Source organism: Candidatus Neomicrothrix sp. (genome assembly GCF_035329545.1).
Lineage (GTDB): Bacteria > Actinomycetota > Acidimicrobiia > Acidimicrobiales > Microtrichaceae > Microthrix > Microthrix subdominans.
Map to the genome: position 1 here is coordinate 1 of NZ_DAOLGP010000003.1, position 57,359 is coordinate 57,359.

53 protein-coding genes (1 of these 53 running past the window's edge) are annotated in these 57,359 nt (G+C 66.4%); 24 read left to right on the top strand and 29 right to left on the bottom strand.

Going from position 1 to position 57,359, the window contains the following annotated elements:
* Positions 1–1,242 precede the first annotated feature (1,242 nt).
* On the top strand, positions 1,243–2,463 hold the full coding sequence (locus tag PKD89_RS02465; protein WP_020377940.1) for an IS4 family transposase: 1,221 nt from the start codon (positions 1,243–1,245) through the stop codon (positions 2,461–2,463).
* A gap of 943 nt (positions 2,464–3,406) precedes the next feature.
* On the opposite strand, the gene PKD89_RS02470 is transcribed toward PKD89_RS02465, so the two are convergent.
* Both PKD89_RS02470 and PKD89_RS02475 read right to left on the bottom strand, forming a co-directional pair.
* The gene (locus tag PKD89_RS02470) at positions 3,407–3,694 is read right to left on the bottom strand and encodes a hypothetical protein (protein ID WP_287380020.1); all 288 of its coding nucleotides are present in this window, start codon (positions 3,692–3,694) and stop codon (positions 3,407–3,409) included.
* A 429-nt stretch (positions 3,695–4,123) separates the two neighbouring features.
* Positions 4,124–4,405: a hypothetical protein gene (locus PKD89_RS02475; protein ID WP_287390456.1), complete on the bottom strand. Its 282-nt coding sequence runs from the start codon at positions 4,403–4,405 to the stop codon at positions 4,124–4,126.
* Positions 4,406–4,491: 86 nt separating this feature from the next.
* On the opposite strand from PKD89_RS02475, the gene PKD89_RS02480 reads away from it, so the two are divergent.
* Positions 4,492–4,689, top strand: a complete 198-nt coding sequence (locus tag PKD89_RS02480; protein WP_287390459.1) for a hypothetical protein — start codon at positions 4,492–4,494, stop codon at positions 4,687–4,689.
* A 298-nt stretch (positions 4,690–4,987) separates the two neighbouring features.
* Here PKD89_RS02480 and PKD89_RS02485 read toward each other — a convergent pair whose 3' ends face one another.
* Together PKD89_RS02485 and PKD89_RS02490 are read right to left on the bottom strand one after the other, a co-directional pair.
* On the bottom strand, positions 4,988–5,461 hold the full coding sequence (locus tag PKD89_RS02485; protein WP_289011286.1) for a hypothetical protein: 474 nt from the start codon (positions 5,459–5,461) through the stop codon (positions 4,988–4,990).
* A gap of 148 nt (positions 5,462–5,609) precedes the next feature.
* Positions 5,610–5,804 (bottom strand): hypothetical protein, encoded by a 195-nt coding sequence (locus PKD89_RS02490; protein ID WP_289011287.1) that lies wholly within the window; start codon positions 5,802–5,804, stop codon positions 5,610–5,612.
* A gap of 407 nt (positions 5,805–6,211) precedes the next feature.
* On the opposite strand from PKD89_RS02490, the gene PKD89_RS02495 reads away from it, so the two are divergent.
* The 3 genes from PKD89_RS02495 (at position 6,212) to PKD89_RS02505 (ending at position 8,007) form a co-directional block, all read left to right on the top strand.
* Complete coding sequence (locus PKD89_RS02495; RefSeq protein ID WP_289011288.1) at positions 6,212–6,931, top strand: HAD family hydrolase; 720 nt, start codon at positions 6,212–6,214, stop codon at positions 6,929–6,931.
* 213 nt (positions 6,932–7,144) lie between these two features.
* Complete coding sequence (locus PKD89_RS02500) at positions 7,145–7,702, top strand: tyrosine-type recombinase/integrase (protein ID WP_324332253.1); 558 nt, start codon at positions 7,145–7,147, stop codon at positions 7,700–7,702.
* Positions 7,684–8,007, top strand: a complete 324-nt coding sequence (locus tag PKD89_RS02505; protein ID WP_287380014.1) for a hypothetical protein — start codon at positions 7,684–7,686, stop codon at positions 8,005–8,007. Before PKD89_RS02500 ends, PKD89_RS02505 begins: the two co-directional genes overlap by 19 nt.
* Positions 8,008–8,077: 70 nt before the next feature.
* Here PKD89_RS02505 and PKD89_RS02510 read toward each other — a convergent pair whose 3' ends face one another.
* Positions 8,078–8,341 carry a hypothetical protein gene (locus tag PKD89_RS02510; protein ID WP_287390464.1) on the bottom strand — a complete coding sequence of 88 codons (264 nt, stop codon included), beginning with the start codon at positions 8,339–8,341 and terminating at the stop codon, positions 8,078–8,080.
* A 44-nt stretch (positions 8,342–8,385) separates the two neighbouring features.
* On the opposite strand from PKD89_RS02510, the gene PKD89_RS02515 reads away from it, so the two are divergent.
* A complete protein-coding gene (locus PKD89_RS02515) occupies positions 8,386–8,619 on the top strand; it encodes a hypothetical protein (protein WP_289011289.1) in 234 nt (77 codons plus the stop codon).
* Between the two features lie 81 nt (positions 8,620–8,700).
* Here PKD89_RS02515 and PKD89_RS02520 read toward each other — a convergent pair whose 3' ends face one another.
* Entirely contained in the window at positions 8,701–8,928 is a 228-nt protein-coding gene (locus PKD89_RS02520) for a DUF433 domain-containing protein (protein ID WP_289011290.1), read from the bottom strand.
* Between the two features lie 536 nt (positions 8,929–9,464).
* Here PKD89_RS02520 and PKD89_RS02525 point away from each other — a divergent pair.
* Positions 9,465–10,697 carry an IS110 family transposase gene (locus PKD89_RS02525; protein WP_289011291.1) on the top strand — a complete coding sequence of 411 codons (1,233 nt, stop codon included), beginning with the start codon at positions 9,465–9,467 and terminating at the stop codon, positions 10,695–10,697.
* Between the two features lie 142 nt (positions 10,698–10,839).
* On the opposite strand, the gene PKD89_RS02530 is transcribed toward PKD89_RS02525, so the two are convergent.
* Both PKD89_RS02530 and PKD89_RS02535 read right to left on the bottom strand, forming a co-directional pair.
* Positions 10,840–11,265 carry a type II toxin-antitoxin system VapC family toxin gene (locus PKD89_RS02530; protein ID WP_289011292.1) on the bottom strand — a complete coding sequence of 142 codons (426 nt, stop codon included), beginning with the start codon at positions 11,263–11,265 and terminating at the stop codon, positions 10,840–10,842.
* The gene (locus PKD89_RS02535) at positions 11,262–11,519 is read right to left on the bottom strand and encodes a type II toxin-antitoxin system prevent-host-death family antitoxin (protein WP_287380009.1); all 258 of its coding nucleotides are present in this window, start codon (positions 11,517–11,519) and stop codon (positions 11,262–11,264) included. The genes PKD89_RS02530 and PKD89_RS02535 overlap by 4 nt, the downstream gene beginning before the upstream one ends.
* A 595-nt stretch (positions 11,520–12,114) precedes the next feature.
* On the opposite strand from PKD89_RS02535, the gene PKD89_RS02540 reads away from it, so the two are divergent.
* Complete coding sequence (locus tag PKD89_RS02540) at positions 12,115–13,056, top strand: 5'/3'-nucleotidase SurE (protein WP_289011293.1); 942 nt, start codon at positions 12,115–12,117, stop codon at positions 13,054–13,056.
* Here PKD89_RS02540 and PKD89_RS02545 read toward each other — a convergent pair.
* From PKD89_RS02545 to purS, 3 genes are read right to left on the bottom strand one after another with little or no spacing between them, the layout of a single operon-like run.
* Entirely contained in the window at positions 13,046–13,801 is a 756-nt protein-coding gene (locus tag PKD89_RS02545; protein ID WP_287380007.1) for a DUF429 domain-containing protein, read from the bottom strand. The genes PKD89_RS02540 and PKD89_RS02545 overlap by 11 nt on opposite strands.
* 25 nt (positions 13,802–13,826) lie before the next feature.
* A complete protein-coding gene (gene purQ / locus PKD89_RS02550) occupies positions 13,827–14,507 on the bottom strand; it encodes a phosphoribosylformylglycinamidine synthase subunit PurQ (protein ID WP_287380006.1) in 681 nt (226 codons plus the stop codon).
* Entirely contained in the window at positions 14,507–14,788 is a 282-nt protein-coding gene (gene purS, locus PKD89_RS02555; protein WP_287380005.1) for a phosphoribosylformylglycinamidine synthase subunit PurS, read from the bottom strand. The genes purQ and purS overlap by 1 nt, the downstream gene beginning before the upstream one ends.
* 55 nt (positions 14,789–14,843) lie before the next feature.
* Here purS and PKD89_RS02560 point away from each other — a divergent pair, with 55 nt between their 5' ends.
* A complete protein-coding gene (locus PKD89_RS02560) occupies positions 14,844–15,479 on the top strand; it encodes a DUF998 domain-containing protein (protein ID WP_289011294.1) in 636 nt (211 codons plus the stop codon).
* Here the strand turns inward: PKD89_RS02560 and gpmI are convergent.
* Genes gpmI through purD form a run of 6 tightly spaced genes read right to left on the bottom strand, consistent with a single transcriptional unit; the run spans position 15,452 to position 22,546 of the window.
* Entirely contained in the window at positions 15,452–17,107 is a 1,656-nt protein-coding gene (gene gpmI / locus PKD89_RS02565; protein WP_287380003.1) for a 2,3-bisphosphoglycerate-independent phosphoglycerate mutase, read from the bottom strand. The genes PKD89_RS02560 and gpmI overlap by 28 nt on opposite strands.
* Before the next feature lie 50 nt (positions 17,108–17,157).
* Positions 17,158–18,045, bottom strand: a complete 888-nt coding sequence (locus tag PKD89_RS02570; RefSeq protein WP_287380002.1) for a phosphoribosylaminoimidazolesuccinocarboxamide synthase — start codon at positions 18,043–18,045, stop codon at positions 17,158–17,160.
* Positions 18,046–18,076: 31 nt separating this feature from the next.
* A complete protein-coding gene (purB, locus tag PKD89_RS02575; RefSeq protein ID WP_289011295.1) occupies positions 18,077–19,543 on the bottom strand; it encodes an adenylosuccinate lyase in 1,467 nt (488 codons plus the stop codon).
* Positions 19,543–20,079 (bottom strand): 5-(carboxyamino)imidazole ribonucleotide mutase, encoded by a 537-nt coding sequence (purE, locus tag PKD89_RS02580; protein WP_289011296.1) that lies wholly within the window; start codon positions 20,077–20,079, stop codon positions 19,543–19,545. Before purE ends, purB begins: the two co-directional genes overlap by 1 nt.
* Positions 20,076–21,308, bottom strand: coding sequence for a 5-(carboxyamino)imidazole ribonucleotide synthase (locus PKD89_RS02585; protein WP_289011297.1), 1,233 nt, complete (start codon positions 21,306–21,308; stop codon positions 20,076–20,078). Before PKD89_RS02585 ends, purE begins: the two co-directional genes overlap by 4 nt.
* Positions 21,305–22,546: a phosphoribosylamine--glycine ligase gene (purD, locus tag PKD89_RS02590; protein ID WP_289011298.1), complete on the bottom strand. Its 1,242-nt coding sequence runs from the start codon at positions 22,544–22,546 to the stop codon at positions 21,305–21,307. The genes PKD89_RS02585 and purD overlap by 4 nt, the downstream gene beginning before the upstream one ends.
* A gap of 77 nt (positions 22,547–22,623) precedes the next feature.
* On the opposite strand from purD, the gene PKD89_RS02595 reads away from it, so the two are divergent.
* Positions 22,624–23,868 (top strand): M20 metallopeptidase family protein, encoded by a 1,245-nt coding sequence (locus PKD89_RS02595; RefSeq protein WP_289011299.1) that lies wholly within the window; start codon positions 22,624–22,626, stop codon positions 23,866–23,868.
* 24 nt (positions 23,869–23,892) lie between these two features.
* Here the strand turns inward: PKD89_RS02595 and PKD89_RS02600 are convergent, their stop codons facing one another.
* From PKD89_RS02600 to PKD89_RS02615, 4 genes are all read right to left on the bottom strand, one after another.
* Positions 23,893–24,393: a PPOX class F420-dependent oxidoreductase gene (locus tag PKD89_RS02600; RefSeq protein WP_289011300.1), complete on the bottom strand. Its 501-nt coding sequence runs from the start codon at positions 24,391–24,393 to the stop codon at positions 23,893–23,895.
* Positions 24,394–24,453: 60 nt separating this feature from the next.
* Entirely contained in the window at positions 24,454–25,686 is a 1,233-nt protein-coding gene (locus PKD89_RS02605) for a hypothetical protein (RefSeq protein WP_289011301.1), read from the bottom strand.
* A 233-nt stretch (positions 25,687–25,919) separates the two neighbouring features.
* Entirely contained in the window at positions 25,920–27,203 is a 1,284-nt protein-coding gene (locus PKD89_RS02610; protein WP_289011302.1) for an adenylosuccinate synthase, read from the bottom strand.
* Between the two features lie 41 nt (positions 27,204–27,244).
* Positions 27,245–28,513, bottom strand: a complete 1,269-nt coding sequence (locus PKD89_RS02615) for a glycosyltransferase (protein WP_289011303.1) — start codon at positions 28,511–28,513, stop codon at positions 27,245–27,247.
* A 136-nt stretch (positions 28,514–28,649) separates the two neighbouring features.
* Between PKD89_RS02615 and PKD89_RS02620 the strand changes: the two genes are divergently transcribed.
* Positions 28,650–30,317, top strand: a complete 1,668-nt coding sequence (locus PKD89_RS02620; protein ID WP_289011304.1) for an alkaline phosphatase D family protein — start codon at positions 28,650–28,652, stop codon at positions 30,315–30,317.
* A 133-nt stretch (positions 30,318–30,450) separates the two neighbouring features.
* Here the strand turns inward: PKD89_RS02620 and PKD89_RS02625 are convergent, their stop codons facing one another.
* A complete protein-coding gene (locus tag PKD89_RS02625; protein ID WP_324332255.1) occupies positions 30,451–32,994 on the bottom strand; it encodes an ATP-dependent Clp protease ATP-binding subunit in 2,544 nt (847 codons plus the stop codon).
* A gap of 239 nt (positions 32,995–33,233) precedes the next feature.
* Between PKD89_RS02625 and PKD89_RS02630 the strand changes: the two genes are divergently transcribed.
* Together PKD89_RS02630 and PKD89_RS02635 are read left to right on the top strand one after the other, a co-directional pair.
* Complete coding sequence (locus PKD89_RS02630; RefSeq protein WP_289011306.1) at positions 33,234–33,893, top strand: hypothetical protein; 660 nt, start codon at positions 33,234–33,236, stop codon at positions 33,891–33,893.
* Positions 33,894–33,927: 34 nt separating this feature from the next.
* Positions 33,928–34,809 (top strand): 5'-3' exonuclease, encoded by an 882-nt coding sequence (locus PKD89_RS02635; RefSeq protein WP_289011307.1) that lies wholly within the window; start codon positions 33,928–33,930, stop codon positions 34,807–34,809.
* A gap of 39 nt (positions 34,810–34,848) precedes the next feature.
* Here the strand turns inward: PKD89_RS02635 and PKD89_RS02640 are convergent, their stop codons facing one another.
* From PKD89_RS02640 to PKD89_RS02650, 3 genes are read right to left on the bottom strand one after another with little or no spacing between them, the layout of a single operon-like run.
* Positions 34,849–35,793 carry a diiron oxygenase gene (locus tag PKD89_RS02640; protein ID WP_289011308.1) on the bottom strand — a complete coding sequence of 315 codons (945 nt, stop codon included), beginning with the start codon at positions 35,791–35,793 and terminating at the stop codon, positions 34,849–34,851.
* A 52-nt stretch (positions 35,794–35,845) separates the two neighbouring features.
* Positions 35,846–36,268, bottom strand: a complete 423-nt coding sequence (locus tag PKD89_RS02645; protein ID WP_289011309.1) for an ABC transporter permease subunit — start codon at positions 36,266–36,268, stop codon at positions 35,846–35,848.
* Positions 36,226–36,777: a hypothetical protein gene (locus PKD89_RS02650; protein WP_289011310.1), complete on the bottom strand. Its 552-nt coding sequence runs from the start codon at positions 36,775–36,777 to the stop codon at positions 36,226–36,228. The genes PKD89_RS02645 and PKD89_RS02650 overlap by 43 nt, the downstream gene beginning before the upstream one ends.
* 537 nt (positions 36,778–37,314) lie before the next feature.
* Between PKD89_RS02650 and PKD89_RS02655 the strand changes: the two genes are divergently transcribed.
* Positions 37,315–38,763: a DUF6056 family protein gene (locus PKD89_RS02655; protein WP_289011311.1), complete on the top strand. Its 1,449-nt coding sequence runs from the start codon at positions 37,315–37,317 to the stop codon at positions 38,761–38,763.
* A 345-nt stretch (positions 38,764–39,108) separates the two neighbouring features.
* Here the strand turns inward: PKD89_RS02655 and PKD89_RS02660 are convergent, their stop codons facing one another.
* Positions 39,109–39,483, bottom strand: coding sequence for a hypothetical protein (locus tag PKD89_RS02660; protein WP_324332256.1), 375 nt, complete (start codon positions 39,481–39,483; stop codon positions 39,109–39,111).
* A 59-nt stretch (positions 39,484–39,542) separates the two neighbouring features.
* Entirely contained in the window at positions 39,543–40,661 is a 1,119-nt protein-coding gene (locus PKD89_RS02665) for an acyltransferase family protein (protein ID WP_324332258.1), read from the bottom strand.
* Between the two features lie 44 nt (positions 40,662–40,705).
* On the opposite strand from PKD89_RS02665, the gene ligD reads away from it, so the two are divergent.
* Entirely contained in the window at positions 40,706–41,719 is a 1,014-nt protein-coding gene (ligD, locus tag PKD89_RS02670; RefSeq protein WP_425591224.1) for a non-homologous end-joining DNA ligase, read from the top strand.
* 426 nt (positions 41,720–42,145) lie between these two features.
* On the opposite strand, the gene PKD89_RS02675 is transcribed toward ligD, so the two are convergent.
* On the bottom strand, positions 42,146–43,606 hold the full coding sequence (locus tag PKD89_RS02675; RefSeq protein WP_289011315.1) for a DUF6056 family protein: 1,461 nt from the start codon (positions 43,604–43,606) through the stop codon (positions 42,146–42,148).
* A 278-nt stretch (positions 43,607–43,884) separates the two neighbouring features.
* Here PKD89_RS02675 and PKD89_RS02680 point away from each other — a divergent pair, with 278 nt between their 5' ends.
* Positions 43,885–44,118, top strand: coding sequence for a hypothetical protein (locus tag PKD89_RS02680; protein ID WP_289011316.1), 234 nt, complete (start codon positions 43,885–43,887; stop codon positions 44,116–44,118).
* Positions 44,119–44,448: 330 nt separating this feature from the next.
* Positions 44,449–47,472 carry a CDP-glycerol glycerophosphotransferase family protein gene (locus PKD89_RS02685; RefSeq protein ID WP_289011317.1) on the top strand — a complete coding sequence of 1,008 codons (3,024 nt, stop codon included), beginning with the start codon at positions 44,449–44,451 and terminating at the stop codon, positions 47,470–47,472.
* Here PKD89_RS02685 and PKD89_RS02690 read toward each other — a convergent pair.
* Positions 47,450–48,325: an EamA family transporter gene (locus PKD89_RS02690; protein ID WP_289011318.1), complete on the bottom strand. Its 876-nt coding sequence runs from the start codon at positions 48,323–48,325 to the stop codon at positions 47,450–47,452. The genes PKD89_RS02685 and PKD89_RS02690 overlap by 23 nt on opposite strands.
* A gap of 77 nt (positions 48,326–48,402) precedes the next feature.
* On the opposite strand from PKD89_RS02690, the gene PKD89_RS02695 reads away from it, so the two are divergent.
* From PKD89_RS02695 to PKD89_RS02725, 7 genes are all read left to right on the top strand, one after another.
* On the top strand, positions 48,403–50,055 hold the full coding sequence (locus PKD89_RS02695; protein WP_324332259.1) for a CDP-glycerol glycerophosphotransferase family protein: 1,653 nt from the start codon (positions 48,403–48,405) through the stop codon (positions 50,053–50,055).
* 33 nt (positions 50,056–50,088) lie between these two features.
* Positions 50,089–51,843, top strand: coding sequence for an arginine--tRNA ligase (gene argS, locus PKD89_RS02700; RefSeq protein ID WP_289011320.1), 1,755 nt, complete (start codon positions 50,089–50,091; stop codon positions 51,841–51,843).
* A gap of 2 nt (positions 51,844–51,845) precedes the next feature.
* Positions 51,846–52,853, top strand: a complete 1,008-nt coding sequence (locus tag PKD89_RS02705; protein ID WP_324332260.1) for a DMT family transporter — start codon at positions 51,846–51,848, stop codon at positions 52,851–52,853.
* Positions 52,850–54,439, top strand: coding sequence for a sulfatase-like hydrolase/transferase (locus tag PKD89_RS02710; protein WP_289011322.1), 1,590 nt, complete (start codon positions 52,850–52,852; stop codon positions 54,437–54,439). Before PKD89_RS02705 ends, PKD89_RS02710 begins: the two co-directional genes overlap by 4 nt.
* Positions 54,440–54,665: 226 nt before the next feature.
* Positions 54,666–55,406, top strand: a complete 741-nt coding sequence (locus PKD89_RS02715) for a ParA family protein (protein WP_324332271.1) — start codon at positions 54,666–54,668, stop codon at positions 55,404–55,406.
* 100 nt (positions 55,407–55,506) lie between these two features.
* Positions 55,507–56,772 (top strand): magnesium transporter, encoded by a 1,266-nt coding sequence (locus tag PKD89_RS02720; protein ID WP_289011323.1) that lies wholly within the window; start codon positions 55,507–55,509, stop codon positions 56,770–56,772.
* Positions 56,773–57,032: 260 nt separating this feature from the next.
* Positions 57,033–57,359: the 5' end (the start) of a 3'-5' exonuclease gene (locus PKD89_RS02725; RefSeq protein ID WP_287379964.1), read on the top strand. The gene runs 573 nt beyond the window's last position; 327 of the gene's 900 nt are visible here — the first part of the coding sequence; it begins with the start codon at positions 57,033–57,035; the stop codon falls past the right edge of the window.

Below are 57,359 nucleotides of genomic sequence, written 5' to 3' on the forward strand. Positions count from 1 at the left end.
CAGGAGAGGTGACCGACGCTTCGCATCCATCAGATCTGAGTCACGGTAAGGAACGCTACCGGGATTCAAAAACGTTCGTTTGTGAGACACCCCTAGCCAAGCGTTAGCTGGGCTGCAGAGTGTGACAAGGCCTAATGGGGCCAGCGAACTGGCGACCGCCTGAGTCGGCGACTGACCCTCGCCGGCGCTCAGCAGTCGACGTACGTGGTCCGCTGCCCCTTGCCGCAGCTTCCACAGAGGGAAAGCGTGTCGTCCTGATTGTCTAGTACAACCGACCAATCGCAGTTGGTACAGCAGTACTTGCCTTTGCCGGGTTTCTCACCGATATCATGTGAGGCCATTGGTGCAGTATCGCATGGCTCGCCCCGGGGCGCCGGGGGTTACCGCCGGTGGGTGATGGTCGTCATGACCAGGTATGAGATCTCGACGCCGCCAGTCGGCGGAGTACGTCAAGATCAGCATCTGGCAAACACGAGACGACGAAGGCTGCGCCTGGCATCCGGTGGCACGCTGGACGATCTCGACCGATCAGCTGTAAGCGTCCAAAACGATCAAACCCCGAGGCGTACCTTGCGGCAGGGGCCTCGGGGAGTTCTCTGCCATCATAACCGTGATGCCACCAGCGCAGCCAGGACACCTCCAAACGATCCAGGAGTACCTCTCTCCGGCGCGGTTCCAGCCGTACCTTGACGCGTGCGACAACGACCCGCAGCTGGCCCTAGAACTCTACGAGTGGAACGTCGCGATTTCTGCCGCCTTCTGGGAGGTCATCGCGTTAGTTGAGGTGACCATGCGTAACGCGATGCACGATCGCCTCACGGAGGCCTACGACGACCGTTGGTACGACAACCAGTCCATCCTTGACGATCGCTCGCTCGAAGCAGTCGGCATCGCAAAGAGCCGTGCCCGACGGGGTTTACCAGCCGGAGCTGCCCCGACCCCCGGCAAGGTCGTCGGCGAGATGAGCTTTGGCAACTGGGTAGCCCTGCTCGATCGTGGTGGGGACTCGACCCATGAAGGATGCAGGCTGCGTTACCACGACACCCTGTGGCTACCGGCTCTTCGGTATGCCTTCCCTTCAGGGCTCGGCCACCAACGGAAAACCAATCAAGGGCTGCGGACCGTTCAGACCCTTCGAAACCGCATCGGACATCACGAACCGATCTTCAAGAAACCGTTCAAGGACACCCGACTTAGCCTCAATGCCGTTAACTTAGAACTACAGGGGTGTAGTATCGGCGGATGGCTCGTGTTGGACAGAGAACGGCTGTTGCCGGTGGTCAGTTGGCGGATTCGGTGTCGGTGGGAGTGTTGGAGAAGGCGTTCTCACGAGCGCTTGTCGATGAGGTGGTCGAGGCGTGTGGCCGGAAGGAGCAGCGGGTGAGGGCGCTCCCGGCCCGGGTGATGGCCTATTTCTGTTTGGGGTTGGCGCTTTGGTCTGACGGGTCCTATGAGGACGTGTTGGGCATGGTGTCTTCGGGGCTGGTGTGGGCCCAGGGTGGTGACGGTCCGCCGCAGATGGCTTCGAAGGTGGCGTTGTTCAAGGCCCGTGTCCGGTTGGGCCCGGAGCCGTTGGAGATGTTGTTCCGTCGGGGTGCTGTGCCGATCGGCAAACCGGACTGGGACGACTGTTTTCTGGGTGGCCGGCGTTTGTTGGCGATCGATGGGACCACGATGGATGTGCCCGACACGACCGCCAATGATGAGCATTTCGGTCGGGCTGGTGTGTCCAAGGGTGAACGTTCCGCGTTTCCGTTGGCCCGCCTGGTCGCGGTCGCGGAGTGTGGCACCCATGCGATCTTGGACGCGGAGATCGGCCCGTACACAACGTCGGAGGTCGGCCTGTCGAAAGGGCTGGTCGACCGGTTCACACCGGGCAGCCTGGTGATCGCCGATCGGGGGTTCTATGGCTACGACCTGTGGGTTCGGGCCGAAGCGACCGGAGCCGATCTGTTGTGGCGGGTCAAGAAGAACCTGAAACCTGTGTTCGTGGAGGACCTTGGTGACGGGTCATGGCTCGGCGAGATCCGCCGTGGAGGCCGGGCGGGCCGCAAAGCGAATCCGGTCAGGGTGCGGGTGATCGACTACACCGTCGACAACGGCACACTCGACACCGACGGTGACGACAACACCGACGGCGGGTTCCGGTTGATCACCACCGTCTTGGACCCCGCCGACATTGATGCCGGCGACCTCGCCGCGGCGTATTGGCAGCGGTGGGAGATCGAAACGGTTTTCGATGAGTTGAAGACCCATCAGCGTGGAGCCCGGGGTGTGCTGCGGTCGAAGTCACCGGAGCTGGTCCACCAGGAACTGTGGGCCATGTTGTGTTGCCACTACGCCATCCGGCTGATGATGGCCGACGTCGAGGTCAACGGCGGCCGAGACCCAGACCGGGTCTCGTTCGTTGCCGCACTCAGAATCGCCCGAGACACCGCCCAACAGGGCGGCTTTTCCCCCTGAGCTGGAACTCGCCCGGCTCTGGAACATCGCCACCACCCTCCTCGCTCGGCGTCTCAACCCCAAACGACGAGCCAGATCGTTCCCCCGCGTCGTCAAACGCAAGTACACCAAATGGCACGTCAAACGGGCAGCCCACGCCGACTGGCCACAACCAGCCCACCTACCCGAAATCACCCTCACCCTCGTATGTTAACGGCATTGGACTTAGCCTCGCCGGCCTCCACCAGCATTGCCTAGATGTGACCGGGTGGATCTCTGCTGATCTCTCCACCTGGGTGACCAACACAAGCCGCGTCCCGACTGTCCTCACTAGCAGGCCCCCCATCGCAGATCCCTAACGGCACCAGCGTCGTTGCCTGGCGTGCCGGTATCGGTGGGACGAGTGACTCGACGATGAGCCCCACCCGATCGCGCTCGGTGCGGACCCGGAGTTCCCCGGTGTTCGCCCCAGCAGCTCGTCGACGCACCCCTACGGCGTTGGGAAGGCCCGCAGGGTCAAGGTGACCACCCCCCCAGGATGATGACTACTCCGGTTGCAGTGAGAGCACCACCTGTTCCATGCCTGGATCGCTCGGCCGTCGTTCAACCAAGGAACAGCGGTTCGGGCAGCGAGCGCTGCGTCCAACGCTGAGTCGTATCGGGCCGACGAGAATCCACCGACGATGGTCCACCGGCCACCGTCTTCGGGTTCGGAGCGCAGGTGTTCAAAGCCGAAGCCGCCCGCTGGATCCTCGAAGAGATCGACACACAGCGTTCCGTCATCGAACGGGCTGCTCTCGAGCACGATCCATCCTCGATGGTTGACCCGTCTACCCATCGCCCAGACGGTACCTCGACCACGGACCTCACAGAACCTATCGATGCCTCCGCCGGACAGACCGGGAGCCCTGTCCGCCCCGCGCGTCGCTGGGCTGTCCCGAACCCTGAAATGGGGCGAGCTGCTTCAGCCTTCCCAGAACGACGAACCCGGCTGGGGCTTGATGCCTTCTCCGTCTATCTCGAGCGAGATACGAAACTTCGGGGACATCAAACCGGTCGGCTCGGTCGTCACAACGCAGTGGGAACCTTCAAGTTCGAACACCTGGGACGATCGCCAGCGCATCGGAATGATGCTCTCGTGGCGTTGTTGTCCGTCGACGAACACTTCACGGCGTCCACCCCAGTACGTCCAGTCAAGACGGACGATGTGGTCCTCACCCTTGAGCTGAAACTTCCACGTTTTGTGCTCCACGTGTCGCAGTGTGCCCAGGCCGGAGTACGACCAAACTTCGCCTACTACCAGGCGACGGAAGATCGCTCAGCCCAGCTGGGTCAGAGATCAGCGCTCCTCGATGGCGCTCGCTAGCCACTCGGCAGGACAGGCAGCGATGCATTCGACCGTCTCGAATACGGCCGTATTTGAGGCCGATTCGGGCCGGTGAGCGTCATGAGGCGCCCCTCACTTGACCGGCGGCGTCCGACTTCGCCGGTTGCCGAGTGGGTGGTGGCGCGCTTCGAGCGCGATCATCGAGCGGGTGCCGGCCGTTCGGGGAAGTTGCCCAGTTCCGGACAACGGGCGGCCGATGTCGGCAGCAAGTTGAACATGCATCGAGGCGATCGGTTCGCGCTCCGAATGGGCGCCACCCGGGATGCCACTGGCTACCTCCGCTGAGGACGCTGATCAGGAGCCTGGAAGTCGTTCAAAGCGTTGGCGAGCGCCTTGGCGGGTAATGCCAAGCTGCGCTCCGATGACCCTCCACGATGCTCCTTCGCGCCGGGCGAGCAGGGCGGCTGAGTTGATTCGGTCGACGGCATCCTGGCGTGCCGCTGCCGCCGCGCGGAGCTCCGCGAGTGCACCTCCGCCACCGACGACGTAGCCATCCTCGGGTGCGTCGTCGAACGCTTCGACGATTGACGCTGCTTCTTCATCGGTGAGGTTTCTTGGGTGCTTGGATGTCTTCATCGAGGGTCACCTCCTGGAGGGCCAATCAGTTTCAGATACTTACGTCGGGCCGGCATCGCGTGGATCACGTAGTCACGTTCTCCTGCTTGGAGCACGCCGACCTCGAGGAGCGCAGCCTGGCGATCCGGGCGGACCAACATGGTGAAGTCAGGCTGATCTGGATGGCTGATCCACCCAAGAGCGTGGTCGATTGCATGGTCGATGTCGTCGTCGGAGATGCCGTGCTTGCGAGCACTTGCCAGTATCTCCACAGCGACAACCCTAGTTGCCACCAGCCCGGCTGACAATAGAAGTTGTCAGCTCGGGAACGTCCGCCGGACAACCTGACCGCACACAGCCCATCTGACCGCCCAGAATCACCTGGCGGGCGCCGCCTTGTCCACTCAGGAACGGCCCTGGTGCGGCGCCGCATAATCCCGGACGAGCCCGTCGAATACGGGGCGCATGTTGTCGTGCGCCAGTTGAAAGGGACCGGGCTGCGCCAGCTGCAGGGGACCAGCTCAGCGGGACCGCACACATTCAGGTAGCCGAGCTGACTCTCGGGATCGCTCCACCCATCCTGGCCGTTGAGAGTGCCATGCCCTACGCCGATTTCCGTCGAAGCACCGCCACCCATGCCGCAACTACCAGCGCAGCGGCGACGGCGCCGAGCCAGGGAGCAACCGTTCTCGACTCTTCTGCGTTTGGCTGGTCTTGGACGGCCGTCGTTGACCCCGGTGGCGGCGAAGCCGGTTTGGGCTCGGTGGTGGATGGGGGCGTGATTGCCGGTGCGTCGCTGATCCGAAGCGTCGGTTCAACGTAGGGAATGTACGGAGCGGCCCCGGTATGCCGTGCGTTCAGTTGGGCCTCGCCCGGCGATGCGTCCGCTGGGACCACCATCTGCTTTTCAAATCCGTACTGGTTGTCGGCGTCAACGGTCCCCAGCACCCATTCTGTGTCGCCCTGGGTGAGGACGATCTCGATATCGGTCGCTGGGCGACCTAGCACCCCTTCGCCGTTTGGTGGCGGTCCGGTGTCGTAGCAGTTGTCACCCCACGCTTCGCCGGTCACCGTCACTTCGCCACCTCGATCCACATCCTGAGGGCTGAACGACATTGACGGGCCCGGACAGTCGGCGGATGCCGGGGGTGCGGAAACCAGACCGGCAGCCATCATCCCGACAAAGAAGGCGAACACGCCAAGACGGCGTTTGCTAGGTACGGCGCTACTGGTCATCGCAGGCATCCTTTCCTGGAAGCAGCGTCCGGACCACCAATACTCGCTGCTCGTCCCGTACGCCCTGGTCGATCAGCCCGAGCGGGGTGGGCCAGGTTCCAGCTACAGCCGAGTGGGTCATGGGCTGGTCGGCGGTGGCGGAGCACCCGCCGAGCACCCCCGCCGCCACGACAGCGGCGGTCACCCGCCCCGACGGCACAGGTACGCGGGCGTGACGGTCTCCGACTCGTTGCAGCGATCCCATACTTACTCCGACGCCCGCCGAGCCGTTCGAGTTCCCCAGAACCTGTTCGATTCCAGACTTGGAGCCCAGCTGACGCCGACGAAGCGAAGCAAGTGAAGAGCCCACGCATAACGACAGCGCATAGTCACGCCGTGGAGTGCCAACGAGCCACTCGGTATCGGCCCCAGTCGCACGCTGCATAATCCCGGTCAAAGGCGGCCGAAAGCGCCGACACTGCAGCGCGGTGTTCTCGTGCCGCGATCTCGCTCGAGGCCCTGGTTGTGGGGAGCATCCGCTCTCAAGTTGTTGATCGCTAGCGGGGCGTAGACTGGTTGCCGGGCTCCGGCGCCCGAGCCGGAGCCGCAGAGATGACAAAGAAGAATCGGGACAAGCGGGCTTTGCTCTTCGACTTCTTCGGAACGCTGGTCGAGTATGAGCCCGACCGGACCCGGCTCGGATACCCCGACACCCACGAACTGGCGGTGTCGCTCGGGTTCCAGTCCGATCACGACTCACTTCTTCAGACCTGGGACGAGGCGTCGATGGCTCTCGAACGAGCCGCTCGACTGACCTTGCGTGAGTTCTCGATGTCGGATGCCGCAGCTGCGTTCGCGGACGCAGCCGACCTAGAACCGGCACCTGAGGACGTCGATCGGCTGGGCATGTCCTTCGTCAACGAGTGGGCCAGACACATCCAACCCGTCCCGGGCGCAAGCGAGATGATCCGGCGGTTGGCGGCGACGTGGTCGATCGCGGTCGTGTCGAATACTCATGACGTCGGGATGGTTCCGAGGATGCTGGGGGAGATGGCGATCGACGTTGAGGTGTCGGCGGTGGTGCTGTCGGTCCAGCACGGGTGGATGAAGCCACACCAATCGATTTACCGGGCGGCGCTCGAACGCGTCGGCTGCCGTGCCGATGAAGCGGTGTTCATTGGTGACAGCCACCAGGCCGACTGCCTCGGCCCAACCACGGCTGGGATGGGTGCGTTCCTGATCGACCCAGGACGTGCGCACTCAGTGCCCGAAGAGCACCGGCTGTCAACCGTCTGCGACGTCGAGAAGATTCTCGACGTGAAAATTCGCTAGCCAGTTGCCTCGAAGGTCTCGATGTTGGTGCGCCCGGTCGCAGCCGGTCACCCCATTGGGCCTCAAGGTGGACGGGTCTGTCAGCCAGCGATCCACGCCTGCGCATATCTACACCACATAATCTCTGATTCTGCATGTGCCGAGCCCGCACTACTGCCGCCCTCTTGGGGCACCCGATAACGCCGCCACCGGTCGCCGGGTGGGCGTTTCTGGGTGTTGGTGCCGGTTGGTGGTGGGAGGGTTGATCCCGCCTCTTTGGGAGGCTGGGTCACCAAGGAGGCCATCATGGCCGATACCAACTACACCCACGCGCTACCCGCCGAGATCGTCCAACCTGAGGACCCGCTCCTGGTGTCCGGACGAGTCGCCGTCGCGGCTTTCCTGGCTGGCTACTCCAGTGGCACACGTGTCAGCTACACCACCGACCTGCGGATCTTCGCCGGGTGGTGCCACGACCACGATCTCAACCTCTTCAACCTCAAACGCGCGCACCTTGAGCTGTTCGGCCGGTGGATGGAACAGGAAGGCCGGATGGCCTCCACGATCGCCCGACGCCTGTCGACGTTGTCGTCGTTCTACAAGTACTGCCAGATCGAAGACACCATCACGAAGAACCCAGCAGCCAACATCCGTCGACCCAAGGTTGACTGCGAGTCCCGCACCCTTGGCCTCGACCGCAACGAACTCAGTGCCCTGCTGGTCCAGGCAGGTCTCGGGGACCTCCGAGACGGTGCCCTCATAACCTTGCCTTGTTGGCGCTCAACGGGCTGAGAATCTCCGAAGCGCTCAACGCCGACATCGAGGACCTGTCGACCGAACGCGGCCACCGAACCCTCGCAATCGTGCGCAAAGGCTCCAAGCACGTCACCATCCCCATCGCACCACGCACCGGCAGGGCACTCGACCTCTACATCGGTGACCGGACGATGGGGCCGATCTTTCTCGACGTCCAGGAAGCAGCCAGTCACGCCGACCCGAGAACCACGATGCGCTACGACCGGGCCAGGCGCAGCCTCGACCGGCACGCCACCTACATCGTGTCCACCTTCGTCGCCGGAGCCACCCGCCAAAGCTGACGAACCGAACGATCCGCAAGCAGTACCGAACGAGATCGCTGGGACCGAAGCTGCGCCTGGCCGGGTGAGGCTACGCGGAGAGCTTGGCGGCGTATTTGCGTTGCGCCGCCTGCTTAGAGACACCCAGCATCGCTCCGATTTCGGACCAGGAACGATCGGCTTCTCGAGCGCTGCGAATCGCGTCCAGCAGTGCGGTGTCGACACCGTCTCGCTGTTCAACCAACTCCGCGATCGCCCGAAGAGCCGCAGTCCGGGCCTCGACCAGATCGTTGACGTCCACCTTCTCGGCCCATCGCTCGAGGGCGTCGGCTCGGTGTGCTCGTGTCGTCGTCATGGCGTCCACCAGCCTTTCAGGAACTTGGACCGTGCTCGCATTGCGTGAATGATCGCAACTCCATCTGTATCGTCGACGACCCCGACTTCAAGTGGCTCAGCGTTCGAGGATGGCCCGATGAACATCGTGACATCAGGATCATCGGTCTCGAATCCTCGCCAGTGGTGTCGAAGTGCGTGGAGCATGTCGTCATCGGAGACACCGTGCTTGCGAGCGCCCGCCTCGATGTCCACCCGTTCACACTAGGCACTCGAATGACCGTCGTCAACATCTGTTGACCCGCAGATGCTCAGTCGAATGCCCGGCTTCGACCAGCAATCCGACCAGGACCGGTGAGACGTTCTGGTCGAGCAGAAACCTCACGCCAAGAGGAGAGGCAACTGGCGTTCCTGCACGGCGAGCCCTGCGAACTTGAGCGCTTCGACGATGTCTTCGGGCTCAAGATCAGGGTGCTCAGCGAGGATCTCGTCGTTGGCCATGCCATCGGCAACCATCGCGATGACCGTGGCCACGGGAAATCGCATCCCTCGTATGCAAGGCACGCCAGCCATGACGGCCGGGTCTGAAGTGATCCTGGTGAAGACCATCCTCTCAGGCTACTCCGACCTTCGCGCCCAGGGCCCCGCGCCAGGACGAAAGGCTCGATGCCCAGATCAGAGACAGTCACTCTGGCGACGGTGCCGCCCCTCTTCCGGCAAAAGCGCGCTGGCGTAGCGGCGACGGCGTCCACGGGGGGTGCTCGTCAACGCTCAACGGGATGTCCGCCAGCAGGAACGAAGGGTGCCACAGTTCGGCCCTTATGCCGTGCCGCAGTTTCACTGGCAAACGCCCGTCAGGACCTGACACCGCACAGTTTCCGGTACGCATTGATCGACGTGGCGTCAGACTTTCCCAGTCAGTCTCTATGGCGGGTGCGCCATCGGGGTGAGGATGAAATGATGGGTGGGTGGCCGCTGGGGTGTGGTCGCCGTTCATTCTTGGAGCCGAGAGCCCGCAGTCAGTCTGGTGCGAGGCCCGAAGGACCGGGGAGTGTTGCTTCGAGCACGAACCCCAGATTTTGATTCGTTCCTGGTCTTCCCTCAGCGGCCGCATCACGCGGGCATGACCTGGGAGGGTGAGCATTATGAGACGGATTTCGAACCGGGTGGCCGGTTTGGATGTGCATCGGGACTCGGTGACCGCGTGTGTTGAGATATTCGACGGCGTCGAGGTGTCGGTGATCAAGGAGCGGTTCTCCACCACCGTCAAGGGGGTCCGTGGGCTGGGCGAGTGGCTCGCGGATGCCGACGTTGAGTTGGTGGTGATGGAATCGACCGGTGTGTATTGGAAACCGGTGTTCTATGGGCTGGAGGGCCGTTTCGACGACATGTGGCTCGTCAACGCCCATCATGTGAAAAACGTGCCGGGTCGGAAGACCGACATGTCCGATGCGGAGTGGCTCGCCGATGTGGCCGCACACGGGATGGTTCGGGCGTCGATGGTCCCAGAGCCCGAGATCCGGGCGTTACGGGAGTTGACCCGCTACCGGAAAACCCAGATTGTTGCCCGTGGGGTCGAGATGCAGCGTCTGGAGAAGGTTCTCCAGGATGCCGGGATCAAGTTGACGTCGGTCGCATCGAAGGTGTGGTCGAAGTCGTCTCGGGCGATGATCGAGATGCTCATCTCCGGGCAAGTGGACCCCGAGGTTCTCGCCGAGCTGGCCAAGGGACGGATGCGGCCGAAGATCCCCGCGTTGGTCGAGGCGTTGGAGGGCCGCTGGGGCCGCCAACACTCCGTGGTCGCCAAAGCGATCATCGCCCACATCGATTTCCTGGATACCACGATCGACGAGCTGTCAGATGAGATTGTTGAGGCGACCCGCCCTTTTGACGAGCTGGTCCGGTTGTGGTCGACGATCCCTGGGGTGTCGACCCGGACCGCTGAGATGATGGTCGCTGAGATCGGTGCCGATATGGGCCGGTTCCCTTCTGCCAAGCATCTTGCTGCGTGGGCCGGGCTAGCGCCGGCCTCACACGAATCGGCTGGGAAGCGTCGGCCTGCCGGGACACGACAAGGCAGCCGGCATCTCCAAGGCGCCCTTGTGGAAGCCGCCCGTGCAGCGGCGAGAACCAAAGGGACGTTCCTTTCCGAGCGCTACAAGCGGATCGCTCGGCGGCGAGGACCGAACAAAGCCGCTGTCGCGATCGCTCACAGCATGCTGGTCGCCGCCTACCACATGGCCATCACCGGGGAGATCTACCGCGACCTGGGCTCCGGCTACTACGACAACCGCAAAGACCCCAAAGCCAAAGTGAACCGGCACGTCAAGGAACTCCAAGCAGCCGGATACACCGTCAACCTCACCCCCGCTGCCTGACCCAACCGGCCCCCCAAATCAGAATCTTCGGGGCTTCGCCCCGACCCCACCCTTGACGCGCCCAGACCCGAGCCAACTACACCTCATTTCACCCCAGTGCCGAGCACGACCGACCGCCGTCAGGCCGGACGAGGTTCCCAGGTCATGGCGTCGTCAACGCGACGGAGATTCCGATCGCCTGAGCGGCCGCTCCGAGTTTGCGATCGCCCGTCACGAGGGCTAGTTCTCCATCGTTGGCGAGCGCCGCCGAGGCAAGGTGTACTGCGTCGTAGCCTCGGAGCCCGTGGGCCTGTGCGAGATCGCCTGCGAATGCCGCTAGCTCGGCTGATAGCTCGATGTAGCCGATCTCTAGGGCGATCGAGTCCAGGTCGTCTACAGCTTGTTCCAACCCCGCGACGGTCAATCGACTCATTCGTCGAGCCTGGGCCAGCGCTGCTCGCGCTTCGGGATAGATCAGGCGCGTGCTGATGACGCGCGTCGCTTCGTTCCACAATCGGCCACACGTCGATGATGCAGGTTCGCTGACCACAAGCGGAACGAGCGCTGACGTGTCGAAGTATGCAATCACCGACGCTGCTCAGCGACTAGGTCGCTCACGGTTCCGCTGCCGCGCACGGGCGGAGCGGTGCGTGGGCGCTTTTCGTGAACTGGCGGCGAAATCAGACCTTCGCTGATGAGGCGGTCGATCGGGCGCTGCTGGTCGAGCGGCACGAGACGGGCTACGGCCTTGCCGTGGTCAGTCACGGTCACATCGTGGCCGTCCCGCACGATGCTGAGATAGCGACTGAGGTTGTCTCTGAGTTCTCTCACGCCGGCTTCCATCCCCGCGATTATGGCGCTTTTCAGAGAGGAAATCTAGCCACATGTGGTGAAGGGCCACGGGCCGCTGTTCCGAGTTGCCGAGCCTGCCCAGCGGCCGCAGGCAAAGCAATTGCTGCTGCGTCGGTGGTCCGCTCAACAACGCTCTGCGCAGCCCAACGGGCGAGTGGGAAGCCGTGCTGGAGAACCCCGCCCCCGCCAGGATCGGCGGAGCAGGGATGTTTGCAACCCAGCGAACCTTGTCATCGTTGCGGCCGGCCCTCAGTGACGGGAGGCAAAGGTCCTTGGCGAGCGCCCCCGCCGAACCAGATCGGCTCATCCCGTTGGGCGATGGCCACCGAATAGCCGACCACCTGGTTCTTGGCCGCCCTTGGCGAACCTCGGCCGTCGTATCGCCGCTCACCCGGCTTGAACCACGTCGTTACGGCTGAAGCGCAGCTCGGTGGTCCAGCGACAGCAGCGGTATGAAGCCGCTCCCAAGCGGCCGGGAGAAGATCTCGCCCGTCCGGACACAGGCGGCGCTACGCTGCGCCGTAGCCCATTTAGGTGACCGATGACACGGACCCGTCACCGGCACCGGGCCCACCAGGGGAACCACATGAACTCGACCACGCAGGCCCAGACCAGTCGACCGCTGGCCCGACGAATCGCCATCGCAGCTGCCGCCGCCGTACTGGCGCTGCTCGGCATCACGACGCTCGAACACGCACGAGCGGGCGCGCAGGACGTCGACCCGCTGGTCATCCTGGTCAGCAACGACGACGGCATCGGCGCCGACGGCATCGACGCGTTGGTCGAGGCGCTGCGCGCCCGGCCCGACACCACGCTGGTGGTGTCCGCCCCGGCGACCAACCAGAGCGGCAAGGGCGACTCGACCACACCGGGTGGAGCGCCGGGCGCACCGGGCACAACCGAGAGCGGCTTCGCCGGCACTGCGGTGGCCGGCACCCCGGCTGACTCGGTGCAGTACGCCCTCGACAACCCAGGCCCGGCGGGGACGCCCGACCTGGTGATGACCGGCAGTAACGACGGTCAGAACATCGGCTTCCTGGCCCCGATCTCCGGCACGGTCGGCGCCGCCCAGACCGGCGCACGTGCAGGCATTCCCGCCCTCGCCGTCTCGCAGGGTCTCGGGGACCCGCCGGACTTCCCGGCGTCGGTCGGCGCCGCCATCGACTGGCTGGACGCCCACGAGGCCGCGCTGCGCGACGGCACCGAGCCGGTGCAGGTCTCCAGCATCAACGCCCCGACCTGCACCGACGGCAACGTCCGAGGCGTCGTCGAGGTGACCAACGACCTCAACCCGGACGCCAACGTCGGCCTCCAGGACTGCACCTCCACCCTGGAGAACCCCACGACCGACGTCGAGGCGTTTAACAACGGCTTCATCTCGCTGACGATCCTGCCCAACGACTTCCCCGACGCCGAGGAGCCGACGACGACCACGACGGTGCCGCCGTCGGCCGACGAGGCCCCCTCGTCCGCCAACGAGGCTCCGTCCGCTGCGGCAACTCCCCTGGCACCGGCCTTTACCGGCTGAGCCGCTCGGCCGAGACGCCGGCGACGTGGATCCAGCCCTCGCGACGGGCGGCTGGTAGGTCGGCCTCCGGAGGCGGCGTTCCCCGTCCGGTGGCCACGGCCCGGGCCACCAGCGCACAGATCAGCGCATCCAGGCGATCGTCGGAGCCCACCATCGCCTCACGCACCTCGGTGCTGAACGACAGCGTCGGCAGTGCTGCGACCAGCCTGGCGACCAGGTCCACCCTCAGCTCCCGTCCCGGCGCGCCCTTGTAGCCCCGGGAAGGCCAGCCCCAGGCGGCCAGGGCCCCGGCCGGGTACGTCTCGGCGACTGCGCCGTCTCCGCCGGAGCGGTCGACGACCAGCCCCTCGTCGACCAACCGGCGTTGCAACGCTGCGGCCCGCAGAGCCGGAACGCCGATCATGTCGGTCGACACCGACAGCGGCCATCGCGCCGGGTCGGAGCCTTCGGCGAAGCGCCGGTCGGTCAGCCGGTAGCGCATCAGTCGCCGCTCCTCGGGGCCGGCGGCGGCCACTCCTCTCCCCCGGCCTGGACCGCTGTGATGCTTCGCGATCGCCGCCACAAACGCGTCGGGCCAGCCGAGGGGCACGTCCCAGCCGCTCAGCGGCGCCCGGTGAGCGAGGGCGACGATGGCGTCGTCGTCCACCGGGCCGTCGGACAGCTCAATCGAGCCGCTCGACCAGTCGATGGCGCACAGCGCCGTCCGCTTCGGATCGGCGGCCAGGTCCACCCCGCCGGTGATCACGGGGCGTCTCGCCGGGCGAGGAAACTCAGGCCGGAACCGGTTGGGAGGCCGACTCGACCAGCGCCTCCATCAGCACCCGTCCGTCGGTCGAGCCCAGCAACTCGTGGGCGGCACGCTCGGGGTGGGGCATCAGGCCGACCACGTTGCGGCCCTCGTTGCACACGCCGGCGATGTCGTCGGCCGACCCGTTGGGGTTGTCGACGTAGCGAAACACGATCCGGTTCTCGGCCCGAAGCATGGCCAGCGTCTCGGGGGCGGCCGTGTAGTTGCCCTCGAAGTGGTTGACCGGGATCGACAGGTGACGACCCACCTCGAGGCCCTGCGTGAGCGCAGTGTCCACAGAAGCCACCTCCAGTGTGCTGGGTCCGCACACGAACTTCAGTTGGGCGTTCTTCTGGAGCGCACCGGGCAGCAGGCCGGCCTCGCACAACACCTGGAACCCGTTGCAGATGCCGACGACGGGCCGACCGGCCTCGGCCAGCGCGATCACTGCGGGCATGATGGGCGAGAAGCGAGCGATGGCGCCGGGCCGCAGGTAGTCGCCGTGGGCGAACCCACCGGGCAGCACCACAGCATCGACCCCGTCGAGATGATCCTCGGCGTGGAACACCAGCCGTGGCTCGGCACCGGCGTCGGCCAGAACCTCGGCCGCATCGAACTCGCAGTTGGTTCCGGGGAAGCGGATGACCGCCACCACGGGAGCCATCAGGCCGCCCCGGCCGTGGCCGCTGTGCTCTCCAACCGGGTCAGGCGAATCTCCGCCTCTTCGATCACCGGGTTGGTCAGGAACTTGTCGCACAGCTCCTCCACCTCGGTGCGTGCTGCTGCCTCGTCGGCGGCGTCGAGGCGGAAGCGGACGGTCTTGCCGACCGCCACCCCGCTGATGCCGTCGAAGCCGAGGGCTCCGCAGGATCGTTCGATGGTCGCACCCTCGGGATCGGAGATTCCGGGGCGCAACGAGATGTCAACGACGACGTCGAAGGTCATGGCCCCATGATCCCACACCGTCCGGCACAGAAGGATTCCTGTAGTGTGGCATCCCGTGGCGGGCGGGAACGCAACAAACCCGGCGGCGGGCCAACTGGTCGGTGTTGTCGGGCTGATCTGCTCCGCCGCTGCTCTCGCACTGGTGCCGCTGGTGCTCCCGGCGTCCTACTCGTGGGTGGAGCACACCACCAGCGAAGCCGGCGCCCAGGGTGTTCACGGTGCCTGGCTGGCCCGAGCAGGCTTCGTCCTGTTCGGGCTGGCGGTGCTCTGGATCGGCCGCCGACGTGGCTCCGCGTGGGGCCGCCTCGCCACCGGGTTCCACTTCGTCTTTGGGGTCTGCATGATCGCGGTCGCCGCATTCTCACTACGGTCATGGCTGCCCGGCGTCCCCTTCGACCCGACCGAGGATGCACTGCACTCGGTCGCTGCGACCGTCATGGGGTTCGCCTTTGCGTTCGGAGTGCTCTCGGTCGTCTTTCGTCGACGAACCAACGGGGAACCGTGGCGCACGTTGGATTTGATCGCCATTGCGACATCGGTGGCTGTTCCGCTCGGGATGACTGCGCTCGGCTCGATCGACGGCGTGCTACAGCGGCTGATGTTTGTGGTTGCGTACCTCTGGTACGGCGGCGAGGCCTGGGCCGACTTCGCCGATGCGGCCGGTCAGAAGTTGATGATCGAGGGGAGGTAGTCGTCGGGGGCTTCGTAGCCGAGCAGGTTGAACACCGTGGCGGCGACGTTGGCCAGGCCGTGGGCCGGCCCGGGGGCGGCGCCAGTCACGTGGTACTCGCCGTCGTAGTTGGGGTCGTGGATCGCAAACGGCACGGGCGACAGGGTGTGGCTGGTCTTGGGTGAGCGCACGCCGTCCGACTCGGTGAACATGATGTCCGCGTTGCCGTGGTCGGCGGTGTAGATCAACACGCCGTCGAGCTCATCGATCACCTCAACCAGCTTGGCCATCGACTCGTCGATGATCTCCATGGCCTCGACGGTGGCAGGCAGGTGGCCGGTGTGGCCGACCATGTCGCCCGATGGGAAGTTGAGACGTCCAAACCGGTACTCGCCCGAGCGCAACAGGTCGATCGTCTCGTCGGTGATCTCCCGAACCTTCATCGCCGGCGTCGTGTCGAACTCGACGTTGTCGGACGGGATCTCGATGTAGGTCTCCAACGCCTCTTCGATGTAGCCCGACTTGTTGCCGTTCCAGAAGTAGGTGACGTGCCCGAACTTCTGCGTCTCGGAGATCGCAAAGCTGGTGACGCCCTCGGCGCAGAGGAACTCCCCCATCGTCCGGTCGATCGCCGGCGGATTGACCAGGTACTGCGTCGGCACCTCCAGGTCGCCGTCGTACTGCAACATGCCGGCGTAGAACACGTTGGGTCGCGACTCGCCGTCCGGGCCAGTGCGATCGAAGTGATCGAAGTGGTCGTCCTCGAACGCCTGGGAGATCTCGATCGCCCGGTCCCCCCGGAAGTTGAAGAAGATCACGGCGTCGCCGTCGACGATCGTTCCCGCCGGCTCGCCGCCGTCGCCAAGGTTGCGTTCGACGACGAACTCGCCGAGGTACTGATCGCCCCTGTCGGTCTCGCCGTACATTGTTTCCACCGCTTCGGTCGCCGACGCCACGCGCCGCCCCTCGCCGAACACGTGAGTGCGGTAGCCCCGCTCGACCATCGGCCAATCGGCGCCGTAGCGGTCCATCGTGATGCGCATGCGGCCGCCACCCGATGCGATCCGGAAGTCGCGGCCGTCGCCGGCGCCGTTGATCTCGGCGAGCACCGCTTCGGTGGCCTCGATGTACCCGAGGGCCGACCGGGCGGGCACGTCACGGCCGTCATGGAGGAGGTGCACGGCGCAGCTGGTGACACCGTCGTCCGCCGCCCGATGCAGCAACTGGTAGAGCTGCTCGTTGGTGGAGTGGACCCCGCCGTCGGAGTGCAGCCCGATCAGGTGGAGCGTTCCGATGCGGCCATGGTCGACAGCTTCCCTCCACACATCGGTCTGAAAGATCGAGCCGTCCGCCATCGCCTTGTTGACCAGCTTGGCGCCCTGCTCGAAAATTCGGCCCGCTCCGAGCGCGTTGTGGCCGACCTCGGAGTTGCCCATGTCGTCATCTGTCGGCAGGCCGACCGCCGGGCCGTGCGCGGCGAGCTCGGTGTACAACTCGCCCGAGGTGAGCAGGTCCAACGTCGGGGTGACGGCCTCGGTCACCGCGTTGCTCGCCCCGGGAGGTGCCACCCCCACCCCATCGGCCACGACCACGAGCACCGGGCCCGGACGGCCGGAGAACGACGGATGCTTTGACAGGCTCAGCGACATGCGCTCAGGGTAGGCGGACATCGACCGCCCCCAACCCGCCGCGGCGAGCGTCAGGTAGTTGCGCCGGGCCAATCGGCCAGGGACCTGCCGGTGAGTCGGGCGTACGCCTCCCGGTAGCGGGCGGCGGTCTCGGTGACTACGTCGGGCGACAGGGTGGGCGGCGGCGGCGTCTTGTCCCACGGCTGCTCGGACAACCAGGCCCGCAGCGGCTCCTTGTCGAAGGCGGGCTGGGGTTGTCCGGGGGTGTACCCCTCGGAGGGCCACACCCGGGACGAGTCCGGGGTGAGCACCTCGTCGCACAGCACCAGTTGGCCGTCGATCAGCCCGAACTCAAACTTGGTGTCCGCCAGGATCAGCCCCCGCTCGGCCGCTGCCGCCGAACCGGCGGCGAACAGCGCCATCGCTGCCGTCTCGACCCGCTGGGCCAGCTCGCCGCCGAGAATGTCGGCGGCTGCGTCGACCGAGATGTTCTCGTCATGGTCCCCCACCGCCGCCTTGGTCGACGGGGTGTACATCGGCTGGGGCAGCTGGGCCGACTCGACCAGACCATCGGGGGCTGGCATGCCGTGGATCGTTCCGGAGGCCGAGTACTCACGCCAGGCCGATCCCGACACGTAGCCGCGCACGATCGCCTCGACCGGCAACATCTCCGCCCGTCGGGTGAGCATCACCCGACCGGCCCAGTCGGGATGCTCGGCGCCGTCGGGCACGTCGGCCAGGTCGCAGCTGATCAGGTGCGACCCGATCGAACCGTCGCCGACCGAGGCGAGGTGATCGAACCAGTACGCCGACGTGGCGGTGAGCACCCGGCCCTTGTCGGGGATCACCTCGTCCATCACCACATCGAAGGCCGAGATGCGGTCGGAGGTGACCATCACCAGCCGGTCGTTCCCGGCGTCGTAGATGTCGCGCACCTTGCCCGAATAGATCAGCTCCATGTGAGGTTCCTTTCGAACGCCGGGTCCCCCATTACAGGACCAGCGCAGGGGTGTAGGCCGCCGCCTCGGGGTGGGCCTTCAGGGTTCGCTCGATGCGCTCGACCACCGTCGCAACCTGCTGGGGAGCGGTGCCGACAAAGTCGAGCGGCTCGCCCAGCGCGGCGTCAATCTGGCCCCGGTCCAGCCCGAGAGCGGGCTCGCCGGCCAGGCGGTCGAGCAGGTCGTTGCCCTCGGTGCCCGCCTCGCGCATTTCCCGAGCGACCGTCACCGCGTGGTCCTTGATCGCCTCGTGGGCAGTCTCTCGGCCCACGCCGTTGCGCACGGCCGCCATCAGCACCTTGGTCGTCGACAGGAAGGGCAGGTAACGGTCGAGCTCGCGCTGGATCACGGCCGGGTAGGCACCGAAGCCGTCGAGCACATCGATGAACGTGTTGAACAGGCCGTCGGTGGCGAAGGCCGCGTCGGGCAGCGCCACCCGCCGGACGACCGAGTCGAACACGTCGCCCTCGTTCCATTGGTGCCCGGCCAGCCCGCCGATCATGGCAACGTGACCATCGAGGATCACCCGCAGCCCGCACACCCGCTCGGCGGATCGGGCGTTCATCTTGTGTGGCATCGCCGAGGAGCCCACCTGGCCCTCGCGGAACCCCTCGGTCACCAGCTCGTTGCCGGCCATCAACCGGATGGTCGTCGCCAGCGACGACGGGCCGGAGGCCAACTGTGCGAGCGCTGTCACCACCTCGTAGTCGAGCGAACGCGGGTACACCTGCCCCACGCTGGTCAACACGTTGGCAAAGCCAAGGTGGGTGGCCACCCGGCGCTCCAGGTTGGCCACCTGCTCGGGCGAACCGAGCAGGTCGACCAGGTCGGCCTGGGTGCCGACCGGACCCTTCAGGCCCCGCAGCGGATAGCGCTCGATCAGCGCCCGCAGCCGGTCGTGGGCCTCGAGCAGCTCCTCGGCGGCCGACGCAAACCGCTTGCCGAGCGTGGTCGCCTGGGCGGCCACGTTGTGGGACCGCCCGGCCATCACCGTGGTGGCGTGGTCGGCCGCCAGCTGCGCCAGGCGGGCCAGCGAGGCGACGGCCCGGTCCGCGAGCAGCTCCATCGAACGACGCAGCTGCAGCTGCTCGACGTTCTCGGTCAGGTCACGGCTGGTCATGCCGGCGTGGATGTACTCGTGGCCCGCCAGCGCGCTGAACTCCTCGATGCGAGCCTTCACGTCGTGGCGGGTGATGCGCTCCCGGGCGTCGATCGAGCCGAGATCCACCCGGTGGGCCACCGCCTCGTAGTCGGCGATCACACCGTCGGGGACGTCCATGCCCAGCTGGGCCTGCGCGGTGAGCACCGCAATCCACAGCTCACGCTCCAGCACGATCTTGCCCTCGGCCGACCAGAACTCGGACATCTCCGGCGAGGCGTAGCGCCCGGCGAGCACGTTGGCGACCGGCGAACGAGCGGCGGCACCCTCGGAGGTGCCGGTCTGGGGGGTGGTGGCCATCAGGGCGTTCCTCCGTCGGTGGGTTCGGGCTGAAGCGAGGCGTCCTGGGCGATCGCCTTGGCCTCGAGCGCCCGTGCGTGGGCTGCGAGCGCCTCGGCCAGGTTTGGGTCGGCCAACGCCAGCATGCGGACCGCCATGAGCCCGGCGTTCTCGGCCCCGCCGATCGCCATGGTCGCCACCGGCACGCCGCTTGGCATCGACACGATCGACAGCAGCGAATCCTCGCCGGAGAGGTGTTTGGATGGCACCGGCACACCGACCACCGGCAACGTGGTCATCGACGCGACCATGCCCGGCAGGTGGGCTGCCCCGCCCGCACCGGCGATGATCACCGACAGCCCGCGTTCGGCCGCGCCGGTGGCGTAGTCGACCATGCGGTGGGGCGAGCGGTGGGCCGAGATCACCCGCACCTCGTGGCTCACGCCGAAGCGCTCGAGAGCCTCGGCCGCCGGTCCCATCGTCTCCGCGTCGGAGGACGAACCCATGATGATGCCCACCGTCGGGCCTGTGGCGGGCGGGGCGTCGGGTTGGCTCATGTTGCCTCCTCATCTCGGCCGTCGAGGGCGCGTGCCACCGCCGTCGCACGGGCGAGCGCGCGGTCGGCGTCGTCGTCGCACACGGTGACGTGGCCGATCTTTCGCTCCGGCCTGGGGGTCTTTGCGTACAAATGAACCTTGGCGGCCGCGTCGACTGCCATGCCGGCTGCCAGGCGCGCCCTCGGCTCGGGGGCTTCCTCGCCGGATGGCCCGCCTGCGCCGACCACGTTCACCATGGCGGCGGGGCTGCGCAGCGACACGTCACCGAGGGGCAGGTCGAGCACGGCGCGCAGGTGCTGCTCGAACTGGCCGGTGAGGCAGGCATCGGAGGTGACGTGTCCCGAGTTGTGAACACGGGGGGCGATCTCGTTCACCAACACCGCACCACCGGTGGTGATGAACAGTTCCACCGCGATGACGCCGACCGCTTCGGCGACCAGCGCCACCTCCTCGCCCACCTGCCGGGCCCGCGCCAACACCGCCTCGTCCAGCCGGGCCGGAACGACCACCTCGTTGCACATGCCGTCGCGCTGGATCGTCTCCAGCACCGGGTAGGTCGCGTGCTGCCCGCCCGGGCGGCGGGCGGTCACCACCGCCACCTCGGCCGCCAGGTCGAGGGCCGGCTCAAGCACGAGCGGCGCACCGGTCCACCCGACAACAAACTCGACCAGAGCGTCGGCATCGTCGAGAAGGAAAACCGCCCGCCCGTCGTAGCCGCCGCGGCTGGCCTTGGCGATGACACGGGGTCCGTGGGTATCGGCAAAGCGCCGGGCGACCTCGGTTGGGGACGGGCCGGCCATCGGCGAACCCAAAGCACCGGTACCGGCAGGGTCGACGATCTCGAACGGGGGCACCGGGCAGCCGGCCCGCGCCAGGCGCTCGCGTTGATGGGCCTTGTCGGCGAAGCGCAGCGTGTCCGGGCTGGGCCGAACCGCCACGCCGCTTGCCACCGCCTCCTCCAGCGCAGCCCAGTCGACGTTTTCGTGGTCAAACGTGACGACATCCACACCGGCGGCGAAGGCGGCGATGGCCTCCGGGTCGTCGGGGTTGCCGGTCGTGACCGAAGCAAACACGCCGGGGACCCCCTCGTCCGAGGCCCCCGCGAGGACCGACACCCGAACACCGAGCGACACCGCCGCCTGGGCGATCATGCGGGCCAGTTGTCCCCCGCCGATGATGCCCACCCGTGGCACGCCGGTTGGGGCACTGCCCGTCTCGGGGTCGCTCATGTGCGGGCCGCCGCCGTCGAGGCGATGTCGGTGCGGACGGTCATGCCCCGCCAGCGCAGCTCGGCCACCCCCGCGTAGGCGCGCTCCCTCGCCTGGGCGATGTCGGCGCCTCGGCCGCACACCGACAGCACCCGACCACCGGCGGTCACCAGAGCGCCGTTGTCGCCGGTGGACACACCCGCGCCGTAGACGCTGACCCCGGGCACCGCGCGGGCCGCTGCGAGGCCCTCGATGCGGTCCCCGGTGCGCGGCGCTGACGGGTATCCCTCGGATGCGCACACCACGTTGACCATCGCGTCGTCGGCGAACGTCGGTGGCGCCTCGATCGATCCGGCCGCCGCCTGGGCGAGCAGTTCGACCAGGCTGGAGGTCATCCGAGGCAGCACCACCTGGGTCTCCGGGTCGCCGAAGCGCACGTTGTACTCGAGCAGCTTCGGCCCGTCGGAGGTCAGCATCAGCCCGGCGTACAGCACGCCCCGGTAATCGATGCCACGGCGCCGCAGCGCCGCCAGCGTCGGGGCGATGAAGTCGTCGGCGACGATGCGTTCGAGCGCCCCGTCGGCCAGACCGCCCTCGGCGAGGTAGGGGCTGTAGGCCCCCATGCCGCCGGTGTTGGGGCCGGTGCCGTCATCGCCGATGCGCTTGAAATCCTGGGCGGAGCTCAACAGCACCCCGCGCCGGCCGTCGCACACGGCAAACACCGACACCTCGGGCCCGACCAGACCCTCCTCGATCACCATGGTCTGCCCGGCGTCCCCGAAGGCCCGTCCGGACAGGTAATCGTCCACGCTGTTGCGGGCCTCGGCGAGGTCGTCGCTAACCAGCACGCCCTTGCCGGCGGCCAGCCCGTCGGTCTTGATGACGAACGGTGGCGCCATCGTGTCGAGGAATGCCCGAGCCGGTGCCGCCTCGGAGAACGTCCCGTACCGGGCGGTCGGCACCCCTGCCTCGGCCAGCAGGCCTTTCATGTAGGCCTTGGACCCCTCGAGCTGCGCCCCATCGACACCCGGCCCGAACACCAGCTGGCCCTCGGCCCGCAGGCGGTCGGCCAAGCCGTCGACCAGCGGGGCCTCGGGCCCGATGACGAACAGATCCGCATCCAGGTCCTCCGGAGGAATATCGACCGAGCCTTCGATCAGCGGGTTGCCCGGGCTGACGAGCACCTCGGTTGCGTCGCGTCCCAATACGTCCGCCAGCGCCGCCTCGCGCCCGCCCGATCCGACCACACAGACTCTCACCGTCCCATCATGCACCAGGCCGCCGCAGCGATCGCTACCCGGGCACCGACCGGCGGACGCCCCGTAGAGTCCCGGTCATGGGGGACATCACATCGAACACCGCCGGATCCGACGACGTGCTGAGCGAGCTGGTCGCCGATGCCACCGGCCTGGCCGTCGATCTCACCGGGTGGCGACGCGACCTGCACCAACACCCGGAGCTGGGCCTGGACAACCCGCGCACCCAGGACGTGATCGCCAAGGCGCTCAAAGCGCTGGGCGTTCCGATTCGGAGGGGCAGGGCCGCCACCTGGCTGGCGGCCGACATCGTCGGCAACCCCGACGGCCCCACCATCTTGTTGCGGGCCGACACCGATGCGCTGCCGATGACCGAGAACACCGACGAGCCGTTCAGCTCGTCGATCGAGGGACGTGCCCACACCTGCGGCCACGACGGTCACGTGGCGATGCTGCTCGGCGCCGCCCGGTTGCTCTTCGCCCGGCGTGACGGTCTGCCCGGCACGGTGCGTCTGGTTTTCCAGCCGGGCGAAGAGGGATTTGCCGGCGCCAAGGTGATGCTGGACGAGGGCATCCTCACCGAGGGCCTGACCACCCCGGTCGGCGCCGCGTTCGCCATCCACGTCACCCCGAACGCCCCGGCCGGTTTCATGGCGACGCGGCCGGGCCCACTGATGGCGTCGGCCGACGAGTTCACGGTGAGGGTGAAGGGTCGCGGCACCCACGCATCCATGCCGCATCTCGGCATCGACCCGATGCCGGCGGCCGCCGAGTTGGTCGGGGCGTTGTCCACGATGGTCACCCGTCGCATCGAGGCCTTCGACCCGGCGATCGTCACCGTGGCCCACATCACCGGCGGCACCACCCACAACGTCATTCCCGAACAGGTGCTGATGGAGGGCACGGTGCGCTGCGTCTCCGCTCACACCCGCGACCGGGTGGAGGAGCTGTTCGCCGAGGTGGTACACGGCGTGACCGCCGCCCACGGCTGTACCGCCGAGATCGACTACCAGCGGGGCTACCCGGTGACCATCAACAACGAGGAGATGACCGGGTTGGTCGGCGACGTCTGCGATCGGGTGCTGGGGCGGGATCGGATGTTCCCGCTACCGTCGCCGGTGATGGGCGCCGAGGACTGGAGTTACATCCTCGAACGGGTGCCGGGCGCCATGGCATTTCTCGGCGTCTGCCCGGCCGACATCGAGAACTTCCTCGAGGCACCTGCGTGCCATTCCGACGTGATGCGCCTCAACGAGGACGCATTGCCCTTGGGCGCCGCGATGCACGCCGGGGTGGCCCTGGAGTGGCTTAGCCGCAACAGCTAGTCCGCCGGGGCCGAGAGTTGAGCCTCAGACCTCCGGTTCAAACATCGATTCGGGAAACCCGCCGCTTGCGATCGGCCCCCAGCGGGTGACGTCGATGCGGATCAGACACTTGCCCTGCTCGGTCATCGCGTCTCGGTATTCGTCCCAGTCGGGGTGCTTGCCCGAGATCGACCGGTAGTAGGCAATAAAGTCATCGAGGGCGCCCGGCAGGTCCAGCACTTCGGCGCTGCCGTCGATCTGCACCCACGGCCCGTTCCAGTCGTCGGACAGCACCAGCATCGACACCCGGCTGCGTCGCCGCACGTTGGCCACCTTGGCCCGTTCCGGGTACGTCGAAGTGATCAGGCGACCATCGGGCAGCAGCCCGCCCGACAGCGGCGACAACTGGGGTCGCCCATCGGCGCGGCTGGTGACAAGGATCCAGCGATGCCGGTTGCGGACGAAGGCATCCAGCCCCGTCCGGTCCGCCTGCTCGTTGCGGGCGATGTAGCGGGCCCTGGGGTCGCTGCGCGGTATCTGCTGCATGGTCAACCCTGCCACGACGCCTTCCAGTTGCAGAGCCTTGGCGAGATTGTGACGCGGCGATCAGCCGGTGAACTTTGGTGCCAGAGGTGCTGGTACTGCGCCGACCGGGGCCGACCCTGGAGCCGACGGCTGACCGGGGCCGGTCGGCGGCTTCGGCTGTGCTGAAGGTCCTGATGGCCGACCGGACCCGCTCGGCGGTTCCATCAAATCCGACGGCCCCGACGGAGTCGACGGCCCCGACGGAGTCGACGGCCCCGACGGAGTCGACGGCCCCGACGGAGTCGACGGCCCGGACGGAGGTGACGGTTCGGACGGAGGTGACGGTTCGGACGGATCAACAGGCGATGGTGCTGGATCGCATGTCGGTTCGTTGAGCGTCACCGGGATGCTGAAACCTTCGAGGCTCACCTCGGGTGCCGTGGCGTCGGCCCCCAGGAGCACATCCAGCCCGCCTGGAAACTCGGCGACGATCGTGAGGTCGTCCACCTCGAACGGCACCGGAAAGGGACCCGGTTGGGTCTCCAATGCTTCATCGAGCGACGCCTGGCCTTCGGGGGTGAGCCCGATCTCGAGGCGCGGCAGCTTGGCCGGGACGTCGTCGGGGCAGCCGGACGTGAACGTGGCCGTGAAGTAGCTGGCGAATTCGTTCTCATCCACGCCGCCGTTGAAGTCGTCACACGACCCAACGTGGACCAGTCCAGCGATGCCGTCGATCAGCACGTCATCGGCTTGAAGGTCGGCGGGAACGTCTCGAAACTCAAGGTCGTCGCTCGCCACGGTGAAGACGATCTCGCCGGCCACCACCTCCACAGGATTCTGAGAGAAGTTGACCACGACCAGTTGCGGAGGGAACACCTCACCGTCGATGTCGCATTCCGGATACAGCAGCGCCGAAAGGTTGGCGCCGGGGCACGACTGCTCGTAGAACTCGACGATCGGTTGCAGCACGACATCGGCTCGGTCGATGAGATCCCCTCGCTGAGCATCTGTGAGTCCTTCGATGCCCCCGGCAGCTGCGACCTCCGCGGAAGCGGCGGCCGAGAAGGCCTCCAACGCGTCCAGGCTGTCGGTCAGTTCTGCGGGCGCGACATTGCGGAGCGCAGCGAGAAGTAGCGCCCCCTCAGCGGTTTGCTGCTCGAACTCCTCGTCGTTGGCCGGAATCCCACTCGCATTGTCGAGCACGTCCAACAGCGGCGCACAGAACTCGGGCGCCACCACCGGCGGATCTCCCTGGGCGCCCGCTACGGCGGGAGCAAGCAGTGCACCCAGCATCATCATCACAGAGGCGATCACGCCCAAGAAGCCCAAGCTTCTGAAACCGTGAGCGGGACGCTGATGACGTCTTCCGGATCCATCCATGACAACCCTCCACGGGCACGGGGCTCATCGTGCATGAACCAGTTGCAAGATACTAACCATGGGCGAGAACCCAGGCTACGAGTTCAACCAAAAAGGATGGTGCAAGGCCCGCCCGGTGCCCGATCAGCGTCACTGGGGACCGACCCTGCGGTGGGCTTGGTCCGCTCTCAGCCTGCGTTGCGGTGCACGAACTGCTCGCGTCCAGGGCCGACCCCGACCAGGCTGACCGGACAGCCCACCTGTTCCTCGAGAAAGGCCAGGTAGTTGCGGGCCTCGACCGGCAGGTCCCCTGGCTCGCGCACCCCGGTGAGGTCGGTCTTCCAACCGGGCAGGGTCTCGTAGATCGGTTTGGCGTGGTGCAGGTCGCTCTGGTGGTACGGCAGCGTCTCGTGGCGCACGCCCTCCACGTCGTAGGCGACGCACACCGACACCTCGTCCAGCTGGTCGAGCACGTCCAGCTTGGTGAGGGCGATCTCCGACAACGAGTTGATCCGCACCGCCTGGCGCATCATCACCGCATCGAACCAGCCGGGACGACGGCGACGGCCGGTGTTGGTGCCGAACTCGTGGCCGACATCGACCAGGTGGTCCCCCACCTCGTCGAACAGCTCGCTCGGGAACGGTCCGGCACCCACGCGGGTGATGTAGGCCTTGGCGATGCCGACCACCCGGTCGATGTGGCGGGGCCCAACGCCCGCGCCGGCGCACGCGCCGCCGGCGGTGGGCGACGACGACGTGACGAACGGGTAGGTGCCGTGGTCGAGGTCGAGGAACGTGGCCTGGGCCCCCTCGAAGAGCACGTTCTCCCCGGCCTCGAGCGCCTCGTGCACCATGCCCACCGTGTCGGCCACGTAGGGCATCATGCGGTCTCGAACCTCGCCGAGATAGGTGTCGGCCATCTCGCCGACATCGAAGGGAAGGCGGTTGTACACCCGGGTGAGCACCTGGTTTTTCTCGTCGAGCACCGCCTCGAGCTTCTCCCGAAAGATCTTCGGGTCGAGCAGGTCCTGCACCCGGATGCCCACCCGCATCGCCTTGTCGGCGTAGGTGGGCCCGATCCCGCGTTTGGTCGTGCCCAGCTTGTTCTTGCCCAGGTACCGCTCGCTCAGCCGGTCGATCTCCTGGTGGTAGGGCAGGATCAGGTGGGCGTTACCCGACACCTTCAGCCGGGAGCAGTCGACACCTTTGGCGGTCAGCATGTCGATCTCGGCCAGCAACACGACGGGGTCGACGACCACTCCGTTGCCGATCACCGGGACGATGTGGTCGTACAGCACGCCGGAGGGCACCAGTTGAAGAGCGAACGACTCGCCGTCGACCACCAGGGTGTGGCCTGCGTTGTGGCCACCCTGATAGCGGACCACCATCGACATCTCCTTGGCGAAGAGGTCCGTGAACTTTCCTTTTCCTTCGTCACCCCACTGGGTTCCGACGACGATGGTCGCTGACATAGTTGGTTCCTTCCGGGCGCGCCCTCACGCCGACGCGCACACTAAGCAGCGGAGGAGCCTACTGCCGAAGTGTGATCGGTCGGTGACCTGGGGAGCTCGTCATAGGCGCCGTTGTGGGCGAAGATCCGGATTCGCACCAGGTCTCGCACCAATCGGGCGGTGTCGCGGACAACGCGCACCGTCGACTCCTCGCTGTTGGCAACCTGCACCGGCACCTCGCTCAGCGACAACCGCTTGCGCTCGACCAGGTACAGCACTTCGATGTCGAGGGCGAAGCGGTCGATGCGTGTCAGAGGAAAGATCGCCTCGGCAGCGTCGGCCCGGAAGGCCTTCAGCCCGCATTGGGTGTCCCGGTACCGCCCCAGCAGCACCACGGAACTCAACACGTTGATCGCCATGCTGCCGAGCTGCCGGAGACGACCGGCCTGCACCAGCGTGGCCGTGGCGGTGTGCTTGCGGCTGCCGACGACCACATCCCAGCCGGCTTCGGTGAGCTCCAGCATCGGCAACACCTGATCCGGGGAGTAGGCAAGGTCGGCGTCGAGAAACGCTCGGGTCGAGCCGGTTGCCGCCTTCATGCCGGCACGGACCGCCGCCCCTTTGCCCTGGTTCTCCGGAAGGGTCACCACACGGTCCGCTCCAGTTGCTTCGGCTGCGTCGGTGGTCGCGTCGGCCGACCCATCGTCGACGACGATCACCTCCAAGCCCCCGTTCTCGGTGATAACGGCTAGCTGGCGACGCACCTCGTCGACCGTACGGCCGATCCGGTCGGCCTCCTCGAAGGCAGGGATCACGATGCTCAAACGGGGCCGATCGCTCGGCAGCGGCGGCGGTTTGGAGGGGGTCAACTGGTCCGAGCGCACGACGGCACCCAGCACCGAGCGGTACGCGGTCGCCCGCATCAGCACCGCCGCCGCCAGTGCGACGGCCTTGGAGATCACCAGGCCGTGTACCGACCGCGCGTCCAGAGCCTGGGTGAAGGCGGTGAACACGACGACGTCCACCGCCAACGAGCCGACCAGCGTGGTGAGGTACGAACCGGCGTGATTCTCGAACCAGCGCCGGGTGGGGCTGTTGGCCAGGGTGACCAGGCGGTGCAGCAGCAGCGAGACGACGGTGGCGATGCTGACCGACACCAAGTCGGCGGTGAAGGCATCAAACCCCCAGCGACGGATCAGCGGGACGAGTACGGCGACGTCGACCAGGGTGGCCACGATGCCCACGACGGCGAAGCGCTGCACGCGGTTGGGCGTTCTTCCCGAGGCGGTTCTGGCGTGGGAACGGCTGTGCTGCGCCACCGGGGAGGTCATGGTCGCAAGGCTACCGACCGGCCGACGAATCGGTCGCCTCCCGGCATCAATGCCCGTCAACTCTTCCGGGCGACCGTTCGAGCGTCGCGCCCTCCCAAGCTGAAGTAGCGTTCCGACCGGCTCGGGAGGGGACGGCATGAGCAGAGGTCGACAACGGAAACCTGCCCCGACCCGACACCTGACCTCGGGGTCGATCTCTCGGCGCACCGTGCTGGGTGTTGGAGCGGCCGGCGCGGTCGGGTTGACGCTTGGAGCATGTAGTGGCGACGATGAGGCCTTCGGCTCATCCGTATCTGAAGCGTCGCCGACCGATGCGTCGGCTCCCCAGAAGGACGAGGATCTGCCACCGGTTCCAGACGGGCTGCCCGGCGAGCTGTTCACCATCGGTGTGGCTTCGGGCGACCCACTGCCCGACTCGGTGATGCTGTGGACGCGCCTGGTCGCCGATCCGCTCGACCCCACCGGGGGGTTACCCGATGCCCCGGTCCCCGTCGCCTGGGAGGTCGCCACCGACGAGGAGTTTGCGGACATCGTCGCCTCGGGTTGGGAGCCGGCCGAGCCCCGATTCGCCCACTCGGTTCACGCCGACGCCACCGGCCTGGAGCCGGACACCTGGTATCACTACCGCTTTTCGGTCGGCGACCAGCGCAGCGAGGCAGCACGCACCCGCACAATGCCCGCCGACGATGCCACCCCGGCGCAACTGCGGTTGGCGGTCGCGTCGTGCCAGGAGTTCAACGCGGGCAGTTACGCCGCCTACGGCGCCATGGCCGCAGACGAGCTCGACCTGGTCGTGTTTCTCGGCGACTACATCTACGAGGTAGGCGGCGGACGGATGGAGCCCAAAGTGCCCCAGCGCATCACCCAGACCCTCGCGGACTACCGGGTCCAGTACGCGGCCTACAAGCGCAACCCGCTGCTGCAAAAGGTCCACCGGCAGGTGCCCTGGGTGCTCACCTGGGACGACCATGAGGTGGGCAACAACTACGCCGGGGTGATCCCCCAGGAGCCCGAGTCACCCGATGGCTACCAGCAGCGCCGGGCGGCCGCCTACCAGGCCTACTGGGAGCACATGCCGCTGCGGACCGGGCCGCCTCAGACCGACGGGGCGCTGAAGATCTACCGTTCGATCAGGGTGGGCACATTGGCCGAGTTTTTCGTGCTCGACGGTCGCCAGTACCGAAGCGATCAGGTGTGCGGCGACCGGCTGGCGGTGCCGGCCTCCGAGTGCACGGAACGGCTGGACGAGGCCGGCACCATGCTGGGCGCCGACCAGGAGCGGTGGCTGGCCGAGGGACTGGCCGCGAACGACACCACCTGGACGGTCATCGCACAGCAGACGGTGATGTTCCCCCTGGTGATCAACGACCTGGTGCTCAACCTGGACCAGTGGGATGGCTACGTCGCCGCCCGCGAGCGCCTCTATGACGCCATCATCGATGCCGACCGGGACAACGTGGTCGTGCTGTCGGGCGACATCCACGCCGCCGGGGCGACCGACCTGTTCGCTGAGCGCGACGGCGAGCGCCTGCCGGTGGCCCACGAGCTGGTGACCACCTCGATCTCGTCGCTGTCGACGATTGGCGAGCTGGGCCCCGCTGCGGTGTCGCTGGTGGAGCAGGTTGCAGCCGACGCCGTGTACGTCAACGCCGAGGACCATGGCTACGGCCGGGTGACGATCACTCCGGAATCCTGGACCACCGAGTTCGTCACCGTCGCCGACGTCGAGACCGACGATGCCCCGGCCTCGGTCGACGCCACCGTCGAGCTGGCCTCCGGCTCCAAGAGGCTGGTCCGCAAGTAAGCACCGGGCCGTGCGAGCCGAACCCTGCACCCAACTCGGGAGCCCAGAACGCACTCTGGCAGCGCTCTGCACTCCCCAGTTGCGGAGGTGGGTTGAGTTGTGGGGTTGGGGCGGGTTGTGTGGTGGAGGCTTGTCAGGCCGGGGCGTCGACGACCGCTGACAGCACGTAGCCGTCCTCGCCGGCATCAACGGTGACCGTCGAGTGCTCGGTGACCGTGCCGTCGAGGATCGCCATCGCCAGGCGATCGCCCAGCTCCCGCTGGATCACCCGCTTCAGTGGGCGGGCGCCGTAGTCGGGGTCGAAGCCCTCGTTGGCCAGTCGGGTACGGGCCGCGTCGGTGAGGCTCAGCACGATGCGGCGGTCGTCCAGCCGTCGGCGCAACCGGTCCAGCTGGATGTCGACGATCTGGTCGATGTCCTCCCGCGTGAGCTCGCGGAACCGCACTATGTCGTCCAGCCGGTTGATGAACTCCGGCCGGAAGAAGTCGCGGGGCTCGCCCGGCAGATTCGACGTCATGATCAGCACGACGTTGGTGAAGTCGACCGTGCGGCCCTGCCCATCGGTCAGCCGACCATCGTCGAGCAGCTGCAGCAGCACGTTGAACACGTCCGGGTGGGCCTTCTCCACCTCGTCGAGCAGCACCACCGAATAGGGGCGACGGCGAACCACCTCGGTGAGCTGGCCACCCTCGTCGTAGCCGACGTACCCGGGGGGAGCTCCGATCAGGCGGCTGACCGAGTGCTTCTCCATGTACTCCGACATGTCGATGCGCACCATCGCCCGCTCGTCGTCGAAGAGATAGTCGGCCAGCGACCGGGCCAGCTCGGTCTTGCCCACGCCGGTTGGGCCGAGGAACAGGAACGAACCGATCGGCCGATCCGGATCCGAGATGCCGGCCCGGCTGCGGCGGATGGCGTTGGCGACGGCGGTGACCGCCTCGTGCTGGCCGACGACCCGCCGCTCGAGCACGCCCTCGAGGCGCACCAGCTTGGCCATCTCGCCCTCCATCAGCCGGCTGACCGGGATGCCGGTCACCCGGTTGACGACGACGGCGACGTCCTGCTCGTCCACCTCCTCCTTGAGCATCTGCTTCTCGGCCTGAAGCTGGGTGAGCTCTACTGTCGCCGCCTCGATCTCGCGCTCGAGCACCGGCAGGTGGCCGTAGCGCACCTCCGAGGCCCGGCTGAGCGAGCCTTCCCGCTCGGAGCGGTCGGCCTCATTGCGCAGGTCCTCGGCCCGCTCCTTCATCGCCTGGAGTTCGTCGATCTTCTCCTTCTCGGCGGTCCAGTGGGCCATCAGGCCGTCGTGCTCCTCGTTGAGGTTGGCCAGCTCCTCGTCGAGCGACTCGAGTCGCTCGGCCGACGCCGCGTCGGTCTCCTTGGCCAGGGCCACCCGCTCGATCTCCAACCCGCGGATGCGGCGGTCGATCACGTCGATCTCGGTGGGCAACGAGTCGATCTCGATTCGCAGTGTGGAAGCGGCCTCGTCGACCAGGTCGATCGCCTTGTCGGGCAGGAAGCGACCTGTGATGTAGCGGTCCGACATCACCGCAGCGGCGACGAGGGCCGAGTCCTGGATGCGCACGCCGTGGTGCACCTCGTAACGGTCCTTCAGGCCGCGCAGGATGGCGACCGTGTTCTCGACCGACGGCTCCCCCACCAGCACCTGCTGAAAGCGGCGCTCGAGCGCGGCGTCCTTCTCGATGTGCTTGCGAAACTCGTCCAGCGTGGTGGCGCCCACCATCCGCAGCTCGCCGCGGGCGAGCATGGGCTTGAGCATGTTGCCCGCATCCATCGACCCCTCGCCGCTGGCGCCGGCGCCGACGACCGTGTGCATCTCATCGATGAAGGTGATGATCTCGCCTTCGGAGTCGGTGATCTCGCGCAGCACAGCCTGAAGTCGTTCCTCGAATTCGCCCCGGTACTTGGCGCCGGCGACCATGGCCGCCAGGTCGAGCGCGATCACGCGCTTGTTCTTCAGCGATGTGGGGACGTCGCCCTCGACGATGCGTTGGGCCAGGCCCTCGACGACGGCCGTCTTGCCCACACCGGGTTCGCCGATCAGCACCGGGTTGTTCTTGGTGCGGCGGCTTAGCACCTGGATGACCCGGCGAATCTCGTCGTCGCGGCCGATCACCGGGTCGAGCTTGCCGGTGCGGGCGGCCTCGGTCAGGTCGCGTCCGTACTTCTCCAGGCTCTGATAGGTGTCCTCCGGGTTCTCGTTGGTCACCCGCTGGCTGCCGCGGATCTCCTGAAGGGCGGCGAGCACCTGATCGCGGTCGACCACGCCCAGCCGACGGCTGGCCGGCGACCGCTTCTGATCGGCATCGACCAGGGCCAGGAAGAGGTGCTCGGTCGAGAGGTACTCGTCGGTCATGTCCTGGCGCAGGACGACGGCCGCGTCGATCAACGTGGTGAACTCCCGGCCGAAGCGGGTCTCGCTTCCGTGGGCCTGGGGCAGGGCCGCCACCGCCTCGTCAGCGGCGTTGCGGACCGCCACCGGGTCCAGCTCCAAACGTCGCACCAGGGGCAACACGATGCCCTTGTCCTGGCGCAGCAGGGCCCCGAGGAGGTGGTCGAGGGTGATTTCGGGGTTGGACCGCTCGCGGGCCGCCACTTGGGCGGCCTCGACGGCTTGGCGGGTCAGTTGGGTCCAGGTGTTGGGATCGAGCGACATGGTGTGAACTCCTCGGTCGTGTCAACGGCGCCGTCCGGCGCAGAGTTGATGGTCTAATACTTAGGTTTCCTCGTGCGCTGAGTGTAACCCTAGATTGGTCGGTCGCATTCCCGAGGTTCGAGCACGTTCAGCGCCTCGTCCCCCGGTTAACGCCACCGTGTCGACGCCGTCAATCGGGCGACTGTGCCACCGGGTCGAGGTTCGATGTCGAGCGAAGTGACTCGGGTACCGTGAGGTCGATGCCCGCCGACGACCAGACGTTCGAGACGGTGGCCGCACCCGCTCACCGGAGGCCGTTGCGAACCGCCGCGTGGCTGGCGGCGGCGGGTGCGCTGACAATCGCGGTCGGAGCGGTGCTACTCGTCACGACCGTCGGCCTGCTCGACAACTCACTCACGTCGGCGAACGAGCGCGGCGCGGACCGCACCAGCTACCTCGGCGCGGAGATCCCGGTCGGGGCAACCGAGGCGGTCGCCTTGGACGACAAACGGGCCAAGACGCTGCTCGCCATCGTCAGCCCGGAGGTTCCCGACGACGTGGCGACCGACGAGTTGGACGTTCCAACCGTGCGGGTGGCTGCACCCGACGGGTCACCGGTGCGGGTGATCCCGGGCGATGCGCTGGAGCTCACGGTCGACGGTCGGCGAACCGTCGTCATCGGCCAGTTCCGCACCGGGGAGGCCGGCGACTACGAGGTGCAGGTGGCAGCGGAGGGCGGCGATGCCAGCGGAGTCGGCATCACCAACGACCTGCTGCCCGACCCCGGGGATCTCGGCGGAGCTGCTGGCACCTTCCTGGCCAGCGCTGCCGCAGCCACCCTGCTGGGCATCGGCGCCCTGATGAGCGTCCTCGGCATCGCCGGATGGCTGTGGTTTCGTCGTCGTCCGGTCGACGCCTGAGCCGCACCGGCCATCGATGAGCCAAACTGGAGGCATGCAGGTACACCTCGTCGACGGAACCTACGAGCTGTTCCGGCAGTTCTACGGACGCAACAGCGGCCACACGAACGCCGAGGGGACCGAGGTGGGGGCGGTTCGGGGAGCCCTCCGGTCCACGTTTGCGCTGCTCAACGACGGCGCCACCCACGTGGGCGTGGCCACCGATCACGTCATCGAATCGTTTCGCAACGACCTGTACGAGGGCTACAAAACCGGCGAGGGCATCGACCCGACGTTGTTCAGCCAGTTCGGCCTGTTCGAGGACGCACTGCGGGCGGCCGGCTTCACCGTGTGGGCGATGGTGGAGCAGGAGGCCGACGATGCGCTGGCCGCCGCCGCCTTGATCGCCTCCGGCGACGACCGGGTGGAACGCGTGGTGATCCTCACGCCGGACAAGGACCTGGGCCAATGCTGCGCCTGGCCCAAAGTGGTGCAGTACGACCGACGCAATCAAGCTTTTCGCGACGCCGACGGCGTGCGGGAGAAGTTTGGGGTGGACCCCGAGTCGATCCCCGACTGGCTGGGCCTGGTCGGCGACACCGCCGACGGCTTCCCCGGGCTGCCCGGGTGGGGCGCCAAGTCTGCCGCGGCGGTGCTCGCCCACTACAAGCACCTGGAACACGTCCCGGACGCCCCGGGGAAGTGGGAGGTCACCGTGCGCGGCGCGGCCAAGCTGGCCGCCACGCTGACCCAACAGCGCGACGACGCCTACCTGTTTCGCACGATCGCCACGCTGCAGACCGACGCCGAGGTCGGTGTGGTAGACGACTGGCGCTGGGCCGGGCCCTCAGCCGAACTCGAGCGCTATGCCGACCTGCTCGACGCCCCCGACCTGATCAGATCGGCCACCACGTTGGTCAACCGACGCTCGGCCTGACCGCCGGCGCTCTTCACCCAGGCGCTGGGCGCTCAGGCGCTACTCGGCCGCGAGCAGGGACCCGACGCCGTTCAGCACCGGCTCGGGCACCCCGTCAGCGTTGACGCCGCACAGCTTCTGCCACCCCGCGGGGATGTCACCGCGGTCGAGCACGCCGGCGTTGAGCAGCGCTTCCAACACCGGGCGGGTCGACACCCGTCGCAGCTGCACGCGTGTCGGGCTCTTGTTGACCTGTTTCCACGTGGCCCAGGGATCCAAGCCCACCTGGGAATACACCCCGGGGTGCACCATGAACCGGAACAGGTCGCTGATCACCAGCGGAGCGATGCGACGGATGACGGTGCGTTCAACCCTCGACGCCCCGGCCCACACCTCGGGCAGCATCGTCCGGGCAAAGCTGAGGTGCCGGGCCTCCTCTTGGCGGTGATAGCGGTTGACCGACGCCAGAAACGGGTCGGTAGCGGGGTGCTCCGATGCCAACTTCTGCATCTGGTCGGGGATCTCCTCACCGGCGAGCACCATGACGTACAGCATCGCCAGGTGGTTGGTGATCCAGCCGGTGCCAAAGCGGTCGAGGCGGTCCATCCACGCCTTGCCCTCCAGCGGGTGAACCGCCTGTGGGTTGATCTGGGAGATGAGCCGGATAAACAGCCGCTGGTGACGGGTCTCCTCTCCGATCTCGTGCAGCAGGTAGGTGATGCGCGGGTCGGTCAGGTCGCGGGCATAGGCAACCTGGCGGGCAAACCCGATCTCGAGCACCGCTTCGAAACGGGTGCCTGCGCTGAACATCGAGGCCACCTCCTCGCGGCTGAGGATGCGGCGCTGCTCGGCGGTGAGGTCGAGGTCCATGCCGGCGATGCTGAGCAGCTCGTCGGCCATCAGCTGACCGTCGCCGATCGACCCAGGAAGGTCGGCATCGGGTTCGATCACCCGGCGGAGCGAGGCCCGGTTCAAGCGTTCAACTCGTTCGACAACGGCAGTCATCCATTCAGCCTACCACCGTTCACCCAGCTTTGGCATCCGCAAGGATGCCTGCTCAGGGCGTCGTGACCAGCCACGGATGACGCCGGTGACGCCCTCCGGGGCGACGATCGCCACCACGGAGGGCCAGGCCGTTAATGGCAAACTGCGTGGTCGACCGGGACGATCCGGTCGGCACCGACACACTGCCCTCGCTTGCCAGTGCCCCGGGGAGCAACGCGCCGGAGATCGAGGTGATGCCCGCCAGGTAGGTGAGCGCCACGACCGACAGCGCGACGAACACCTGGTAGCTCTGCACCGACAACGCCTGGCGCTGATATGCGAGGAGCTCGCCGCCCACCCCGGCGAGGGCCGCCGAGATGGCGAAAGCGATCAGCTTCACCCGTGCGACGTCCACCCCTGCCGCCGCGGCCGCCCGCTCGTTGCCGCGGACCGCTAGGAACACCACGACGGCCCGCGATGCCAGCAGCACCGCCACCGCCGACGCGTGCGCGGGGCGCAGCGCTGGGGGAAACCTGGGCGCCAGCAGTGCCCCCCTTCGGGCAGCGGGTGGCCGAGCAGCAACATCACGCCGAGGATCACCAGCAGGGGCAGCCCCCGTTGCCAGCCCACCTGCGGCACCCAGGTGTGGTCGGCGGTCAGGTTGGTCAGCTCGGAAGCCCCCATTCCCGGTACCAGACCGCCCGCGACGGCGACGGCGCCGTAGCTGCGGAAGCCGCCGAGCAGCGCGACGGCCAACGCCGGCACGACCGCCAGGCTGGTGATCAGCGGGTCCAGCCGGGTGAGCTGGCCGGCCAGGATGGTGAACGTGCCGGCCAGGCACACCGCCAGCGACCAGTTGCCAAGCGTGAGCAGGTCGGAGCAAAGCCCGACGAGAATGGCGCCCTCGCTCGTTGTCGGCTGCGACGGTGGTGGCCAAGCCGAACCAGGTGTGGCCGCCGACCGCCCACAGCACCGCTGCTGTCGCCGAAACGATCGCCGCCACATAGAACTGATCCGAAGTCACCATGCGGCCGAGCACGTTGCGGCCGATGTCGTCGACGATCGCGCGGATCAGCACCTCCCCCGGGACGCATCTCGGCCACCGCCCACAGGTAGAGAAACAGACCGACCGACGCGACCCCCTGGGCCGAGTTGATCACCCCGGATACCCGGTAGATCATCACCAACCCCAGACCGAGCGCAGCGATTGCCGAGCCAGCACCGAGACCGGGCAGCAGGTAGCCCAGGTGCGAGCTCACCGCTCGTTCTGCAGTTCCGCCACACCGCCTTGTTGACAGGGTGATCTCAGCCGCACTGGGCGCAGCTATTAGTTTCTTCAATCCACATAAGGCAGAATGAGCGGATGGAAAATTATGCCGCGCCTCCCACGTTTCCGGCGGGTTCCACCGCCCACATTGTGAGGCTCAGATGAGGCGCAACGGTCAACTGTTAGAGGCCCGACAAGCCACATCTCGCGCCTTTCAGGCATACTCCGCACAGTTGACCTCGCCCCATGAGCGAACGATCAAGCGTTCGACTGAGTTGGCAATCCTTGGCCTCTTCGTGGTCGCATTTTCACTCATCGCTGCGCGGGTTCCTGCTACCGGCGACGATTGGACCTGGGGCTCCTCCATCGGGATGGACCGGTTGAAGAACGGACTCGTGTACTACAACGGGAGATACCTGGGAAACCTTATCGTTCTCCTCATGACGAGATTGGGTTGGTTCACCCCGATACTCCAAGGCCTCGGCTTCGCCCTGATGATCGCCCTAATCCTTGACATCACGCGCAATCGGACAATTATCGGATATGTGACGATAATCTCGTTGGTCTTCCTCATGCCAGCGCCCCTCTGGAGGGAGTCGGCGGTTTGGGTGCCCGGCTACGCCAACTTTGCAACGGGCTCGATCGTCATACTCGTGTTCATTCGGTGCGCGCTTCGCGCGATCGCTGCGGGCCAAGCCGAGAGGCCCCACTGGATTGAGCTTGGCTTAATCTTTACGCTTGCTGTCGCCTCACAGCTCGTGTCTGAACATGTAACGGTCTACCTGCTGCTGGCGTCTTTCCTAGCGCTGGCCATAGGTCGCATTACTCAGGGCAACTTCAACCCACGGCTACTCTGCTGGTCCGCAGGCTTTGGCGTCGGTGCCCTACTCATGTTCGTCAGCCCAGAATACCGTATAATATTTTCGGGATCGGGAACAAGCTACAAAAGAGTGGGGTCACAAGGTGGATCTCTCATTGCGCAGTCCGTCGACGCCTTGCGCAATCAGGTCGCCACGAATGGCCTGTTGTCAAACAGAGCACTCATTTTCACCATAGCAGCGTTAGTGGTGATCATTGCTATCACGAGGTTTGCAAGGTCGGATCGGTCCGCACGCTCTGCGTTGATATTTCTCTTACCGGCAGCGATAGCGGCATTGGTCGCGCTGGTAGTGGCATTGAGGATGACCCTCACACCTGTGGAAAGTGGCTCCACGCGCACGGTGGTAGCGATGGCGACTCTACTCATTCTTGTGCTGTTGGCAACCTATCTTCTTGAGAGACCCAGTGATCGTATGATCGTGGCGATCGCGGTTGCATCAATGCTCATACTGTACGCACCGCTGCTGGTTGTGAGACCCATTTCACCACGAACCTTCCTGCCAACCTATGCCCTTCTACTGGTCATAGTGAGCGTGTTCGTGTCGAGCCTCAACGGTCTCGTCCACGCGCGCACGCTCAACACGTGGTTGGTCCTGACCATTTCAGCCGGACTGATTGGATGGGTTCACCTTTTCGTCATCTATTCGGAGGTCAATGGCGCGTCACGCGAACGAAACACATCCCTAAGAGAACAGATCGATAAGGGAGCATCGGTTGTGACGATGAAACGCCTACCTCACGGTGAATGGATGAAACGACCCGAACCCTTCGGTGAGAAATGGATGGGGGCGTTTAAACTGTATTACGACCTACCCGAAGGTGTCTCTATTTCCATCACCGACTAGGCGGCTGGTGTCTTTCGCGTCGGGTATAAGGCTCGCGCTTTGGGTTCGAGTTCGGGTTCGGCAAAATGGTGCCCATGCTGGGCGATGTTTGGTGTGGGTTGTGACGGTCGGGGTGACACCCCGGCAGACTGACGTTTTCCGGTCGACGACCGGGTTCGTTGTGACGCTGTGGCCGATGATTCGGCCTGGTCGGCGGTGCATCGGGAGTGTCATGTGTTGTGAGCCGATGGTTCGACCCAAGCGTCGGGCGGCATCGCCCGGGCAATGCTGAGGTCTCGTACCTCCTCTTGGAAGCGATTGCCGAGCCGGCACCGAGACCGAGCAACAGGTAACCCGGGTGCGAGCTCACCGCTCGTTCAGCAGCTCCGCCGCATCGATCCAGCCGTCGGACACCTCGGCAAACTCCCCCGGGCCGACGAGCTCGACGAGGACCTGCTGGGGCGAACACAGCGTCGGCAGGTCGGGAACCTGTTCGCCATCGCAGATGTAGGGATGGCCATCGAAGTTGGGCTGGTCGACCGTGGCCCGGAACCAGTCGATGACCGATGCCGGCGTGGTGTCGGCGCTCAGCTCACCGAGCGCGACCCGGAGGTTCATCGCCGAGCGGAGGCTCACAGTTGCGGCGCCGGCGACGTTGAGTCCGTCGGGTCCGTAGTCGATGACAGCGTTGCAGATCTCGGAATCCGCGCAGAAACCCACAACGTACACAGGGCCATCCATCTCAGGGTCGGCCACCGTATCGAGCGCCGGAGCACACGACGTGTCGGCGGCGTCGACGGTTAGCGCGTCCGGCTGGGGGAGGGTCGGGGTCGCACGAACTCGATTGGCTCTACCATCGGCTGGGTGAGCCGACGAACTGGGGCGCTCATGGCAACCATCGTGAACGGGATGATTGCCAACGTCACCGCCACGGCCACCAGGGGTTGGTCTTTGGTGTTCGGAAAAAGCCAAAAGCGGAGCACCCTGGTCACCGGCAGGTGAAGCAGGTAGGCGTACAGGGTGTAGCGGCCCAGCCTCGACACGACGCCTAGATTCCGAGCGGACACCAACGCCATGATCCCGACCGCCATCACCATCCCGAACACCATCAGGCCAATCCTGATCGCCGCGCCGCGAAATTGGTCGCTGCCCATATCGGCGTATCTGCTGGCCTGCAACATCCAGGGCTTCAAGTTCCGGTCGGACTGATACGCCACGAGAAGCAACCCGGCAACAACCCACATGGCAGCGAAGCACCGGACCATCGGGCGCCGGAGGGTGGGCTCGATGCGGGGCAGTACTGCCATTCCGAACAGAAACGCTGGAAAGAACGCCAGCGTGCGAATCAGCGAGAACACGTTGGGCACAAGCCCGCTTGCGGCGAGGAGAACGACAGCCAACGGGCCCGCCAGAACATCGACCGTCCGCCAGCGACCCAGCGGCAGTACCAGGAGCCGCCAGCAGAACAGCGACGCCAGGAACCACAGCCCATAGGGGAACGCCCGGGTCGAGATCACCGACGGCGCGCCGGTCAGCCGGTGCATCAGAAGCGAATCGAACGTGATGAACAGACCGAGCGGCACAAGGAGCTGACCCCATCCCTGCCGGAAGACCGTGGAGAGCGAGCCTCCGGGTTTAGAGAACCGTCCGGCCAGGATGACGAACAGGGCCATATGGAAGCTGTAGACCATCTGGTTTGAAATTGCGTCGAATTCGGGCATCCAGCGTCGCCCGATACCCCAGTGGCCGGCTACTACCAGGCAGATAGCGACGAACCTCACGTTGTCGTGCCATGCCGACCGCTCCGTCGGCTTGTTCTCGGCGGTGACTGCGCTCATTTGCGCCTTGTCTGACGGCGCGGTTGACGGCAGGTGCTGCTTCAGATCGGCCACGTCCGATGATAAGCCCTGACCAAACAACCATCCGCACCCGGTCGCGACCGAGGTGGCCCAGCCGCGCGAGACTGTCTTTTGTGACCACCGCAGCGATCGAGGTCAAGGCCGGCGGCCGAGCCGTGCGAGTCTCCAGCCCCGACCGCGTGCTCTGGCCACAGGTTGGCCTGACGAAGGCCGATCTGGCCCACTACTGGGCACAGCTCGACGAGGTAGGCCTTCGGGGCTACCGCAGCCGGCCGGTACATTTGCACCGATTTCCAAAGGGCATCGGGGGCGAGGGCTTCTTCCAGAAGCGCATCCCCGACCGACGGCCTGATTGGGTGCGACGCACTCATATCGTCGGCCCCAACGGCACCGCTTCCGATGCACTGTGCCCGACCGACGTGGCCCATCTGGTGTGGGGAGTTCAGATGGGGACGATCGAGTTTCACCCTTGGCCCACCCGCAGTTGGGAGCCGGACCGCCCCGACGAGCTGCGGGTCGACCTCGACCCGTCCCCAGGTACCGTCTTCGCTGATGTCCGGCGAGCGGCAGCAGCCACCCATGAGCTCCTCACCGATGTTGGCCTCGCCGGCTGGCCCAAGACCTCGGGCAAGCGAGGGATCCACGTGCTGGTTCGCATCGCTCCTAGGTGGGACTTCGTCGAGGTGCGACGCGCTGCGGTCGCGTTGGCGCGCGAGCTGGAGCGTCGCGTCCCGACGCTTGTCACCGCTGCGTGGTGGAAGGAAGAACGGGGAGAACGGATCTTTGTCGACTTCAACCAGAACTGTCGCGATCGCACGGTGTGCGGAGCATGGTCGCCACGTCCAACTCCGACGGCCACCGTGTCGGCGCCGTTTTGCTGGGACGATCTCGAACATATCGAACCGGGTGATCTGACGGTGTCCAACGCGGTCGCCCACATTCACGAGCACGGAGACCCTCACAAGATGATCGATGATACGGCCGGATCCCTTGAGGGATTGCTCGAGCTTGCCAAACGTAATGAGGCGGCCGGCATCCCGGATGCACCATGGCCCCCAACGTTCCCGAAGATGCCAGGTGAAGCCCGCCGAGTTGCTCCCAGCCGCCGCGCGAACTGATCGGCTTCGACGCCGACTGGCCATTCATGGCGGGCCCGTCCAGAAACCCCCTGCGGCGATACCTCGGCCTGAGCTACACCGCTGACGGATTGTCGCTGCGCTTCGAGTCTGCTCCGGACGGACCGTCCACGCCGTCATCATCCGCCCTTGGGGGAGGCGGACCGGGTGATCTGGACCGCACCGTGGCCGGCACAGGTTCCGGGCATGTGCCGAGTTCATTCGACGTCCTGTTCGACGCCGTGAGGCCCGAATTGCCCGGGCCTAATCGGAGCTGGACGCGCTGCTGTCGCCCAGCCCGTGGACCACTACGCGCTCGTGCAGCGGGTTTCGCTACAGCGGGGCCGTCTTGGAAGTGGATTATCAGCTCACGGTGAACGAACGCTCGGCAGACAGTCCTCAACCGGCCCCAACCTTTGACGATAAATGTTAACGGACCAGACGAACGGTCACGTCCTTCGGCACATCATAATAAACCTTGAAGCGTCTAGCATATACCGGATTAGACGGGTCGGGGTACTGAAGCCATTCGCCATTGGGTAGCGCGTAGATCGAAACTTGCGGCGAGTCGCTGCCGACCTGCGACCGGACCGACCTCTCGCGCTTATCTGCGGCATGGTCGATCTCTGAATAGATGCCATAAAGATGTACCCACGCCACTGCACCGATTGCCACCATCACCGCACACCAAAGACCTGCAACGCGCGCGTCAGTCAAAGACGCGAGATTGGAAAGAAGGACGCTCACGACCACCAAAAGCAGGGCGTACGACGGCAGAAAGTTCCGCGCCCCGATTGGTGTTACCACCAATAGCGGAAGCGATAACGCTAGGAGCGACAGGACTGCCACGATGATGACCAACCGGTCACCGGCATCCTTCTGAAGCGTTACCGCCCACAACACCACTACGAGAACCACGGCCGAAGCCAGGACGGTTTTCGTCGAGCCGCTTTCCACAGGTTGGTTTGTCAACCGGCTGGCCGCCGCGACTGCTCCTACTAAAGCGAACAATCCGAGAACCAACTGGACTAGCCGCGCTCTGAGTGACCCGACCCCGGACGCGTACATCACCACTGCGGTGAGAGCGCTCAAGGAGCAGATCGCGAAGATGACGGCTGTATTGGACACCATACCGTTCGTAGAGATCTGATCCCGCAATGCCTCCTTGGCGGCAGCCAGTGGTGAGGTACTTTGCGCGCCGAGTTTCTTGTAACTCTGCCCATCAGACAACTCCCGGTATGCAGGGTTGGAGAACATCACCATGGCGCCGGCACCAAAGCCCAGCACCCAACAAGTCAGTCGGCGTGAGAACATCCTCTGTTCTAGGTAGTCGATTGCCAGCGCACCGATCGATGCCACGAACAGATACAACGTTACGTGTTCAACGACGAGCTGGGAGATGAACGCAAAGGCGAGAATCCCAACCTGCCCAACCGGCCGGACCGGGTGAGCAAACTGCCCCGAGAGCTCCTTGAGTGCTGCTCGCAGGAAGATGAGCATGACGATGGTTGCCGACGCATAGTTCGCAAAGCCTGAAACCCACACTGCCGACTCACTCCACATGTGTATCGGTATGAGAAAGACCAAACTACCTATTGACGCATACCCGACGAGTGTTCTATTACGTGTCAGATCGAGTACCAGGACGATGATCACTGCGAATCCCACGGCTTGCAAAAGTGGAGTGAACCATCCCATTCTGGTGAGCAAGAGGACAATGATGTTTCCCAAATATCTACCGTTATAGCCCTGGAACCCGGATTTCAACCGTTGGAGTCCCTCTTCAGTACCCCAAGCCCAGTCGTCTCCGCTGGCAGGCACTTTGGATGCTATTGCCCAGAATGCAAGAGCGAAGACACAGAGCAGCGCTATTTCGATCCGTCGATTCATAGGCCGACGCCCCGCGGGCAAGTCGCACTGGGCGCCATACGCTTGAAAGGATCTGCCGATCGCCTGTCGGCCCTTCAACCCGAGACTCCTGCGGTTCATCTGTACCCCTCGGAGCATGGCGGGACGACTGTCTCGGTGAAGCGGACCACGCTAGTTGTGCACAGCTAGTCGGCCAGTTTCGGGAGGGTCACGGGAGAGCGGTAGCGCCAGTGAGCGCAGTTGACCTTCGAACACATGGGCGCCTCATACACCGAGAACCTCCGGACCAGATCTGCCCAATGGGCCCTGCTGCTGGCACCCAACGAGCACTGCTCGACGATGCCCCCGGGTCGCTCGAGAGGCTCCTCGAATGGGCGGAACGTGACGAGGCCAACGGCATGCCCGATGCGCCCTGGCCCCCGACCTTCCCCAAGATGCCCGGCGAGGCCCGTCGGGTGGCGCCCAGCCGGCGCGGTGGCGCCAGGGCTGAGCAGGACGGCAACTCGGACCATGGGCGTTCCAGCAAGGGATGACAAACTGGTTGAATGGCTCGCAGCCCCGGTCTGACCAACCATCAACTCACGGTTACCTATCGCCAACACACCGCACGCATCTCCTTTGAATTCCCCCAGGGGACTCCGGTCCATCGGCTAGTCGTCAAGCCTCGAGGCCAGAGCGACGTGGAGCTCTGGAGCCAAGATGCCGGAGGGAAACCGTCCGGGTCTGTCGAGGTACCACTGGACCAACTCGCCAGCCTGATGACGCCGGCGCTCACTGAAGCCGAGGAAGAGGTCCACCACGCTGCCCCCACATCAGCGGCCGAAGCGTCCGCACCTAACAGCGTCGCAAGCACCGTTGGCCCCATGGTCTTTACGGTCTTCTGGTTTGAGGTGGGGCCTCCGGCCGATGCCACTCCCGAAGCGCAGGAACGCGTCTTCGTTCGTCTGAGTGGGGCGACCAAAGCAGCGATCGAGACCAGCCGACCCTTCGTCTTCGGTGATGTGACCCTGACACCGTTCGTCTCGACCCGAGGCCGTTTCGGCACAGCGCTGGGGAGGGGCGAAGCTCGCCCGAAACTACAAGGCCGCGTGACCCGCTGGCACCGGCGCCCCGGGAAGCTCGGCCTCACGGTCAAGGTGAAATCGGGCAGCTTCGGCGTCGTCGACGCCCACCTACGTCTCGAGGGTCGACAAACCGACCAGACCATCGTGGTTCCAGCGACGGTTCACGAAAACACCGTGGTTGCTCCTAACGACCAAGGTCGACGCGAGTTTGTCATCTCAAGCTGCCTGGACGAAGACACCTGGCTGAAGAGCGTCACCAAGCAGGACCTGTTCGATGCCCACCTGGAGCTGCGGTTCTCCGGGTGTGCAGCGCCCGGCTCGATGCGCGTGTCCAGGGCCAACGCCATCAGCCGGACCCGACTGCCGGCTGCCCTCTTCAACAACGGCGTGAACGCCGGAGAACTACGTGCGTACCGGACCTACAGGCAGGGCCTGATCTCCTTCGAGTTTCGACCGCTACACCCGCGCGCTCTCAACAGCGTTCGTTGGGCAACGCTGCTCGGTCCGTACCTGCGGATGCGGAGCATCCGGCGACCCGTCTGGTTGGTGGGCGACCGCCTCAGCACCGCACAGGACAACGGGCTGGAGTTCTACCGTCATCTGCGTCGGGAAGTGCCGGACGTTGACGCCCGGTACGTCATCGACGGCAACTCGCCCGACCTACCCAACGTCACACCGACCGAGGGCGTCGTGCTGGCGGGCACGAAGGAACACGTTCAGGCAGCGCTGTCGGCGCGCCGGATCTTTGGCACGCACCACCTTGACTACCTCCTGCCGGTTCGCTCCGGACCATTCCAACGAGCGGTCAGAGCAAAACGGATCTTTCTGCAGCACGGCATCATGGGTACGAAGAACCTGGTCGCCATGTACGGCTACGACTCGCCGACGTTTCAAGCCGAAGCGTTCATCGTGAGCTCGGAGCGGGAACGGAACATGATCATCGACGACTTCGGCTGGCCCGCCGATCGCGTCCACGCCACCGGCCTGGCCCGTTTCGACCGTCTTTTCGCCGAGCACCCGCCACCAGAACCGACGCTCCTCATCCTCCCAACATGGCGGGACTGGCTCAAGAATGATCAGGATGTGGCGAAGAGCGAGTACCTGGAACGCTGGGTGTCGCTGCTCAAATCCGAGCGCTTCGCACGGTTCCTGGATGACCATGGCCTGACCGCTGACCTGTACCTCCACTACAACATGCAGCCTTTTGCGGAGAGGTTTGCTTCCGATCACGTCCGGATACTCAAGTTGGGCGAGGTTCCGGTGCAGGACCTGCTCATCCGCTCTCAGATATTGCTGACCGATTACACGAGCGCCGCCCTGGACTTCTCGTTTCTGGATCGACCGATCGTCTACTACCAGTTCGACCGCTCGCGCTTCATTGGGCCCAGGCCGTCCCACTTCGCGCTCGATCGCGAGCTCCCGGGTGATATCGCATTTACCGAATCCGGCGTACTGGACCAGTTGGAGTCCGCCGGTGACAGAGGATTCACCCAGACCGACGAGATGCACAAGCGGTCGGACGCCCTCATCGCATTTCGCGATCAGTCTGCGTCCGCTCGAATCGTCGACGTGGCACGCCAGCCGATCCGCAGGCGCCACCACCAGCCGGTGATCGCTCGGGTTCCGGGGAAGATCGGGCGGGTCATTCGACACCACCCCGCTTATCAGCGCGTTCGGTCGAGAGCACGCAACCGGCTCTTCGAAATAGCCGGTCGGTTGCCGGCCAGGAAGCCGCTCATCTTCTTCGAAACGAACCTCGGAGCGGACACCGGCGATAGCCCCGGGGCCATTTCCGCGGAGCTTCGCGAGCGCCACCCCGATGTGCGCATCGCATGGTCAGTGAAGGGCGCGGCCCTGCCCTTCGAGCAGCCAATCGAGTGTTTGAGACGGGGCACGCTTCGCCACCACTGGGCTATGGGTCGAGCCACGGTTTGGATCAGCAACCAGAACTTTCCTGCCCATCTGAGGCGCCCAGAGCGAACCCACTACCTACAAACCTGGCACGGAACGCCCCTGAAGCGAATGCTTCACGACCTCGACGAGATCGTCGGTCGCGACGACGGTTATGTCGACCGGGTCGACACGATGATCGGCGAGTGGTCCACGCTGTTGTCTCCCAGCCCCTGGGCCTCCGAGCGGTTCGCGAGTGCATTCCAATATCAGGGCAAGGTTCTGGAGGTGGGATACCCGCGCAACGATGTCCTTCGCAGCACCGTGGCCGCCGCCGACCGGCGCAAGCACGTCCAAGAGCGGTTGGGTCTGGATCCCAGGAAGAAGACGGTCCTCTACGCCCCGACGTTTCGGGACACCCAGAAGGTCGGTAAACGGTTCACCTTCGACATCCCGCTCCAACTCGAGATGATGTCGGAGAAGTTGCTGGGCACCCACGAGCTGGTGGTTCGGTTGCATCCCATCATCCGAAAGCGAACTCGACTCCCCGCTGGCGTGCGCGACGGCGGTGGCCAGGTCGACATGGCGGACCTGCTGTGCGCCACGGATGTATTGATCACCGACTACAGCTCGGTGATGTTCGACTTCGCCAACACCGAGCGGCCAATGATCTTCTTTGCGCCAGATCTGGAGGAGTACAGCGGCGCCCGCGGGTTCTACCTCGACTACGAGACCCAGGTGCCGGGCCCGATCCTGACGACCACCGGCGAGGTGGTCGATGCGCTTGAGAACCCCGAGGAACTCGCTGCCTATGCGAGTCGCCGGGCCGAGTTTCGCGAGCGCTTCTGCCCACTCGACGATGGCCAGGCTGCGCGCCGGGTCGTCGACTACCTGGAGCAATTGCAGTTGCTCAGCCCACAGCGACCAACATGACGGCACCCAGCGCGAGCACCATCCCAATCCACTGAACCCGCTGGGGCCGCTCTCCGTCGACAGCTCCCGCCAACATGACGGTGGCCGCCGGATAGAGCGCCTGCACAGCGGCGACCATCGCCAGCAGATCGGCCCGAACCGCAAGCAGGTAGAAGACGTTTCCGCCGGCATCGAACACCCCTCCGGTCGCAGCCAGGCCCACGCTTCGACGGTTCCCCTCAGATCCGCCGAGGCCCCCGGTGGCCGGACGAGGGCGGCGGAGCACTCCGAACCCGAGAGCCAGCGATGTCAACACCACGATGGCGGTCCCACGCCCGATCAGCACCGGCCACAGCGCCGAGGCCTCGGATGTGCGGCTGAGCAGGACCAGGTAGCTGCCGAACCCGACGCCGGCCCCCAGGGCACGTAGGACCGTGCCGGTGGCCACACGTCGCGGCTCGCCGGGCAAACGCCGCTCACGAGCCACCATCGCCACCGCCGGAAGGGCCAGGCCGATGCCCAGCATCACCACGGGGCTTGGCCGCTCACCGAGAGCCAGTCCGATCAGGATTGGAACGATGGCGGAAGTGACCGCCGAGAGGGGCGCCACCACTCCCATCGGTCCATTCGCCAGCGCTGAATAGAAGGTGGCCAGGGCCAGCGACCCCGTTGCTCCACCCGCCATCGACCAAGCCACGTCGGCACCGCTGACCGTCCCGCCCACCACCAGGCACACAACAAGGATGAACACCGAGCCGCTGACCATGGCGATGAGGGTCGCCACCAGGGCATGGAGCCGACGGCTGGCGGTGCCCCCCAGAAAGTCGGCGATACCGTAGGAGGCAGCGGAGATCAGCGAGAGAATGATCGGCACGGCCCGGCAATCTATCGGCGCCCCGCCCCGGGCTTAACCGGCGTCCCTCGGCCCATTCGGGCCTACGCTGGGGGGTCATGGCCCGCATCACCTCCCTCGGCCGTCGTGCGGCCCGGATCGTGTCCCTGCGCCGCTCGGCCGCCAAGGCGCGCCGGGGCGAACCGGACCCCTCGGCGTCCGGACCCTGGGCTCGAGCGCACCTCGACGGGGGGTCGGGGCTGCTCTCGATCGTGCTCGAGTCGACCGAGCCCACCCAGGTGCGCCTCCGCCAGAGTGTCGCTTCGCTGACCGCACAGTTGGATCGCGTCGACGCCCGCACGCACCGGCTGACGCTGGGGGCCATCGAGCGCTACGGCACGATCACACCCTTACGGACCGGCATCTGGCGACTCGAGGCATTCACGCCACAGGGTTGGTTCCCGGTGCTCGCCAGCGAACCGACCAAGGGATCGGTGTCCGACAATGCCGGGGCGGTGAACTACCGGCTGTACTCCACGCCGGCCGGCTTGGAGTTGCACAGCATCAGCAAGCAGCGCTTCGACCAGCGCTGGGAACCAGTTCAGAAGTATCGAGCGGCTCGCCTGCCCCGCAAGGCCTCAACGCGTCCGGTGGAACGGTCGGTCGTCTACGAGTGCTTCTGGGGCCAACAGGTGAGCGGCAACCCTCGTGCGCTCATCAAGCCGATCCGCACCCGACTGCCGGGCATCGTTGAGTACTGGGTGATCGACCCCGGTTCCACCTACGCCCCTGAGGGAATGTCGCCGCTTGTCCGCTGGAGCGCCGAGTGGTACTCCGTGCTGGCATCGGCTGGTCTGGTGGTGAGCAATGCAGCCCTCCCGAGCCACTTCCAACGCCGCTCTGGGCAGACCGTCCTCCAGACCTGGCACGGGACGCCGCTGAAGCGGCTTGGGCTCGACATGTTGACCTTCGAACACATGGGCGCCTCATACACCGAGAACCTCCGGACCAGATCCGCTCAATGGAGCCTGCTGCTGGCACCCAACGAGCACTGCTCGGAGGTGTACCCCGGAGCGTTCGACTACGACGGTCAGCTGCTGGAGGTCGGCTCCCCACGCAACGACGTGCTCGCCAGCGGCCCAGACCCCGACACGGTGCAACGGATCCGATCCGGCTTGAGTATCCCGGAGGGTCACAGGGTGGTGTTGATCGCCCCGACGTTTCGCGACGGCGCCCACCAGAGCGGCGGTGCAGCCGCCGTCGGGCACATCGACCTCGACCGCCTGTGTCGGGCGCTCGGCGATCAGGTCACGGTGCTGTTCCGGGCCCACAATTGGATCTCGGCCACCGACGCTCCGGTGGAACACCCCAACCTGTTGAACGTCTCCGACTACCCGGACATCGCAGACCTGTACCAGGTCGCCGACCTGCTGGTCACCGACTACTCCTCGGTCATGTTCGACTTCGCTGTCACCGGGCGCCCCATGGTGTTTCACACACCGGACCTGGAGCACTACCGCGACGAACTGCGAGGCTGGTACTTCGACCTGCAGGCGGTCGCTCCCGGCCCGATCACGCGCACCGCCGACGAGCTTTCAGCGGCCATCGCCCACGGGCTGGCCGTCGGCGCACCCGGCGAGTACGCCGAGCGGTACGAAGCGTTCGTCCAACGCTTCAACGCCTGGGAGCGCGGCGATGCGTCCCAACGGGTGGCCGACGCTCTCGTGAAGGCTTCGGTGTTCGACGCCGTCTCACCCAAAGATTCACTTTGACCGCAGGCCTCGGTTCGACGGACCATCGCGACCATGTCCGATCCCGCCGTGGTGCTCACCCAACGTCTCGTCGCAGCACTTGGGGAGGTTTCCGCTGACGCTGCAGGGACCGACCCGGTGGTGCGTCCCTCCGACCGGGCCGATTTTCAGGCCAACGGAGTCATGGGGCTGGCCAAGCGGCTGGGGACCAACCCCCGTGAGCTGGCGCAGCGGGTGGTCGACGCAGTGGACCTCGACGGCATTGCCTCGATTGAGATCGCCGGACCGGGGTTCCTCAACCTGACCCTCGACGATGACTTCCTCGGCCGGGCGATCGGTGAACTGATCGGCACCGATGATCTGGGCCTCGCCACCGCCGAGGACCACCAGCGAGTGGTCATCGACTACTCGGCACCCAACGTCGCCAAGGAGATGCACGTTGGCCACCTGCGCTCGACGGTGATCGGCGACGCGCTGGTGCGCATCCTCGAGGCACGCGGCGACACGGTGATTCGCCAGAACCACGTGGGCGACTGGGGCACCCCCTTCGGCATGCTGATCGAGCACCTGATCGACCTGGGCGAGCAGGGTGCGATCGCCGAGCTGGCCCTGGGCGACCTCAATGAGTTCTACCGCCAGGCCCGGGTGTCCTTCGACGGCTCCGAGGCGTTCGCCGGCCGGGCACGGGCCCGGGTGGTGGCGCTCCAGGCGGGCGACCCCGAAACGTTGCGACTGTGGCAGATCCTCGTCGACCTGTCGGCGGAATATTTTCAGTCGGTGTACGACCGCCTGGGCGTGCGGCTGACCACCGACGACCTGGCCGGCGAGTCGATCTACAACGATCTGTTGTCCAACGTGGTGACCGACCTGGATGAGGCGGGACTGCTTCAGACCTCCGGCGGCGCTCGTTGCGTGTTTCCCGAGGGCTTCACCAACCGCGAGGGTGAACCCCTGCCGCTGATCGTGCAGAAGGGGGACGGGGGCTACGGCTACGCCACCACCGACCTGGCCGCCATCCGCTACCGGATCGACGAGTTGAAGGCCGACCGCATCCTCTACGTCGTCGGTACCACCCAGGCCGAGCACCTGGCGATGGTATTTACGGTGGCCGAGGCGGCCGGCTGGTTGACCGACGCCACCGAGGCCACCCACGTGGCCTTCGGCTCCGTGCTCGGCGAGGACAACAAGCTGATGAAGTCCCGCTCCGGGGAGTCGCTCAAGCTCTCCGACCTACTGGATGAGGCGGTCGCCCGGGCGGCCGCGATCGTCGAGGAGAAGAACCCCGACCTCGACGATGCCGAACGGGCCGAGGTGGCCCGGGCGGTGGGCATCGGCGCAATCAAGTACGCCGATCTCAGCTCGGACCGCACCCGGGACTACACCTTCAGCTTCGACCGCATGCTGGCCTTCGAGGGCAACACTGCGCCCTACCTGCAGTACGTGGTGGCGCGGGTGCGTTCGATCCTGCGCAAGGCCCGGGCGGAGGGGGTGGCGGTACCCGGCGAGAACGGAGCAGTGCTGCCCGGGATCGTCGGGGTGGACGAACCCGCCGAGCGGGCGCTCGCGCTGGCGCTGGTCGCGTTCGAACGGGTGGTCGCCGACACCGCCCGATCGGCCCAACCCCACCGCCTGTGCACGTATCTATTTGAACTCGCCCAGGCGTTCACCCGCTTCTACGAGGCGGCGCCGATCCTGAAGGCCGCCACCGAGGCTCAGCGACACGACCGGCTGGCGCTGGCCATCGGCACCGAGCGGGTCATGGTGCGCGGCCTTGGCCTGCTCGGCATCGACGCGCCCCAACGGATGTAGCAATGACGGGTCCGGTTTCGTCCGGCGGCGACCAACCTCGGGCGGATAGCGGTGACCCCGCCCCCGGCGGCTCGGGTCAGGACGCTGAGCCGACACCAACCGGGTTGAGCGCAGCCGTGCTGGCGGTGTCGCTGTGGGGAGGCGGCAACGTGTTGGTGGCCGCGGTGCCGATCGACGGGCTCAGCCTGGCCTTCCTCCGGCTGTGGCTGGCCTTCGCGCTGTACGCCGGCGTGATGCTGTCCAGGGGCGTGCGGCTGCGCCGTCACCAGTTTCGAACCGTCCTGATGGGCGGATTCTTCTTTGGCGCCGACCTCATCACCTTCTACCTGGCGCTGCAGTACACCAGCGTGGCCATCGCCGTCACCGTCTCGGCGCTCCAGCCGGTCGGGGTGCTCGCGGCCGCCGCCTTGCTCTTCGGCGAGCGGGTCACCCGCACCCACCTGATGCTGGGCACGGCGGCGGTGGTCGGCGTGATGATGGTGGTGCTCGGGGCCGGCGGCGACGGCGCAGCCACGCTGACCGGCAACCTCTGGGCGGTCGGTGCCCTTATCTGCTGGGCGGGTTACTTCATCGGCTCAAAGTCGGCCCGACGTCACGTCGACAACTTCGCCTACCTGGTGTGGATCAACCTGATCGGCGGCGTGATGCTGACGCCGGTGATCGCCATCGTCGGGCTGGACGCGGACCGGGCAATCTCGTGGTCGGGCCTGGGCTGGGTGGCACTGATCGTGGCGGTGCCCGGCAGCGGCCACGTCATCATGAACTGGGCGCATCGCCATACGACGCTGACCTCAACCAGCCTGCTGACGCTGGCCATGCCGGTGATCTCCACAGTGCTGGCAGCCCTGTTCCTCGATCAAGGGGTGGTGGCTGTGCAGGTGATCGGCATCGCCATCACCCTCGCCGCGCTGGCGGCGGTGACGGCCTACAACGCCCGCCAGCCGGCCGTGCTTCAGCGAAAGGCCCCGCAGGGTAGCGATCGCCACCCTGGTTCTAGGGTGACGCCGTGACCGATTCGCTCCCATCCGATCGCCGCTCCCCCAGGCCGACTCGACCGAACGTGTTGCTGGTGACCTTCGACCAGTGGCGCGCCGATCACCTGGGCGCACTGGGGTGTCCGCTGCCGATCACTCCCAACGTCGACGCTCTGGCCGCCGGGGGCGTGACGTTCGCCAAGCACCACACGGCCACCGCCCCCTGCGGCCCCAGCCGTACGTCGATGCTCACCGGTAGATACCTGATGGGCCACCGGGTGGTCAACAACGGAACACCCCTAACCGCGGAGCTGCCGACCCTGCCCAAACTGATGTCCGAGGTCGGCTACGACCCGGTGTTGTTCGGCTACACCGACACCACCCTCGACCCCCGATTGCTCGCCCCCGACGACCCACGCCGCACCAGTTGGGAGCAGCCCATGCCCGGTTTTCGGGCCGGCGCGGCCACCGGCGACGATGTCGGCGTCAACGTTGACACGGCCGCCACCGCCTGGTTGTCGTGGATGGCCGACCGCGGGCACCCGTTCCCCGACGTGTGGTCGGCCTACGGGGTGGCCGACCTGGCCGAGCCCGCATCGGCGCTCGCCGAGCATCCCGCCCCGTACCCGGCCGAACTGTCGCCCGCCGCCCACCTGACCGAGGCAACGATCGACTACGTGCGGGGACGTCGCCAGCCCTGGTTCGCCCACGTCACCTACCTGCAACCGCACCCGCCCTTCGTGCTACCCGAAGAGTGGTTGGGCCACATCAACCCGGCCGACGTCGATGAGCCCAACCGGCTGGCCGATCGGGCCGCCGAGTCCATCATCCATCCGCTGTTGGCGGCCTTCCTGTCCATCCCCCAGCTGACCGAGCCCGACGACTGGGGCAACGCCCGCTGGCGCGCCACCTATGCATCGATGGTCGCCGAGGTCGACGACCAGTTTGGTCGGCTGCTCCGGGCGCTTGAGGCCGACGGGCAGGCCGACGACACGCTGGTGATCCTTACTTCCGATCACGGGGAACAACTGGGCGATCACTGGCTGCGCCACAAGCTGGGGTGGTATCCCGAGAGTTTTCACGTGCCCCTCGTCATGCGCTGGCCGGCGGCGCAGCGGTTGCACCCCGACGGCGCGGTTCCGGCCGCCGGGAGCGTCGTCGACTCCTTTACGGGCCACGTCGACCTGCTGCCGACCGTGCTCGACGCCGTGGCGTTGGCCGACGGCTCCGGCCCGGTCAGCGCAGAGCTCGATGCGCAGATGGATGGTCACTCGCTGCTCGGGCACCTCCGTGGCAAGGCGACGGCGCCGCCGCGCCGGGCCGCGTTCTGGGAATGGGACTTTCGCGATCCCCAGAACCGAATGCCCGAAGCCGCGTTGGGGTTGGGCTTGGAGGACTGCTCGCTGGTCGCCCGGCGCGACGACGACTGGCTGACCGTCGCCTTCTCCGGCGCGCCGGCCATGCCGCCGCTGGCCTTCCACCTGGCCGAGGATCCGGGCTGTCGGGTCGACCGCTCCGACGATCCCGACGCAGCGCCTGCACTGCTGGCGGCCACCCGGGACACCCTCACCTGGCGGCTTCGCAACACGCGCGGCCCGCTGGTCAACCGACTGGCCCGATGAGCGTCCGGCCTACGCCGTCACCTCCGAGCCGTCTCAGCGATCCCGTGGCCGCGTTCAACCCTATGGTGGCCCTATGAACGTCGGCGCCCGGAAGCTGGAGTCCCACCTCATCGGCCGGCCCGGAGCAACTATCAACACCGGGTACATCCCGGTGATCGGCGGCTGAGTGTTGCGACGTTTTGGGTCGCGAGCGGCGGCGGCGGGCCCTAAGGTCGGGCGAGTGAAAATGCTGGCGTTGGCGTCGATGAAGGGCGGGGTGGGCAAGACCTCGACCTCGGTCAACCTGGCCGCCCTGGCGGCCGGCACCGGTCTGCGCACGCTGCTCTGGGACCTCGACCCGCAGGCGGGTGCCACCTGGCGGGTCGGGGTCGATCCCGAGCCGGTGAACGCCGCACGCACCGTGGTGCGGGGTCGGCGGGACGTCGCTCGACTGGCCCGCCACACCCGGGTCCCCGGCCTGGCCGTGCTGCCGGCTGACGACACCCTGCGCAGCATCGACATCGCCATGTCGGAGAAGCGCCATCCCGCCCGGGTTCTCTCCAAAACAATCGACCGGTTGGCGGACGCGTACGACCTGGTCATCGTCGACACCCCGCCGGGGCTCACCGTCGTCATGGAGAACCTGATCGAGCTGGCCGACCTACTACTCGTCCCCGTGGAACCCACCCCGCTGGCGTTGCGAACCCTGGGCCAGCTGCAACACTTCGTCGGCGAGCGCTCCACCAACGTGCCGGTGGCTGCCTTCTTCTCGTTGCTCGACGAGCGCAAGGTGGCCCAACGCCACCTCCACGCCGAGTACCGGGCAACCGATCCCGTTTTCCTGACGACGTCGATTCCTCACTCCACCGCAATCGAGCGGATGGGCGCCGAGCGGCTTCCCACCGTCGTCACATCCCCCAGCGCCCTGGCGTCGCGCCGCTACCGGGCCCTGTGGGGCGAGGTGGCCGAACGGCTCGACCTGGTCTAGCCGTTCCAGCCTCCGGGTCGATTTCCACAGCTGCCTAGACTGGGGGCCCGGCCGCCCCACATGCGAGCCATCGACGCAAAGGACCAACGATGGCGGACCCGTGTCCTCCCACCGACAGTTGCGCCGGCGTTCCCTGGCCGCCGGCCGTCGCCTGGTCGACCTCATCGGGCCGACCAGCGATGCGGCGCGCCAAAGCCTGACGGCGCTGGGGTTCAACTCCACGTCCAGCTTCATCGCCGGTTTGATCCTGGCCTCGGCGCTGGGCACTTTTCAGCGCTACCCCACCCTCCTCACGTTGGTGCCGGCCGCCATCGGGCTGCGCGGCAACGTCATGGGCAGCATGGGCAACCGGCTTTCGACGGCGATCCACACCGGCACCTTTTCGGTGTCCTTGCGGGGCGGCTCGGTGCTGGGCCAAAACGTCACCGCTTCGCTGGCGCTGTCGTCCGTGCTGTCTTTTGCGTTGGCGGTGATCGCTGCGGTGGTGGGCCGCGCGTTCGGGTTGGAAGGCAACATCAACCTGGGTCAGCTGGCGATGGTGTCGATCGTCGGTGGTGTCGCTGCCAGCGTGCTGGTCTTGATCGCCACCGTTGGTCTGGCCGTCCTGGGGGTTCGACGCAACTGGGACCTCGACAACCTGGTGGCCCCCTCGGTATCCACCCTGGGCGACGTGATCACCGTTCCCATGCTGTTCCTGGCCAGCCTGGCCCTGAAGTGGCCAACCGTGGTCACGACGATGCTCGGCTGGGTTCTAGCGGCGGCATCGGTGTTGTGGTTTGTCGTTGCGCTGCGGTCCCGCCTGCCGGTTCTCGCCCAGGTGTGCCGGGAGTCGGCTCCCATCCTCGTCGTGGCGGCGGTGCTCTCGACGATGGCCGGCGTCGTCGTCACCAAGCAGCTTCACGCGTTCGTCCTGGTGCCGGCGCTGCTCATCCTGGCGCCGGCGTTCGTCTCCAGCGCCGGTGCGCTGGGCGGCATCCTCAGCTCCCGGCTGGCCACCAAGCTGCACCTTGGACTCGCCGACCCGGACGTGATCCCCGGCCCCGAGGTCCGCCGAGACATCCTGACCACCTGCGCCATCGGCATTCCCGTCTTCCTCTACAACGCCGTCGGGGCGCAGTTGCTCGGACGTTTGACCGGCCAGGCCGGCCCAGGGCTGATTCCCATGGTGGTCGGCACGCTGACCGCCGGCATCGTGGCGTTGGCCGCCGTCGCGGTGCTCGCCTACTACGGCACGATTGCCGCCTGGCGGCTCGAGGTCGACCCGGACACCTACGGCACGCCGACGGTGACCGCGTCGATGGACTTCATTGGCGTGGTGGCGCTCGTCGTCGCCTTCAGCGCGTTCGGTTGGATCGCCACCGTGTAACAACGAATCTCCTTCATCGGCACGAGTGCTTCGTTACGGTGCCGCCAAGGGGCAAACATTGCTCACAACGCGACCGGGGGGAGAGGCGATCGCGGCGACCCGCTGGTCGTGGGGGCGGACCCTTCTCCGGCATTTTCACCTGAGCGCCAACCGAGGCGCACTGGTCGGTCCGATCCGCTTCAGCCTCGATCACCGCGCCACCGATCGACTGTGCGCCGATCTCACCTTCGACGTCACTACCGATCCGTAGGGTCTGTGGGGTGGGGACCAAAACCAGCTACCCGATCCGACACCATCACCGTCTGGGAGCGACACGCAGCACCGCGCTGGTCGCCGCAGCAACGATGCTGGCCGCCATGCTGGGCAACGCCGTAGTCGCTGGCTGGTCCCGCCGACGAACAATCTCAAACCGCCCCGACACTCCACCCACCGAGCCCGCACCAAGCGAAGCGGCAGAGCCAAAGCAAAGCAGAGCGGCGGGGACGGCAGCGGCCATCGCAGCAGCCGCCCTCGCGATCATCTGGCTGCGACGCCCGGCCGGCCGCCGGCGGCGCCCCATCCTCTTCGCCGTCGTCGACACCGAGACC

What these genes read in the sequence shown, in the direction of transcription:
- purB (WP_289011295.1), bottom strand. Translation starts at nt 19,543, where the DNA reads ATGGCCACCACCCCCCAGACCGGCACCTCCGAGGGTGCCGCCGCTCGT.
- PKD89_RS02625 (WP_324332255.1), bottom strand. Translation starts at nt 32,994, where the DNA reads ATGTCGCTCGATCCCAACACCTGGACCCAACTGACCCGCCAAGCCGTC.
- PKD89_RS02535 (WP_287380009.1), bottom strand. Translation starts at nt 11,519, where the DNA reads ATGGAAGCCGGCGTGAGAGAACTCAGAGACAACCTCAGTCGCTATCTC.
- PKD89_RS02585 (WP_289011297.1), bottom strand. Translation starts at nt 21,308, where the DNA reads ATGAGCGACCCCGAGACGGGCAGTGCCCCAACCGGCGTGCCACGGGTG.
- PKD89_RS02540 (WP_289011293.1), top strand. Translation starts at nt 12,115, where the DNA reads ATGAACTCGACCACGCAGGCCCAGACCAGTCGACCGCTGGCCCGACGA.
- PKD89_RS02680 (WP_289011316.1), top strand. Translation starts at nt 43,885, where the DNA reads ATGGGCCCTGCTGCTGGCACCCAACGAGCACTGCTCGACGATGCCCCC.
- PKD89_RS02715 (WP_324332271.1), top strand. Translation starts at nt 54,666, where the DNA reads ATGCTGGCGTTGGCGTCGATGAAGGGCGGGGTGGGCAAGACCTCGACC.
- PKD89_RS02620 (WP_289011304.1), top strand. Translation starts at nt 28,650, where the DNA reads ATGAGCAGAGGTCGACAACGGAAACCTGCCCCGACCCGACACCTGACC.
- PKD89_RS02525 (WP_289011291.1), top strand. Translation starts at nt 9,465, where the DNA reads ATGAGACGGATTTCGAACCGGGTGGCCGGTTTGGATGTGCATCGGGAC.
- PKD89_RS02640 (WP_289011308.1), bottom strand. Translation starts at nt 35,793, where the DNA reads ATGACTGCCGTTGTCGAACGAGTTGAACGCTTGAACCGGGCCTCGCTC.
- PKD89_RS02475 (WP_287390456.1), bottom strand. Translation starts at nt 4,405, where the DNA reads ATGAAGACATCCAAGCACCCAAGAAACCTCACCGATGAAGAAGCAGCG.
- PKD89_RS02630 (WP_289011306.1), top strand. Translation starts at nt 33,234, where the DNA reads ATGCCCGCCGACGACCAGACGTTCGAGACGGTGGCCGCACCCGCTCAC.
- PKD89_RS02635 (WP_289011307.1), top strand. Translation starts at nt 33,928, where the DNA reads ATGCAGGTACACCTCGTCGACGGAACCTACGAGCTGTTCCGGCAGTTC.
- purE (WP_289011296.1), bottom strand. Translation starts at nt 20,079, where the DNA reads ATGAGCCAACCCGACGCCCCGCCCGCCACAGGCCCGACGGTGGGCATC.
- purS (WP_287380005.1), bottom strand. Translation starts at nt 14,788, where the DNA reads ATGACCTTCGACGTCGTCGTTGACATCTCGTTGCGCCCCGGAATCTCC.
- PKD89_RS02600 (WP_289011300.1), bottom strand. Translation starts at nt 24,393, where the DNA reads ATGCAGCAGATACCGCGCAGCGACCCCAGGGCCCGCTACATCGCCCGC.
- PKD89_RS02660 (WP_324332256.1), bottom strand. Translation starts at nt 39,483, where the DNA reads ATGGATGGCCCTGTGTACGTTGTGGGTTTCTGCGCGGATTCCGAGATC.
- PKD89_RS02675 (WP_289011315.1), bottom strand. Translation starts at nt 43,606, where the DNA reads ATGAATCGACGGATCGAAATAGCGCTGCTCTGTGTCTTCGCTCTTGCA.
- purQ (WP_287380006.1), bottom strand. Translation starts at nt 14,507, where the DNA reads ATGGCTCCCGTGGTGGCGGTCATCCGCTTCCCCGGAACCAACTGCGAG.
- PKD89_RS02650 (WP_289011310.1), bottom strand. Translation starts at nt 36,777, where the DNA reads ATGTGGCGGCGATCGTTTCGGCGACAGCAGCGGTGCTGTGGGCGGTCG.
- PKD89_RS02495 (WP_289011288.1), top strand. Translation starts at nt 6,212, where the DNA reads ATGACAAAGAAGAATCGGGACAAGCGGGCTTTGCTCTTCGACTTCTTC.
- PKD89_RS02595 (WP_289011299.1), top strand. Translation starts at nt 22,624, where the DNA reads ATGGGGGACATCACATCGAACACCGCCGGATCCGACGACGTGCTGAGC.
- PKD89_RS02705 (WP_324332260.1), top strand. Translation starts at nt 51,846, where the DNA reads ATGACGGGTCCGGTTTCGTCCGGCGGCGACCAACCTCGGGCGGATAGC.
- PKD89_RS02610 (WP_289011302.1), bottom strand. Translation starts at nt 27,203, where the DNA reads ATGTCAGCGACCATCGTCGTCGGAACCCAGTGGGGTGACGAAGGAAAA.
- PKD89_RS02695 (WP_324332259.1), top strand. Translation starts at nt 48,403, where the DNA reads ATGGCCCGCATCACCTCCCTCGGCCGTCGTGCGGCCCGGATCGTGTCC.
- PKD89_RS02465 (WP_020377940.1), top strand. Translation starts at nt 1,243, where the DNA reads ATGGCTCGTGTTGGACAGAGAACGGCTGTTGCCGGTGGTCAGTTGGCG.
- PKD89_RS02685 (WP_289011317.1), top strand. Translation starts at nt 44,449, where the DNA reads ATGGTCTTTACGGTCTTCTGGTTTGAGGTGGGGCCTCCGGCCGATGCC.
- gpmI (WP_287380003.1), bottom strand. Translation starts at nt 17,107, where the DNA reads ATGTCGCTGAGCCTGTCAAAGCATCCGTCGTTCTCCGGCCGTCCGGGC.
- argS (WP_289011320.1), top strand. Translation starts at nt 50,089, where the DNA reads ATGTCCGATCCCGCCGTGGTGCTCACCCAACGTCTCGTCGCAGCACTT.
- PKD89_RS02520 (WP_289011290.1), bottom strand. Translation starts at nt 8,928, where the DNA reads ATGGTCTTCACCAGGATCACTTCAGACCCGGCCGTCATGGCTGGCGTG.
- PKD89_RS02510 (WP_287390464.1), bottom strand. Translation starts at nt 8,341, where the DNA reads ATGACGACGACACGAGCACACCGAGCCGACGCCCTCGAGCGATGGGCC.
- PKD89_RS02615 (WP_289011303.1), bottom strand. Translation starts at nt 28,513, where the DNA reads ATGACCTCCCCGGTGGCGCAGCACAGCCGTTCCCACGCCAGAACCGCC.
- PKD89_RS02570 (WP_287380002.1), bottom strand. Translation starts at nt 18,045, where the DNA reads ATGGAGCTGATCTATTCGGGCAAGGTGCGCGACATCTACGACGCCGGG.